The 41,602-nt window shown below is 54.2% G+C and carries 42 protein-coding genes, 1 tRNA gene and 1 pseudogene; 14 read left to right on the top strand and 30 right to left on the bottom strand.

The window, feature by feature from the left end; all coding sequences use genetic code 11:
• Positions 1-115: 115 nt before the first annotated feature.
• The 3 genes from ftsH to U2W12_RS03075 all read right to left on the bottom strand — a co-directional run bounded on the left by ftsH (position 116) and on the right by U2W12_RS03075 (position 3,216).
• A complete protein-coding gene (ftsH, locus tag U2W12_RS03085; RefSeq protein WP_326499208.1) occupies positions 116-2,059 on the bottom strand; it encodes an ATP-dependent zinc metalloprotease FtsH in 1,944 nt (647 codons plus the stop codon).
• Positions 2,060-2,252: 193 nt separating this feature from the next.
• Positions 2,253-2,960 carry a hypothetical protein gene (locus U2W12_RS03080; protein ID WP_326499207.1) on the bottom strand — a complete coding sequence of 236 codons (708 nt, stop codon included), beginning with the start codon at positions 2,958-2,960 and terminating at the stop codon, positions 2,253-2,255.
• A gap of 49 nt (positions 2,961-3,009) precedes the next feature.
• Positions 3,010-3,216: a DUF2934 domain-containing protein gene (locus U2W12_RS03075; RefSeq protein ID WP_326499206.1), complete on the bottom strand. Its 207-nt coding sequence runs from the start codon at positions 3,214-3,216 to the stop codon at positions 3,010-3,012.
• 371 nt (positions 3,217-3,587) lie between these two features.
• Between U2W12_RS03075 and U2W12_RS03070 the strand changes: the two genes are divergently transcribed.
• Both U2W12_RS03070 and U2W12_RS03065 read left to right on the top strand, forming a co-directional pair.
• Complete coding sequence (locus U2W12_RS03070; protein WP_326499205.1) at positions 3,588-4,937, top strand: PAS domain S-box protein; 1,350 nt, start codon at positions 3,588-3,590, stop codon at positions 4,935-4,937.
• The gene (locus U2W12_RS03065) at positions 4,927-5,547 is read left to right on the top strand and encodes a response regulator (protein WP_326499204.1); all 621 of its coding nucleotides are present in this window, start codon (positions 4,927-4,929) and stop codon (positions 5,545-5,547) included. Before U2W12_RS03070 ends, U2W12_RS03065 begins: the two co-directional genes overlap by 11 nt.
• Positions 5,548-5,776: 229 nt before the next feature.
• Here U2W12_RS03065 and U2W12_RS03060 read toward each other — a convergent pair whose 3' ends face one another.
• Positions 5,777-6,505: a metallophosphoesterase gene (locus U2W12_RS03060; protein ID WP_326499203.1), complete on the bottom strand. Its 729-nt coding sequence runs from the start codon at positions 6,503-6,505 to the stop codon at positions 5,777-5,779.
• Positions 6,506-6,590: 85 nt separating this feature from the next.
• Between U2W12_RS03060 and ispG the strand changes: the two genes are divergently transcribed.
• The 4 genes from ispG to U2W12_RS03040 all read left to right on the top strand — a co-directional run bounded on the left by ispG (position 6,591) and on the right by U2W12_RS03040 (position 11,393).
• Positions 6,591-7,820, top strand: a complete 1,230-nt coding sequence (ispG, locus tag U2W12_RS03055) for a flavodoxin-dependent (E)-4-hydroxy-3-methylbut-2-enyl-diphosphate synthase (RefSeq protein ID WP_326499202.1) — start codon at positions 6,591-6,593, stop codon at positions 7,818-7,820.
• Between the two features lie 101 nt (positions 7,821-7,921).
• Positions 7,922-9,193: a GTPase gene (locus U2W12_RS03050; protein WP_326499201.1), complete on the top strand. Its 1,272-nt coding sequence runs from the start codon at positions 7,922-7,924 to the stop codon at positions 9,191-9,193.
• The gene (locus tag U2W12_RS03045) at positions 9,190-10,653 is read left to right on the top strand and encodes a GTPase (protein WP_326499200.1); all 1,464 of its coding nucleotides are present in this window, start codon (positions 9,190-9,192) and stop codon (positions 10,651-10,653) included. The genes U2W12_RS03050 and U2W12_RS03045 overlap by 4 nt, the downstream gene beginning before the upstream one ends.
• Positions 10,654-10,688: 35 nt before the next feature.
• Complete coding sequence (locus U2W12_RS03040) at positions 10,689-11,393, top strand: retropepsin-like aspartic protease (RefSeq protein WP_326499199.1); 705 nt, start codon at positions 10,689-10,691, stop codon at positions 11,391-11,393.
• 43 nt (positions 11,394-11,436) lie between these two features.
• Here the strand turns inward: U2W12_RS03040 and U2W12_RS03035 are convergent, their stop codons facing one another.
• On the bottom strand, positions 11,437-11,985 hold the full coding sequence (locus U2W12_RS03035) for a methylated-DNA--[protein]-cysteine S-methyltransferase (protein ID WP_326499198.1): 549 nt from the start codon (positions 11,983-11,985) through the stop codon (positions 11,437-11,439).
• A gap of 121 nt (positions 11,986-12,106) precedes the next feature.
• Positions 12,107-15,577 (bottom strand): transcription-repair coupling factor, encoded by a 3,471-nt coding sequence (mfd, locus tag U2W12_RS03030; protein WP_326499197.1) that lies wholly within the window; start codon positions 15,575-15,577, stop codon positions 12,107-12,109.
• Between the two features lie 274 nt (positions 15,578-15,851).
• Here mfd and U2W12_RS03025 point away from each other — a divergent pair, with 274 nt between their 5' ends.
• Positions 15,852-16,004 carry a hypothetical protein gene (locus U2W12_RS03025; protein WP_326499196.1) on the top strand — a complete coding sequence of 51 codons (153 nt, stop codon included), beginning with the start codon at positions 15,852-15,854 and terminating at the stop codon, positions 16,002-16,004.
• A 421-nt stretch (positions 16,005-16,425) separates the two neighbouring features.
• On the opposite strand, the gene U2W12_RS03020 is transcribed toward U2W12_RS03025, so the two are convergent.
• Positions 16,426-16,863 carry an NUDIX hydrolase gene (locus tag U2W12_RS03020; RefSeq protein ID WP_326499195.1) on the bottom strand — a complete coding sequence of 146 codons (438 nt, stop codon included), beginning with the start codon at positions 16,861-16,863 and terminating at the stop codon, positions 16,426-16,428.
• A 605-nt stretch (positions 16,864-17,468) separates the two neighbouring features.
• Here U2W12_RS03020 and U2W12_RS03015 point away from each other — a divergent pair.
• Positions 17,469-18,587 carry a DUF4331 family protein gene (locus U2W12_RS03015; protein ID WP_326499194.1) on the top strand — a complete coding sequence of 373 codons (1,119 nt, stop codon included), beginning with the start codon at positions 17,469-17,471 and terminating at the stop codon, positions 18,585-18,587.
• 63 nt (positions 18,588-18,650) lie between these two features.
• On the opposite strand, the gene U2W12_RS03010 is transcribed toward U2W12_RS03015, so the two are convergent.
• From U2W12_RS03010 to U2W12_RS02995, 4 genes are all read right to left on the bottom strand, one after another.
• Positions 18,651-19,826, bottom strand: coding sequence for a hypothetical protein (locus U2W12_RS03010; protein ID WP_326499193.1), 1,176 nt, complete (start codon positions 19,824-19,826; stop codon positions 18,651-18,653).
• 22 nt (positions 19,827-19,848) lie between these two features.
• Positions 19,849-20,991, bottom strand: a complete 1,143-nt coding sequence (locus U2W12_RS03005) for a HupE/UreJ family protein (protein ID WP_326499192.1) — start codon at positions 20,989-20,991, stop codon at positions 19,849-19,851.
• A 6-nt stretch (positions 20,992-20,997) separates the two neighbouring features.
• Positions 20,998-21,687: an O-methyltransferase gene (locus U2W12_RS03000; RefSeq protein WP_326499191.1), complete on the bottom strand. Its 690-nt coding sequence runs from the start codon at positions 21,685-21,687 to the stop codon at positions 20,998-21,000.
• Between the two features lie 80 nt (positions 21,688-21,767).
• Positions 21,768-22,004 carry a TIGR02647 family protein gene (locus U2W12_RS02995; protein ID WP_326499190.1) on the bottom strand — a complete coding sequence of 79 codons (237 nt, stop codon included), beginning with the start codon at positions 22,002-22,004 and terminating at the stop codon, positions 21,768-21,770.
• Between the two features lie 191 nt (positions 22,005-22,195).
• On the opposite strand from U2W12_RS02995, the gene U2W12_RS02990 reads away from it, so the two are divergent.
• From U2W12_RS02990 to U2W12_RS02980, 3 genes are all read left to right on the top strand, one after another.
• On the top strand, positions 22,196-23,212 hold the full coding sequence (locus tag U2W12_RS02990; protein WP_326499189.1) for a hypothetical protein: 1,017 nt from the start codon (positions 22,196-22,198) through the stop codon (positions 23,210-23,212).
• A 209-nt stretch (positions 23,213-23,421) separates the two neighbouring features.
• Positions 23,422-24,045 carry a hypothetical protein gene (locus U2W12_RS02985; protein WP_326499188.1) on the top strand — a complete coding sequence of 208 codons (624 nt, stop codon included), beginning with the start codon at positions 23,422-23,424 and terminating at the stop codon, positions 24,043-24,045.
• A 90-nt stretch (positions 24,046-24,135) separates the two neighbouring features.
• The gene (locus tag U2W12_RS02980; protein WP_326499187.1) at positions 24,136-24,702 is read left to right on the top strand and encodes an O-acetyl-ADP-ribose deacetylase; all 567 of its coding nucleotides are present in this window, start codon (positions 24,136-24,138) and stop codon (positions 24,700-24,702) included.
• Here U2W12_RS02980 and U2W12_RS02975 read toward each other — a convergent pair.
• Both U2W12_RS02975 and U2W12_RS02970 read right to left on the bottom strand, forming a co-directional pair.
• A complete protein-coding gene (locus U2W12_RS02975) occupies positions 24,656-26,059 on the bottom strand; it encodes a cytochrome P450 (protein WP_326499186.1) in 1,404 nt (467 codons plus the stop codon). The genes U2W12_RS02980 and U2W12_RS02975 overlap by 47 nt on opposite strands.
• Positions 26,060-26,072: 13 nt before the next feature.
• Positions 26,073-26,291 (bottom strand): TraR/DksA C4-type zinc finger protein, encoded by a 219-nt coding sequence (locus tag U2W12_RS02970; protein WP_326499185.1) that lies wholly within the window; start codon positions 26,289-26,291, stop codon positions 26,073-26,075.
• A 187-nt stretch (positions 26,292-26,478) separates the two neighbouring features.
• On the opposite strand from U2W12_RS02970, the gene U2W12_RS02965 reads away from it, so the two are divergent.
• The 3 genes from U2W12_RS02965 (at position 26,479) to U2W12_RS02955 (ending at position 28,175) form a co-directional block, all read left to right on the top strand.
• Positions 26,479-26,889: a protein YgfX gene (locus tag U2W12_RS02965; protein ID WP_326499184.1), complete on the top strand. Its 411-nt coding sequence runs from the start codon at positions 26,479-26,481 to the stop codon at positions 26,887-26,889.
• A 64-nt stretch (positions 26,890-26,953) separates the two neighbouring features.
• Positions 26,954-28,045, top strand: a complete 1,092-nt coding sequence (ychF, locus tag U2W12_RS02960; protein ID WP_326499183.1) for a redox-regulated ATPase YchF — start codon at positions 26,954-26,956, stop codon at positions 28,043-28,045.
• A 53-nt stretch (positions 28,046-28,098) separates the two neighbouring features.
• Positions 28,099-28,175: transfer RNA gene (locus tag U2W12_RS02955), tRNA-Met, on the top strand.
• Between the two features lie 621 nt (positions 28,176-28,796).
• Here the strand turns inward: U2W12_RS02955 and U2W12_RS02950 are convergent.
• The 17 genes and pseudogenes from U2W12_RS02950 to U2W12_RS02870 all read right to left on the bottom strand — a co-directional run.
• Positions 28,797-29,702, bottom strand: coding sequence for a S49 family peptidase (locus U2W12_RS02950; RefSeq protein WP_326499182.1), 906 nt, complete (start codon positions 29,700-29,702; stop codon positions 28,797-28,799).
• A complete protein-coding gene (locus U2W12_RS02945) occupies positions 29,689-30,288 on the bottom strand; it encodes a hypothetical protein (protein ID WP_326499181.1) in 600 nt (199 codons plus the stop codon). Before U2W12_RS02945 ends, U2W12_RS02950 begins: the two co-directional genes overlap by 14 nt.
• Positions 30,288-30,773 carry a hypothetical protein gene (locus tag U2W12_RS02940; RefSeq protein WP_326499180.1) on the bottom strand — a complete coding sequence of 162 codons (486 nt, stop codon included), beginning with the start codon at positions 30,771-30,773 and terminating at the stop codon, positions 30,288-30,290. Before U2W12_RS02940 ends, U2W12_RS02945 begins: the two co-directional genes overlap by 1 nt.
• An 8-nt stretch (positions 30,774-30,781) precedes the next feature.
• Positions 30,782-31,153 carry a hypothetical protein gene (locus U2W12_RS02935; protein WP_326499179.1) on the bottom strand — a complete coding sequence of 124 codons (372 nt, stop codon included), beginning with the start codon at positions 31,151-31,153 and terminating at the stop codon, positions 30,782-30,784.
• An 80-nt stretch (positions 31,154-31,233) separates the two neighbouring features.
• Complete coding sequence (locus U2W12_RS02930) at positions 31,234-31,602, bottom strand: hypothetical protein (RefSeq protein WP_326499178.1); 369 nt, start codon at positions 31,600-31,602, stop codon at positions 31,234-31,236.
• On the bottom strand, positions 31,599-32,267 hold the full coding sequence (locus tag U2W12_RS02925; RefSeq protein ID WP_326499177.1) for a hypothetical protein: 669 nt from the start codon (positions 32,265-32,267) through the stop codon (positions 31,599-31,601). The genes U2W12_RS02930 and U2W12_RS02925 overlap by 4 nt, the downstream gene beginning before the upstream one ends.
• A gap of 496 nt (positions 32,268-32,763) precedes the next feature.
• Positions 32,764-34,722: a cell wall-binding protein gene (locus U2W12_RS02920; RefSeq protein ID WP_326499176.1), complete on the bottom strand. Its 1,959-nt coding sequence runs from the start codon at positions 34,720-34,722 to the stop codon at positions 32,764-32,766.
• On the bottom strand, positions 34,719-35,639 hold the full coding sequence (locus tag U2W12_RS02915) for a toprim domain-containing protein (protein ID WP_326499175.1): 921 nt from the start codon (positions 35,637-35,639) through the stop codon (positions 34,719-34,721). The genes U2W12_RS02920 and U2W12_RS02915 overlap by 4 nt, the downstream gene beginning before the upstream one ends.
• A 97-nt stretch (positions 35,640-35,736) precedes the next feature.
• On the bottom strand, positions 35,737-36,252 hold the full coding sequence (locus tag U2W12_RS02910; protein ID WP_326499174.1) for a hypothetical protein: 516 nt from the start codon (positions 36,250-36,252) through the stop codon (positions 35,737-35,739).
• Between the two features lie 32 nt (positions 36,253-36,284).
• Positions 36,285-36,599, bottom strand: coding sequence for a hypothetical protein (locus tag U2W12_RS02905; RefSeq protein ID WP_326499173.1), 315 nt, complete (start codon positions 36,597-36,599; stop codon positions 36,285-36,287).
• Positions 36,596-36,967: a hypothetical protein gene (locus U2W12_RS02900; RefSeq protein ID WP_326499172.1), complete on the bottom strand. Its 372-nt coding sequence runs from the start codon at positions 36,965-36,967 to the stop codon at positions 36,596-36,598. The genes U2W12_RS02905 and U2W12_RS02900 overlap by 4 nt, the downstream gene beginning before the upstream one ends.
• Positions 36,968-36,971: 4 nt before the next feature.
• On the bottom strand, positions 36,972-37,538 hold the full coding sequence (locus U2W12_RS02895; protein WP_326499171.1) for a hypothetical protein: 567 nt from the start codon (positions 37,536-37,538) through the stop codon (positions 36,972-36,974).
• Positions 37,539-37,897: 359 nt separating this feature from the next.
• A complete protein-coding gene (locus U2W12_RS02890; protein ID WP_326499170.1) occupies positions 37,898-39,043 on the bottom strand; it encodes a hypothetical protein in 1,146 nt (381 codons plus the stop codon).
• 102 nt (positions 39,044-39,145) lie between these two features.
• Positions 39,146-39,544 (bottom strand): PIN domain-containing protein, encoded by a 399-nt coding sequence (locus U2W12_RS02885; protein WP_326499169.1) that lies wholly within the window; start codon positions 39,542-39,544, stop codon positions 39,146-39,148.
• Complete coding sequence (locus tag U2W12_RS02880; protein WP_326499168.1) at positions 39,534-39,767, bottom strand: ribbon-helix-helix protein, CopG family; 234 nt, start codon at positions 39,765-39,767, stop codon at positions 39,534-39,536. Before U2W12_RS02880 ends, U2W12_RS02885 begins: the two co-directional genes overlap by 11 nt.
• A gap of 83 nt (positions 39,768-39,850) precedes the next feature.
• Complete coding sequence (locus U2W12_RS02875) at positions 39,851-41,158, bottom strand: integrase family protein (protein WP_326499167.1); 1,308 nt, start codon at positions 41,156-41,158, stop codon at positions 39,851-39,853.
• A gap of 333 nt (positions 41,159-41,491) precedes the next feature.
• A pseudogene (locus tag U2W12_RS02870) lies at positions 41,492-41,602 on the bottom strand (IS630 family transposase); the annotation flags it as partial.

Raw genomic sequence — 41,602 nt, 5'->3', positions numbered from 1 at the left:
TGGTTTAATGGAGGCAGTTGCACATGCCTGGAAACAAATGGTTTTAACCCAGCGCGCTCAGCTCTGCTCAGGCGTTCGGCTTGTACAGGCCTATGGCTGATTTACTGAGCAAACTCTATTTACCCATTAATGCGGCCACTTCTTCCCGGTTGATCACTTCTTTTTCCTGTAACAAACCGGCCAGTTTTTCGAGCATCGGCCGGTTCAGGGTCAGTATTTCGCGCGCCCGGCTTTCGCCTTCCTCGACCAGCATTTTAATTTCGGCGTCGATCAGGCTTGCTGTGATATCGCTGTAGTTGCGGTATTCGGAGATTTCGGTTTCCAAAAACTGCAATTGCTGGCGTTTGCCGTAAACCAAGGGGCCGAGCTTTTTGCTCATGCCGAGGCTGCAAACCATGTTGCGCGCGATTTCGGTCGCTTTTTCGAGGTCGTTTTGCGCGCCGGTCGAAATGCTGCCTAAAATCGTTTCCTCGGCGATACGGCCGCCGAGCAGAATCGCGATTTGATCCTTCAATTCATCCTCGGTCGAGAGGAATTTTTCTTCGACCGGTAACTGCAAGGTAAAGCCCAAGGCCGAGACGCCGCGTGGAATGATCGAAATCTTATGCACCGGCTGGCCGGTCGGCACGATTTCGGCGACCAGGGCGTGCCCGGCTTCATGATAGGCGACGCGGCGCTTTTCCTCGGCGTTCAGCACGCGGTTTTTCTTTTCGGGGCCGGCCAGAATGCGGTCGATCGCGGCTTCGAAGTCCTGCATTTCGACCTGGGTGTGGCCGCTGCGGGTCGCCATAATCGCGGCTTCGTTCGCGATATTCGCGAGGTCGGCGCCGACCAGGCCGGGGGTGCGTTTGGCTACCACGGAAATGTCGATGTCCTTCGCGAGTGGCATATTATGCGTGTGCAGTTTCAGGATTTCGACGCGATCCCGCAAGTCGGGTTTGTCGACGACGATCTGACGATCGAAACGGCCTGAGCGGAGCAGTGCCTTGTCGAGGATTTCGGGGCGGTTGGTCGCCGCCATCACGACCACGCCGACCGAAGTATCGAAACCGTCCAACTCGGTCAGCAGCTGGTTCAAGGTTTGTTCGCGCTCGTCATGGCCGCCCATCACGGCCGGGCCGCCGCGCGAGCGGCCGATCGCATCGAGCTCGTCGATGAAGATGATGCACGGTGCCTTGTTGCGCGCCTGATCAAACAATTCACGAACACGCGCCGCGCCGACTCCTACGAACAGTTCGATGAATTCTGAGGCGCTGATATTGAAAAAAGGCACCCCCGCCTCGCCGGAAACCGCGCGCGCGAGCAGCGTCTTGCCGGTGCCGGGCTGACCGACCAGCAGCACGCCTTTCGGCATGCGCCCGCCGAGCTTCTGAATTTTTTCCGGGTTTTTCAGGAAATCGATCGATTCGCTGAGTTCCTGTTTGGCGCTGTCGGCGCCGGCCACGTCTTTGAAGGTGATCTTCGGCTGCGTATCCTGATGGATACGGGCTTTGTTGCCGATATTCAGAAAAGACTGCGGGCCCGCGGCGGTCGTGCGGCGGAGTAGCCAGGACCAGATGAATATGAAAATAAACATCGGGATGATCCAGTTGAAAATCAAATTCGACAACCAGTTGTCGCCGCTTCTGACCACGAAATCGACTTTGTTTTTCGCGAGCATTTCGGCAAGATCGGTTTGCCACAGCGGCACGGTCATGAACGGATTTCCCGCGCTTTCGCCGCTTTCTGGCTTGGTCACGCCGCTGATGTAATGTTCAGAAACGACCACCTTGTCGATCTTGCCTTCCTGAACCAACGTCAGAAACTGGCTGAACGGCATTTCACTCTGCCGGACTTCCTGTAAGTTGTTGAACGCGAGCAAAAGCAGGATGAAACCGAGCGCAAAAATGAGGATCTTTTTTTGTTTAGGGTCGATGTCCGGCGCTTTATGAAGATCGACCGGCTGCTTTTGCCGGGTTAACAAGTTCAAAGCGCGCGTCAGCAGATTTTTCAACACATCTAAAATTTGGCTAAAAAGGGCGGTCAGTAATTTCACAAGATCATTTTCGGGTTTTTTCATGAGGGGGTCCTAGGGTGTTTTTTTATCCTGGCAGAGAGGCGCAAGGCCATACATGAAGCCGCAATTTAATCCGAGTAGGATAGCGTATGCGCCAGCGTCCCTTGATTCTATGAAGTCACAATGGGGCGAATCGCCGGGAATCCGCTGATAACGTGACCTACGCCAAATCCTGGTACACAGAAAAATCGGGGGGTTATTGTTGACCAAATCCTCCGCGCAAATTTTCTCTCTCACCTTCCAATACCGCCGCGACTTCGTCATAGCAAATCGTATTCTTATTCGCGGCGAGAATATATCCGGCAAGTTTGGAGACGGCTCGCCAGTTATGATAATCATTAATGAAATTGAATGCCACTCGGTGTAATTGGTTCAATTTTTGGTCGCGTTCCTCGGGATCGGTGGAAAAACTATGCAAATAGTCATTGATCAGCGCCAGGTCGAAGGCGCCGCCGTAATTTTCGAGCGCGGGTGGGTCGACCAGTCGGTGCGTAAAGATTTCGCCATCGGTTTCGGCAATATATTTGGCTTCGGACAAAGGCCCGGCAAGTAGATTGATCACGTCCGCTTCAAACGCATTGAGTAAATCTTCCGGTGTTTGAATCCAGTCTTGACCGGTCTCCATCGGCGGGTGTTGCATAGTGTTCAGCGTTGGCGGCAGTGTATGTAGCAAGCGCCCGCCTTCGATGTAGCCAATATAATTTTCAAATGAGGTTTGAAAGTCCGCACCGTCATCCATGCCGGAGACGTTGAATCTCAGGCTGAATAAGAGGGGAGGAATTTCGCGCGCCCGGTTGATCAAATATATTGCGGCGGCGTGACCTGCTTCATGAAAGGCGACGTAGCGCCTGCGCGAATCCGGCGTGTAAGCGCCGGCATTGTTGGTATGTTGATTGCGGTTCATAATGTGCCCTACCTTGAGTTGTTCGGACGGATTGAAAAATGTGCTGCGATTAGGATGAGTCGATATCCAAATGCCAGTAGCGGCATTGGTTGCTTATTTCTTGTTCGGCTTCAAGCCAGTCGTCCAGTTCATGTCCACTTACAAAACATCTCCGTTCAGCTTTAAAGTAGGCCCGTTCCTCGACCATCAGTCTGAATATGTTTGGATCCATTCCTCCGTTTTCTTTACAATTCAGTTGGTTATCTAGTATGTTCATTGTGTTTCCTGAAGTACTCGAAAGGAAAATTTCTTCGATGCTAACAACAAAAAGGACAGTCGACAATTCGTATAAATACCTATATCAATTTTGAGCATTTTCGAGCGAGGCGGGTCTTATTGCCAAGAGGACAGCGTTCCCAGCTTATTTTTTAACATACATTATTAATGTTTTATAAACGCCGTTTGACAATCGTTTTCATTGCTCCATTTTAATACGGCATTATCATTTCTAACGCGCAATCAATCGTGACATTGGGGAATCCCCTGACAGGCTAAAACGGGAGTGTGTGAGTTTTGGCAGTCTACTAAATGCCGTTTAAGTGTAAAATTTGCATACTTTTTTACTTACCCTCAACTCGAATTTCGTTCATGAACTCTGAAAACATCCATTCAGATGCAGATCAGCCTTGCAGTAATGCGCCGGAAGAGGGTGCTGAACGGCCAGGGCACTTTGCCGCGATGCAGGAAAACTTGCGGTCGCCCGAGGACAGAATCCGAATGCTGGAGCAAAAGCTGGTCGAACAGGCGGAACAGTTGACCGCAAGCAATCTGGCGGTGCAACAGAATATCGAAGCGCTCAAAAAGTCGAAGCAGCGCTTGCGTGAACGGGAGGCCAGGCTCAACTCGATTTTCAATGCGGCGTCCGAAGGCATCATCATGATAGACCGGAAAGGCATTGTGGTGACCGCGAATGCGGCCGTCAAGGCGATACTCGGTTATGCCGAGGAAGAGCTGATCGGCGGCAATATCAGCCTACTGATGGCGCCCGATCATGCCGTGAAACACGACCGGTACATACAAAATCATATCGATACCGGCATTTCCAAAATCATTGGCAGCGTGCGCGAAGTCGAGGGATTGCACAAAGGCGGATGGACCGTGCCGCTGGATTTGTCGTTGGCTAAATTTTTTATCGACGGCGAGATTTTTTTTACCGGTTTGCTGCGCGACATCAGGCAACGCAAACTCCAGGAAAAGGAAAATCGGGAGCATCTCGAAGAACTCGCGCATGTCACCCGCCTCAGTCTGATGGGCGAAATGGCGTCGGGTATCGCCCATGAAGTCAATCAGCCGTTGACCGCGATCGTCGCCTATACGGAGGTTTGCGTCAGCCTGCTCATGTCCCCGAATCCCGATCATGTGAAGCTGGCCGGCATTCTGGCCAAAACGAATCAACAGGCGTTGCGTGCGGGCCAAATCATACATCGGATGCGCGATTTTGTCCGTTCGAAAACCACCAGCCGGACGTCGGCGAGTATCAATCAAGTGGTCAAGGATTGCATCGGGCTTTGCTCGACCGAGATCAAACTGCAAAACATACTCTTTTGTCTGGAATTGGCGGAGAATTTGCCGCTGGTTTATATCAATGAAGTGCAGATTGAGCAGGTATTGTTGAATTTGCTCAGAAATGCAATCGATGCCATGCATGATCTGCCCGTGGATCGTCCGCGCCGCCTGGTCTTATGCACGCAACTGGACGACCGCCAACATATCGAAATCACGGTCAAGGACAGCGGACCGGGAATTTCTGATGCCGACCGCGCTAAAATCATGACGCCTTTTTACACGACCAAAAAAAACGGCATGGGCATGGGATTGTCGATCAGCCGTTCGTTGGTCGAAGCGCATCACGGAACAATACGGTTCAATAGCCAAGACGGAAATGGTTGTACCTTTTATGTCACCTTGCCGCCGAAGGAGCTGGTTAATGAGTTTTGAACAGAACAACGCGATCGTGTATCTGGTGGACGATGAATTCGTGATCCGAGATTCATTGACGTTATTGATCGAAACGTCGGGATTCAACATTCAAAGTTTTGAATCCGCGCTGGATTTTTTAGACGGATATGATTCCGAGCGGCCGGGCTGTCTGTTGCTGGATGTACGCATGCCGGCGATGAGCGGTCTTGAATTACAGGAGGAGTTGAGCAAACGGAATATCAGTCTTCCGATCATTTTTATCAGCGGCCATGCCGACGTTGCCGATTCCGCGAAAGCGTTCCGGGCCGGCGCCATCGATTTTCTCGAGAAACCTTTCGAAAACAGCGTTTTGCTAGAACGGATCGAGGAGGGCATCAACAAGGACATTTATGCGCGGACCCAACGGTTGTTCAAGAGTGAAATCCAACAACGCCTGGAACAATTGACGCCCCGCGAAATGGAGGTCCTGCGGCTAGTCATCAGTAGCCATTCGAACAAGGAATCGGCGAAAATATTGAAGGTCAGCAATCGCACGATCGATGCGCACCGGGCGCGAATTATGGAAAAGCTGCAGGTAGGCAGTCTCGCTGAACTCATGAAAATAGCGATGCTTTGCGAGATGCTTTGATGGTCGCTAGGGTTCCAGGCAAAGAATTTCAAGTATTTTGCTTTAGAACGAATTTATCGCACGAAAAATATTTCGATATATAAGTATGGCGGCACAAACGCTCAAGGCTTGATTGCGGGAAAACGCTATTCAAAAGATTTTCTGGGTAAGTTGGCTGTGGTGTAGATTCTTTTTTTGTTTTGACAAGGCATTGCGGATGGGTGTGGCCGCGATGCAGATGTAAGCTTTGCTAAATATCGATGGTCTTGTTCAGATCAAACCCTCGCACCGTTTTTAGGCCGGTATAGCCGCGCGGATTGCAAAGAATCCGGGTTCCGGCGATCCGGTAGTCGAGCAGGCAATGCGTATGGCCGTGGAACCACGCGGCGATCTCGTATTGATGCATCAACTCTCTCAAATCATTGCAGTAGGCTAGTTTCTTGGCCGCGCTCGGCGTCTCGTTCCAGCTCCATTCCGACGGCGCATGATGCGTTACGATCACGGTCTTTCCCGAAAACGGCTGAGTTAGTTCGTTTTCGAGCCACGACTTCGAATGTTGATGGAGTTTTGTAAATTCATTCGCATCCAATGCATTGCCGTTGAAGCGGATTTTTTTGAAATCGTTTAGCGACTCGCTGAGAGAGTCGGTTTTTTCCCGGCCGTCGGCATATAAATCGGTCCATAGCGTACAACCCAAAAAACGCACCTGCCCGAAAATGACGCGGCGGTTTTCGAGAAACTGCACGTTCGATCCTTGACATTGCTCGCGGATCAACAGCAACGCCTCGCGATATTCATGTGTATAAAATTCATGGTTGCCGGCCACATAGATGACCGGTTTACCCAAATTTTTCAGCCAAGCGACGCCCTGATCGCAAATGCCGATGTCGCCGGCCGCGATTATCAGATCGGCATCGTTGTCCGGGATTTCCAACTTGCCGAATTCCAAATGGATGTCTGAAAAATAATTAATCCTCACGATTTCACTCTGCCCTTGACACACTCTCGGCGTATAATATAGAACACGATTTTAAATTAGCCATTCCTTATTGAAAGTTTAGTCCATGTCTATCAGTCTTAGAAAAATTACGCATCAGGTTGCGGTCGGCGGCGTTAAAGTGGGCGGCGGCGCGCCGATCGTCGTGCAATCGATGACCAATACCGATACCGCCGATGTCACGTCCACGGTCAACCAAATCATCGAGTTAGCCGAGGCGGGTTCCGAAATCGTTCGGGTGACTGTCAATACCGAAGAAGCGGCGAAAGCGGTCGCGGAGATTCGCAATCAGCTGGACAAGAAAGGCCATGCGGTGCCTATCGTCGGCGATTTTCATTTCAACGGCCATCGCTTGCTCGAAAAGTACCCGGATTGCGCGGCGGCGCTCGACAAATACCGGATCAATCCCGGCAACGTCGGCCGCGGTAAAAGCCGCGACCCGCAGTTTCAGCAAATGGTCGAATTCGCCTGCCAGTACAACAAGCCGGTTCGCATCGGCGTGAACGGCGGCAGTCTGGACCCGGCGGTGCTGGCCCGGCTGCTCGACGAGAATCGTGAATTGCCGAATCCCGAACCACTGGCCGCTGTAACGCGCAAGGCGATCGTGATGTCCGCGCTCGAAAGCGCCGCGAAAGCCGAGGAAATCGGTCTCGGCAAGGACAAGATCATCCTGTCCTGCAAGATCAGCAACGTACAGGATCTGATCCGCATTTACCAGGATTTGTCGAGCCGTTGCGATTATGCGCTGCACCTGGGTCTGACCGAAGCGGGCATGGGATCGAAGGGCATCGTCGCGTCGTCGGCGGCGCTGTCGGTGCTGATGCAGCAGGGTATCGGCGATACAATACGGATCTCGCTGACGCCGGAGCCCGGCGCCTCCAGAACCCAGGAAGTGATCGTCGCGCAGGAAATTCTGCAAACAATGGGCTTCCGCTCGTTTACTCCGATGGTGATTTCCTGCCCTGGTTGCGGTCGCACGACCAGCGATTATTTTCAGAAGCTGGCGCTGGAGATTCAAACCTATTTGCGCGACCAGATGCCGGTCTGGCGCACCCAATATCCGGGCGTCGAGGAAATGGAAGTCGCGGTGATGGGATGCGTGGTCAACGGTCCCGGCGAAAGCAAAAACGCGAATATCGGCATCAGCCTGCCAGGCACCGGCGAGTCCCCGGTCGCGCCGGTCTATGAAGATGGCGAAAAAACGGTTACGCTGAAAGGCGACCGCATTGCCGAGGAGTTCCAGGAAATCGTGCAGCGCTATATTGAATCGCACTACGGCGAAAAGGCCAGCGCTTAAATCTAGTGACTATCGCTTCCACGCGCGAGCGTGGAAGCGATGGCGAGACATTCGCCGAAGTCCGGTTCGGCCGTCTGCCCCAACTCTCGTAAGCAGCTCTCATGCCTAAGCTGACGCATTTGTTTTCCGGCTGGAAGTTTTGGAGAGAATGGAGTCTTCAGGCGAAGAATCCATTCGCTAGCCTGCAGGATTACGCCAGCAAAATCCTCAATCCCGCCGTTGATGCCGAAGCGGAACTGGCCATCAATACGATCCACGCCAGCGTACCGCCTCCGGTCTTCTGGCTGCTGGGCAAGACCCAAAGCGGCAAAAGCGCGATCATCCGCACGCTCACGCATTCAACCGCTGTGGAAGTCGGCAATGGCTTCAAACCCTGTACCAAGACCGCGATGTTTTTCGATTATCCGGATGCGGAAACCGCGTTTTTGCGTTTCCTGGATACGCGCGGTCTGTCGGAAGCCGGCTATGATGCCGGCGATGACATGGCCTGGAACGAACAGCAGGCGCATTTGCTGATCGTGGTCGTGAAGGCGATGGATCATCAACTGGATGCGTTGTTGGCGGCCGCCAGGCAGATTCGCAAGTCGCATCCGAACTGGCCGCTGATCGTCGCGCAAACGACATTGCATGAAGGCTACCCGACCCGGACGATGGAACATGCAGTTCCATATCCGTTTGCGGAGAGGCAGATCAGCCGCAGCGTACCGCCGGACCTGATTTGTTCGCTGCTGAAACAGCGCGATGCTTTTGCCGGCCTGAACGCCCGTTTCGTGCCGATCGATTTTACCCTGGCCGAGGACGGTTATGAGCCCGCCGATTACGGCATCGACGAACTGTGGACCGCGATCGAAACCGCGTTGCCGTTCGGTCTGCGCGAAATGCTCGATGTCAGCCGGATCAACGACGTTTATTCGAAAGCGGCGCATGCTCATATCGTCAGTTACGCGATGTTGGCCGGTTGCGCGGCCGCGATTCCGCTTCCGGTTGCCAGCTTGAGCACCGTCGTCATTTTGCAGGGCAAGATGTTTCACAGCATTGCCAGTGTCTATGGCCTGCCTTTAACTCGGCAAAGTATCAGCGAAATCGTCAGCGCGATCGGCCTTGGTGTGTTGTCGGGCATGGGCGGGCGCGAGTTGTTGAAACTGGTGCCTTATTATGGGCAAACGGTGGCGGCCGGGATGGCCGGCTTGTACACCGCCGCGGTCAGTTATGCGCTGGGCAAAACCCTGTGCTTTTATTTTGCGCAGACCAAGCAAGGCAAGGCTTTAAGCCCCAAAGCGCTGAATGCGATGTTCAAACAGGAGTTCATGCGTGGTGGCGAGTTGCTGCGCGATGCGGTCAAACGCCAACAAGCGCAAACTCAAGAATCATGAAAAAAACCGCGCTCTTGATCGTTTTGTTCGTCTTGGTTTTGTTGCCCTGGCTGGCGTTGTTGATTCTCGGAGGTATTTGGTTATGGCAGCAACATTACTTGTTGATCGCCGCACCGATTTTATTGTCATCTTATGGCATCGCCTGGATTCTGAGTCAAAAATTGCAGCAGGATGAGCCGCTGCCGCCGACCCTGCCGAGTATCGATCCTGACGACCGCTGGTCGCCTGCCGCCAAGGAAATTTGGGATAAAATCGACGCCTTGGCGAAAGAACTGAATCCTGCCGATTACCCGTTGACCGATGCGGCGCGGCTCGCGGCCCTGGCCAAACGGGTGGTCACCGAAGTCGCGACGCATTTTAAGCCCGAAGCCGGCCGTGCCGAACTGGATGTGCCGCTACGTAACATCCTGTTCATTGTCGAGCAGGTCTGCCGCGATATGCGCGAGCTTCTCGATGAAAAAGTGCCGTTTAGCCATCTGATTACGGTTCAAGACGGTTTGCAAGTTTGGCAATGGAAGGAGAAATTCAAACAGTTCAATTATCTGCGCCGCACGCTCGCGATGGCGGCGTCGCCTTTTACCGCGATTCCGAACGAGCTGAGCCATTTTTTTACTGGTAAACTGACCGATTATCCGAAAGGTTTGCTGGAGCGCTGGCTATTGCAGGCGCTCGTCAAAAAGATCGGCTATTATGCGATCGCGCTCTACAGCGGCCATTTCCCGCCGTCCGCCATCTCGACGATCGAGACGGAACAAGAAGAGAATGCTCTCGCCAAACGCCCCTTGCGCGTGTTGATCGCCGGTCAGGCCAAAGCCGGAAAATCCAGTCTGATCAACGGTTTGCTCGGAGAATTCAGAACCACTGTCGATGTATTGCCGGTCGCCGATCAATTGCGGCTTTACAAACTTCAACAACCGGACATGGGCGATGTGTTGCTTTATGATAGTCCGGGTTACAGCGAGAACGACTTCTGGTTCCAAAAAAATGACCGACAACTCGGCGATTTCGATCTGGTGATAGTGGTTTGCTCGGCGATGCAAGCCGGCCGCGAAGCCGATGTCCGTTTTCTAAGCGAATTGCGCAACTGGTTCGGCGTGCATCTCGAACGGCGCATGCCGCCAGTGCTGGTCGTCGTCAGCCATATCGATCGATTGCGCCCTTTTCGGGAGTGGGATCCGCCGTATGATATCGAAAATCCCGACAACGGCAAAGCCAGAAACATCCGTGAGGCTGTCGAAACGGTCGCCCATTCCTTGCAAGTTGCGCGCGAGGATTGCGTGCCGGTTTGCTTGTCAACGCCGGCGGCTTGCTACAACATCGAAGCGGTTCTGGCATGCATGGTGAACAAACTGCCGGACAGTATGCGGACGCAGTATCTCCGCACCTTATCCGAAGGCCAGCGCAAGGAAAAAATTATGCTGTTGTTGGGTCAACTCGGGATACGGCGCGGCCAAGCGTGAGTCTACTGTAAATAAAGGCGATTATTTCCGTAACCATGTACCATTACCTCATTTCAATCAGAAAGCTTGTCTGTTGTTTCTGTGTTGTTGCCGCGCTTTGCGCGGAGGCGGAAGAAACCGATTATGGCGATGATTTATACGGCCAAATCGAGTCGCTGCAAAACCAGATGGCTATACAGATCGTTGGCCTGGATAACATCGGCGATGAACCGAAAGTGCGCGCACGCGGCAGCCTGGAACAGCAACTCGAGAAAGCGCTGGCGTCATACAATCACGTCGTCAGTCGGGACCTCAAAGGAAAGATCGAAAAAGTCGTGATTATCAATAGGAAACAAAAAACCGACAGCAGCCGTATTGTATTACCGACCCGCTTCGAAGGCGGGCACTTGTTGGTCTCGTTATCCATTTCGGGCACCGGCGCCTATTGGGAAACAGTCGAAATGATTGTCGATACCGGCGCGGATTTGATCGTGCTGCCGGCTTCGATGATTGACAAGCTCGGGATCGCCGAGGACACGCTGGCTGCGCGGATCATGCAGACAGCGAACGGCAGCGTGGACGCCAAAGTCGGCAAATTGCAGGGCCTTAGAATAGAAGGGGAAACCCTCGAAAACGTGGATGCCGCTTTCGTTGACGATGCGCTGTTGAACAATAAAAGTCTGTTGGGGATGAGTGCGCTGGGGCGTTATAAGTTGGTCATCGATAACGAATCCCGGTTGGTCACGCTGATTAAAAAATAGCGGCGCGCAAAGCCCAGTCCGCAGATGGGTTATGTTGTAAGGATCAAACGTTTGGCTCTGACGCTTCGCTTTCGCGCCGCAGCAATTCGGCTTTGCGTTCGACGCCCCACCGATAGCCCGATAGACTGCCGTCCGACCTGACTACCCGATGGCAAGGAATCGCCACCGCCAAGGCATTGGCCGCGCAGGCCGTCGCCACCGCCCGCACCGCCTTCGGCGCGCCGATGCGTACCGCGATTTCCGTATAGCTGGCCTTGCCGCCGGCCGGGATTTTTCTTAGCGCCTGCCATACCCGTTGCTGGAACGCCGTGCCGCGCACATCCAGGGGTAAATCCAATTCCAAAGCCGGTATTTCGATAAAGCCGACCACCTTGGCGACCCACTGTTCGGATTCGCAGTCTCCGCCAATCAGTTCGGCTTGCGGAAAGCGATCCGTCAAGTCACGCGCCAACGCATCGGGATCGTCGCCCAGTGTGATCGCGCATACGCCGCGTTCGCTGAGCGCAACCAGAATCGAACCCAAGGAACATTTCCCCAAGGCGAAGCGAATGCGGCAATCGGTTCCGCTGCGGCGATAACAGGGCGGCGTCATGACCAGGAGGTGCTGGGCTGTTCGTAATTCCTGGCGTGACAGGGTGTTCGATCAGGAGGAGAGAATGAAAAAAGTGACTCCATTATGGGCAATCCTGGCTGCGCGGCATAAAGAAGTCCTGTCACTCAACCGCCAACCGCGCCAACAATTCCGTAATGAACTCGAGCTTCTGTTCGGTCGTATCAAACTTTTTGATGAATCTGAGTTTGTCCGCACCGTCGAATTTATAGACCTGCGCCTGGGTTTGAATCAATGTAATCAGTTGCTCGGTATTGATTTTCGGTTCCTTGGTAAAGACCAGGCGGCCGCCGGCGGCGTTCGCCTCGATCTTTTTCAGACCCAGCTTTTGCGCATCTTGTTTTAATTCTGTCACGCTGAACAGCGTTTTGACCGGCTCTGGCAAGAGGCCAAAGCGGTCGATCATTTCGACTTGCAGATCGCGGAGGTCTTCGGGCGATTCGGCGCTGGCGATGCGTTTGTACAGCACCAGACGCGCATGGATGTCCGGCAGATAGTCTTCCGGGATTAACGCAGGTGCTTGCAGATCGACTTCCGGGCCCATTTCGGCCGGCAGTTCCAGCTCCGGCTGTTTGCCCGATTTTAGCGCATGGACCGCGCGGTCGAGCAGTTCCGTATATAAGGTGTAGCCGATTTCCTGAATCTGGCCACTTTGTTCGTCGCCGAGCAATTCGCCGGCGCCGCGGATTTCGAGGTCGTGCGAGGACAGCATGAAGCCCGCGCCGAGGTCGCCGGAGGCTTCGATTGCTTCGAGCCGCTTCTGCGCGTCCTTGGTCATCAATGTTTTCGGCGGCACGATGAAATAGGCATAAGCACGGTGGTGCGAGCGGCCGACGCGCCCACGCAGTTGATGCAACTGTGCGAGGCCGAGTTTGTCGGCGCGGTTGATGATGATTGTATTCGCGCTCGGAATATCAATGCCGCTTTCGATGATCGTGGTGCTGAGCAGCAGATTGAAGCGCTGATGATAAAAGTCGAGCATGATCCGTTCGAGATCGCGCTCGGGCATCTGGCCGTGAGCAATTTCGATCCGCGCGTCCGGCACAAGTTTCTGTAGTTCGCCGGCCATTTTGTCCATCGACTTGATGTCGTTGTGCAGGAAGAAAATCTGGCCGCCGCGCTTGATCTCGCGCAGGCACGCCTCCTGCACCAACGCATCGACCCATTCGCTGATGAAGGTCTTGATCGCGTGGCGGTTCGGCGGAGGGCTTGCAATGATCGAAATGTCGCGCAGGCCCGACATCGCCATGTTCAACGTCCTCGGAATCGGCGTCGCGGTCAGCGTCAACAGGTCCAGTTCGTTACGCAGCTTTTTGAAATGCTCTTTTTGATGCACGCCGAAACGGTGTTCTTCGTCGATGATAACCAGGCCGAGCGCTTTGTATCCGAGCTCCTTCGACAACAGTTTATGCGTGCCGATGATGATATCGACGCTGCCTTCCGTGAGGGCGTCGGCGACTTCTTTTTGCTGTTTCGGCGTCACAAAGCGGGACATCACTTCGACGCGCACCGGCCAGTCGGCGAAGCGGTCGCGGAAGTTTTGATAATGCTGCTGCGCGAGCAGCGTCGTCGGCACCAGCACCGCAACCTGTTTGCCGTCCTGCACCGCGATATAGGCGGCGCGCATCGCGACTTCGGTCTTGCCGAAACCGACGTCGCCGCAAATGACCCGGTCCATCGGCTGAGGGCAGGTCATGTCTTCCAGGATCGCTTCGATCGCGGTCTGCTGGTCGGGTGTTTCCTCGAACGGAAACGCGTCGGCAAAGGCCTGATAATCATTGTCGGCAATGTGAAATTCATGGCCTTTCTTGGCCGCGCGCTTTGCATAAATTTCCAAGAGCTCCGCCGCGACGTCGCGGATTTTTTCGATTGCCTTTTTCTTCGCCTTGCTCCACTGGTCGCCGCCGAGTTTGTGCAGCGGCGCGGTTTCGGGGTTGACGCCGGTGTAGCGCCCGATCAGATGCAAGGACGAGACCGGCACATACAGTTTGTCGTTGTGCGCGTATTCCAGCGCTAGAAACTCGGCCGCGATGCCGCCGATTTGTAAGGTTTGCAAGCCCATATAACGGCCGACGCCATGCTCTTGATGCACAACCGGCGAGCCAATCGTCAATTCATTCAAGTTGTTGACGATCTTTTCGAGTTCCTTGGTCGCCGCAATCCGCCGCCGGCGCCGCTGCTGGGCTTTTTCGCCGGACAGCAGGCTTTCGGCGATCACCGCGAGATTCTGCTTTTCGAGCCACAGGCCCTGATCCATCGGCGCGACCGTAATGCAAAGCTTGTCCTCTGTATCGATAAAATCGCGCCAGCCTTCGACCGCTTTCAGTTTGATCTTGAAGGTTTTTAGCTTGTCGATCAGACCTTCCCGACGGCCGGCCGATTCGGCGACGAATAGGAGCTTGCCGTCGAAGCCTTCGATAAACCGGCGTAGCCGCTGGGCGGGCTCTTTCAGCTTCGCGTCGATCGTCAATTCGGGCAGCGGCGCGCAGTCGAAGGAAATGCCATTGCCAGGTATGGCCTGCGATCTTTCTATGCCTTGGAGAGCGATTTGCGCGAACGCGGAGGCTCTATGCTTTAGTTCGCCTGTGCTCAGGAACAACAATTCCGGCTTCAGTAAAGGCCGATCGACATTAAAACGCCGCTGCTCGTAGCGTTCGAGCGCTTCCGCGGAAAAGGCATCGGCCTGTGCATCGAGTATCGCCGGTAATACGAATACCGTGTTCGCAGGTAGGTAGTCGAACAGGTTGGCCGTGCGTTCGACGAACAATGGAAGATAGTATTCGATGCCGCCGGGCGCAATGCCTTTGCTGACATCGCTATATAAGGTGTTTTTGGTCGATGCGTCCGGAAAGAGATCGCGGAAAGCCTGCCGGAAATGTTTGATCGCTTCGTCGGTAAACGGAAATTCGCGCGCCGGAAATAATTCGATCCTATCGATCTTGTCCATCGACCGTTGCGTTTCGGGATCGAAAGTGCGGATCGATTCGATCTCGTCATCGAAAAGTTCAATCCGGTAGGGCGATTTGCTGCCCATCGGAAACAGATCGACGATTGAGCCGCGCACGGCGAATTCGGCATGCTGATACACCTGCGAGACGCACTGATAGCCGACGCTTTCGAGCTTGGCTCGATTCAACTCCAGATTGAAAATCTCGCCGACGCTTAATGAAAAGCTGTGCGCGAGCACATGCTCTCTCGGCGCGAGCCGGTGCATCAGCGTGGCGACCGAGACGATCAATGCGCCGCGCCTGACCTGAGGCAGTTGCGCGAGCGTTTTCAGACGCTCGGAGATAATTTCCGGCAGCGGCGAAAACACGTCGTACGGCAGAGTTTCCCAGTCCGGAAAATGCAGAATCGAAAGTCCGGCGCCCTGCAAGAAAAACTCGAGTTCGTGCTCGAGTCGCAGCGCGGTGTGGTTATCGGCGGTCACGATCAGAAACAGGCGATTTTCATTTTTAATCGCCGAAGCCAACGCCAGCGCGTCGGCGCAGCCGTGTAAACCATTCCACAATAGCGCGGCGTCTTTGGATTCGGGAACCTTCGGTGAAAAGATTAAGGCTTTATCTTCGGCCATGCTGGCTTATGCGGGGTGTTTGCAGCGCGAATCGCGGATTAAATAATGGCGATAGTTTAACACTTTAGCCGTGGCGATGCTGCGTGTGAGAGCGACTATTTGGGGACGGGGCCGCTCAAACTAAGGTGGACAGGGAATGGATTGCGGCAGCTATTGTTAATAATAAAGAAACTATTAATTAACTGATTTCAATATTGTAAACACCAGATAGCGTCCCTATACTGTAGATGTGAAATTTTCATTTGTTATCAACTACATCTTAGGAGTAAACACCATGTCAAATGCGAAACGCGACATCATCATCGGCCTCATGTTCATCACCGGGATTGCGGGCTTTATTTCGGGCGAATTCATCTTTTCTAATATCTTTTTCGCCTCGGCCGCAATTTACACGAATATGTTTCTGAGCCGCAGAACCCACGGTTAAGAGAGACTCAACGCTTAACCTAACCCGGGAAACCGGAACCCGAAAGATAAAATAATCATCTACCGGCATTTTGCTCGCAAAAAGTTAGCTCTGCCGATCCTATTGACCGAACGTTACCGGTCAGAGCCTCTAGGCGTCTTGTCTTGCTACAACCGACTCGGCACATTGCCGGAAATTTATTAAGCGCAAGGCATGACGCATTATTCTTTTTTGCCCGGATCCTTGGCGAATTAAGATTTTCGAATACGCCTAAGTCTTTACCTATTCGCTCCTCTTACAGCTTTAGGGACGTGGCCGTGACTGTCTGACCCTCAAACTCACCCCGTCGGCATCGATTACGCGATAGCCGAAATCCACTTCGTTCGTATCGATTTGACAGACTCATTTTTGTCAAAAAATATAAATCTCTGGCTGAAAAAGACTACATGCTTAACGGCGCGACCTTGCCGCTCGTCAAAAAATTCCTGTAATCGGCCAGCACCTCGGCATGATCGAACGCCAATGCTTCAGGCAGATTCGCAAACGTGAAAATGCCGCAGTTCTTCGCATCGTCAGCCGCTTTGGGCATGCCGTGTGCTTCGGCTACATAACAGGCGGTGACCGTATGTCCGCGGGCATCGCGTTTCGGGTCGGAATAAATACCCAAGAGCGCGATCAGACGCACGTCGAGTCCGACTTCTTCCTTCGCTTCGCGAATCGCGGCGTGCTCGACCGTTTCGTCGACATCGACAAAGCCGCCCGGTATCGCCCAGCCGTAGGGTGGAAACGCGCGCTCGATCAATACGAAAGGGCGCTCGGGCAAATCGATCAGCGCGATGATCGTGTCGGCGGCAAGCAGAGGAGTAACGGGTTTGGCCATGGCTCGTTTAGTAACTTGACTGAAGGGAGTCAGATTGTAACCCGGTGTATCCGGTTGCGGTCAAGCCAAGGGCTTAAACGTCGCCGGATAAGCTAAAATCTTTTCGCCAGAGCCGAGAAGAATGCACTTGGGCGCTCCGAATTCGCACCCTAAAGGCCCGATCTTATGGTGTTTTCCTTGGTTGCGTAACAGCGGCCATTTGATGCCGATTAATCACTTCGCCCATCTGCTGCTCAAGAGCCTGAAAGCCTTGGCTCCAGCGAGGCCAGGGTGATTGTTCATCGCTGCAATTGGATACTGGGTTTGGCCAAAAAATTGAAGCGCGTCATTTTTCGGAATCTCTTCGCGAGTCCGTGGCCATGTCGGCAGGAATGCTACAGGTCTATTGCACTGGACGAATTTAGATTGATTGAACATGTTGCTGAGATTCGAGATCAATCAGCTAGAGGCTTGTATCATTACTCGAAGGGGTATATGATGGCGCGTTATGCGCCCCATCATAGCCGCTAATCAGCGCAATCATCGCTTAACAAAGCACCTCGTATTAAGCTACCGCGGACGCATGCAGTCTCCAAAACAAATGTTTAATAAAAAAAGGGGGGGTTATGTTATACGCGCGTCTCTTATTGCTTTCGCTGTTGGCGCTGTTGCCTTTAAGATCTATGGCATCGGATCATGCGGACCCGATCAGTCTTGATCCGAACACGCAGGAACCGAATATCACCGGATTGTTCTTTTTTCCGGAAGGCGACAACATGATCGTCTTCTTCAATGTCAGACGCGCCCTGACCGCGGCGCCGCCTTACAATTTCGCGCCTTACGAATATACGGTCAATTTCGATCTGCACAGCAAGCTCAAGTTCGATAATGAAGAAGACCGGGCGCGTTACGGCGGCACGATCGTGAATCCCGAGACGATCGAAGCCGACGCGAGTGTGACGATTCATCTGAATGATGACGCCTCGCTGAAAGACAAGACCGTCAAAGGCCTGAAGAACCCTGAAAGTATCGTGTTTTACACTGGAGTTCGCGACGATCCGTTTATTTTTCCACGCTTCTTCAATGTGAACGTGGTCACGATGGCGATGAAGATTCCGAAAGCCTCGTTTCCGCCAAACCAGCAGGATTTTCTGTTGTGGGGAACATCGAAGAGCGTCAAGGACGGCAAGCAGATCGACCATGTCGGCCGCTCGAACCGGACGCAACTGGGCCGCTTCGACATCTTGAATACGGTGCATCCGAATCAGCATGTCGCGTTGATCAAGGAAAAGGCGGTCTCCAGAAAGAAATTGCAGGATTTTTTCGCGGCCTGTATTCCCGCGCTGGCGCAATTGAATCAGTTGAGCGGTTTGCTGATCCGCCATTACGATATGGTGCCGGATGTGATGGTTTACACGAACCGTTTCCCCCCGGGCTTTCCGAACGGCCGGCGCTTGACCGACGATGTGGCCTTGCTGACCTGTAATCAAGGCGACTGCCCATTGCAGGAAAATGCGTTCATCGACACCAAGCAATGGCCGCGTTTGACCGTCAACGATAAACCGTTCATGAGCGAGTTTCCGTATCTGGCCGAACCGTGGCCGGCGCGGCCGCAAACGCCGCCGCCATCCTGCTGGCCTTATATTCTGAAGTTTGTGGTGATTCCGGGATTGATCCTTCTCGGCGTCATCGCCTGGCTCGTGATTCGGTGCCGCAAGCGCTGCTGCAAGCATCAACATGCGTGATCGGGTTGGATAAAGCTGGCGACGGGATCAATATCCCGTCACGCGCTGCCCTGATACAGTCCTTTACCGCTGCATTTGCCTGATTTGCGCGGCCAATTGTCGTAATTGCGGATGTTCCATCCCGGTCGCGCTCAACAGGTCGAGCACGGGCTTTGCGGCTTCGGCGGCATGTGCGGCCACCGCGGCTGCCAGCAAAATGCGCGCATCTTTGGGTTCGCGCTGCGCTTGCCAGTTGGCTTCGGCCAACCGCAAGGCCTCCCCGGGTTTGTTCAATAAATGTAGCGTGAAGCGCGCTTCGTCGCCCTGATGCAGATTTTCGCCGCGCATCCGGCTTGCCGCAAAGCGTGCTTCCAATTCCTCGGTTACTTGATCGAGATCACTTGCCGCCAGTTGCTGTTTGGCTAGCGCGATGCGTAAGAACAACGCATCGATCCGGCTTTTGTCCTGCAACAGCGCCAACACTTTTTCGGGCTGATGTTGATCGAGCAAAAAATCCGCATAGGCGCCGAAGAGATAAATATTCGGATGCTCGATGCCTATGGCTTCGGAAAAATGCTTTTCCGCATCAAGGATTTTTCCCAGACGAGCGGCGATATCGGCCAGTACGGTCAAGGTCCATTGCCGTTGTTCGGCGTTGGCTGCCGATTGATCGGCCAATGCCTCCTGCAAAAAATCATAACTCTTTTGCGCGTGCCCGATCAGGCTGTTGACTTGAGCCAGACAGGTGCCGGCTAGCAACGCATCGTCGAGGTCGATCAGCGGGGCGCAGCTTTGTAGCGCTTCGGCATAGCGGGCCTGCACGAGCAGGATGATAGCGCGAGTCAGCCAGCCTTGTGCATTTTCCGGTTGCCGCCGCAGCAGGCTGTCAAGATCCTGAAGCGCGCCGCCGAAGTCGTGCCGGTGCTGTTTGATCAGCGCGCTGAGCAGCAGGACTTTCGGCGGTGGCTCCTGTATCTGTTGCCAGCTTTTCAGCAGGCCTTCGGCATAACCGTAATAGCGAGGGTCTGCATCGGCTTTGCCGCGCGCGATATAGCGCTCGGCCAGATCGACCGCGAGTTCGGTCCGGGCGGGACCGGCCGCCATTTGCTTGCGCAGTTGGCGGAGTTCCTGGTTTTCGAATCTGGATGCGGCCGGCAGGCGCTCGAGTATTTGGGCGTCATTACCGGGCTGATAGGGCGCTGCAAAGGCCGTATGGCAGGGCAGGATGACCGAGATCGCGACAACAATTTTGCGTTTCATTTATCGGACATACTCCAGTCGGTCATTTGAACAAAAGCTCCCAATCGACGAGTTGGGTGTTCAGCGACCGCTCCGCGAGCCAGACCAGCGCGACCATCGCAATCAGCACCGAGCCGGCATCAACCAAGAGCCGCCGGTAGCCCCAACTTCGCCGCAAGAAAAATGCGGCGGGCAAAAACACCGAGACGATCGCGAGTTGTCCGGCTTCCACGCCGAGGTTGAAAGCCAATAGGGCCAGGATCAGCATGTCTTTCGGGAGACCCAGGTCTTTCAGCACGTTCGCGAAGCCGAGGCCGTGGATTAGCCCGAAACCGAATGCGACCAGCCACAGTTTCTTGCTGATCAACGGATACACATTATTCAGTGCCGCGAGAACAACCGAGGCGGCGATCGCCGATTCGACCCAACGTGACGGCAACTCAATCACGCCGAGCGTCGCGAGAGACAGCGTCAACGAATGCGCAACAGTGAAAGCGGTTACGATCTTGATGACTTCGATCAATACCGGATGGAACCCTTCGGCCGGCAGCCAAGACCGGTTTAGGCGGATCAACACGGACGGAAACAATAGACTCAACAAAAACAGAATATGGTCGTAGCCGAACCAGATATGCCAGACGCCTTCCTTCAGATATTGTAAAAATGCGGCGCCAGGTTTGACGTCGGACAGTTCGATTTGTTGGCTGTCATGGGTGGGGCTCAGTACCGTCGTATGCGTCGCCTGCCCGTATTCGACGCGCAAAAGGCCCCGGTGTTGCGGGTCGAGATCGAACAGCAGTGAATAGTTGACGGTGATATTGGACAATTCCGCGCCGCATGCGGCGGTAAACGTCAGTACCGAATAGGCGCCGTCGGTATGGGTGTCGATCAGATAGTCGCCGGGTTGCACAGGGCAGGGGACGTTGCCACCGGTAATGCTCAGGTGACTTCGCGCATAGTCGAAAACCGCATTGCGGCGGCTGCGCATCTCGCCCCAGGTGATTTCGCCATTGTCATCGCTGTCCAGGCCAATCGCATAATCGAGATCGCGCAGCGCAATATCCCAGCGGCCGTCGATGCGTTCTCCTGCGGTTTTCAAGGTCAGATAGCTGTCGCTGGCCTTGTGCGCATGCAGGATCGGCGTATAAGCCAGTATCAGCAAGCACAGGACGAGACGGGACAGCATAAGGATTCAGGCGGTCAATTTGCGCGCGACGATCACGCCGTCCCGTGTCGGGTTGATGTACGCATCGAAATCGGGATCGTTGAATATTAATTCGTTATGTTCGCGTATCGCTTCGGTCCATCCGGGGGCGACGTCGGTAAACTGATCGACTGCGACGCGGCCATGCCAGAGCACATTGTCGGCGATGTAGAGTCCGCCGGGCCGGATGCGGTCTTTGGCGAGACGCCAGACTTCCGGGTAGTCGCCTTTGTCGACATCGTTATAGCAAATGTCGAATAGGTCATCGGTGCGAGCGAAAATGTCCTGCGCGAAGCCGGTATGGAAGTCGATCCGGTCCCATAATCCCGCCGAATTCAAAAAGCGTTCGGCCTGTTCACGGTTATGCGGATCGCCGTCGGTGCAGACGACCCGGCCTTCGGGGCCGAGCGCCTTGGCAAACCAGTAGGCAGAATAGCCGTAGCCGCTGCCGAACTCAAACACGCTTTTTGCATTGATCGATTTGGCCAAGGATTCCAGAAACACCCCGACCAGGCGCTCGACGATCGGGAAATTTCTCCGGGCGGCCAACGCTTCCATCTCGTGCAGCACGGGATTGTCGGTACGTCCGAGTAGGCTGCGCATATAGTTTTCGATCGCGGGATCGACCGGAACCAAGGCGATCGGGCTTGGCGATGCTGGTGAGGGACTATCGGTCATTGGCGGTTTGTATTTGAAATTATCGACGTAAATTTGGGATGCTCTGTATAAACACCCCTTTTGCGCTAAGAGACGATCTATCAATCCGCCGTCAGAATATCCAGCACCGCCTGCGCCTGTTCCGCGGTTTCGCGGCCGAGCGCGGTCAGATAGCCGCCGTCTTCTTGAGTCAACAGACCTTTATGAAACAGGCGCTGGGTCGCCGCAATCACGTTGGAGTCGGCGTTTTTATGAACCTTGATGCCTTCCAGCGTGGTGGTTAGATTGTAACGGGCGAGCACGTTCAGTTCATCGACGATTTCTGGGGTGTAAAGCACGGGAAACGCTCCTTTTTCGGTAGGGGGACATGCTGCTTTCCGCAGCGATCAGTTTGTCATCGCATTGTAACCCGAATTTGACTCGCCTGTTCAAACCCGTTCGGAGAGAGTTGTCAGGCATGCCTTCCGGTTTACGCCCGGCAGCATACCGGCTATGCTATGAATCTTGTTTTCAATCCAATCGTTGCTCGATGTTTGTTTCCGTTTTCCGCCTGTTTCTGATCATTGCCGCGCTGTTTTCTCTCGACGCTCCGCTATCGGCCTCCGAGGGTGACGGAGACGCGGAGCCGGTGAAGGCGGCAGAAGCCGGCCTTCCGGTTGTCGAACTTGATGTGCAGAAACAAAAACTGGCCGGACTGCAGATCATTACCGTGCATGCGAGCGCGTATCAGCCGGAGTTCGCCGCCTATGGCAAGGCGATCAATATCCAGCCGCTGGTGGCGATCCGAAGCCAATACCGGGTCGCGTTATCCGAACAAAAGAGTGCTAATGCAAGATTGACACAATCCGGTCAGAGCATCCGGCGTACCGAAGAATTATACCGGCATGGGGTTTCTTCGAAACGGATCGTGCAAGAACAGCAATCGCTCTGGCAGACCGACAAGGCACAGCTCGAGGCGCGGCGCGCGCAAAGCGATGCGGTGCTCGAAGACGCCAGAGTAACCTGGGGAACAGAGCTTGCCGAATGGGCGTTTGCGACCGATAGGGACCGGTTGAGCGATTTCGTATCAGGGAGGGAGACCTTGCTGTTGGTCACGTTGCCGGTCGGCAAGGAGTTGCCGGCGCCCGATGTGGGGGTTTTTGTCGACCCCGAAGGTAATCGCGGCAAGGCTGATAAAGCTGTTTATATTTCGCCTGCGCCGCAAATCGATCAGACCGTGCAGGGGCCGAGTTATTTTTTCCGTGCCGGCGGGAAGCGAATCAGACCCGGCATGACAGTCAGCGTGTGGCTGCCGGAAGTCGGCGCGCGGGAAGACGGAGTCACGATACCCGGCTCCGCGTTAATCTGGTCGCTGGATCAGGCGTTCGTCTACGTCAAAACCGGCCAAGCTACCTTCAGCCGGCGTTTGCTCGCGGATTATAACCCGCTGGCCGGAGGCTATTTTGTCCGGGACGCTCTGAAACCCGGAGAAGAAGTCGTGACGGTTGGTGGGCAAATGTTGTTGTCCGAAGAATTCCGCGCGCAAATTCCCGATGAGGATAATTGATCCGGCAGCCGTTGAAGAAGCGTAATGTTTCGTGTGTCGACAGGGAAGCCAAAATTATACAAACGCGTCTATTAAGCGGATATTCATCGACTCGTTTTATGCTTAAACTTAGATGCAAAACAGGCCGTCATACATTAACTTTGCAGAAGTGATTGCTGCGGCCGGTTCTACCGGATCAATGATCCATATCCATAATGGGGAGACACGTCATGGCTTCATCGGATTTTCAAACAAAATGCCTCTCGTTAGTCGTCATCGCTTCGGTGTTGGCGGCAAGTCCGGCATTCGCGGACAAGCCGTCATGGGCCGGCAATCATCCCGGCGCACAGAATCTGCAAGACGAGCACCGGCCGGATAGGCGTTATTATCCGGACAGAGGGCAGCGCGATAGGGATTATGATCGGCGTGATTGGAGCGGCGATTCCCGCTATCGGGACCGCCGCGACGGAGAGCATGCGGATCGTCGTTATGATCGGCGCTACGAGGATAGAAACCCGCAACGCTATAGCGGCGGGCGGTACTTCGGCGATCAGCAGCGTACGATCGTTTACAACTATTATTATGACGAATACCGCGGCGGTGGCCGTTGCCCTCCGGGTCTGGCAAAGAAACACAACGGCTGCATGCCGCCCGGACAGGCAAGAAGATGGGCTATCGGCCGGCCTTTGCCGCGCAATGTCATTTTTTACGATGTTCCCGCACCCGTAGTGATGGGACTGGGATATCCGCCTCCGGGCTACCGTTTTGTGCGGGTTGCATCCGATATTTTGATGATTGCGATCGGCACCGGATTAGTGATGGATGCGATCTATGATTTGGGCGGCGGCTGGTAACGGCGCGTTACCTATTCACGGCAACCCTATTTTCATACCGACGAGGGGAGAGTTGGTCTTGCTGACCTTTTTATTTGGAGGGTATCACTGATGGCTGCAAAACTGATCGCTAAACAGGCCGACATCACCACACTGGCGGTCGATGCGATCGTCAATGCGGCTAATACCACCCTGCTGGGCGGGGGCGGCGTTGACGGCGCGATCCATCGCGCGGCGGGACCGGAATTGTTGCGCGAATGCCGCATGCTGGGCGGATGCGGGGTTGGCGATGCGAAGTTGACTCAAGGGTACCGCTTGCCGGCCCGTTATGTGATTCACACGGTCGGCCCGGTTTGGCATGGCGGTGCGCGGAATGAACCCGAATTACTGGCGTCGTGTTACCGGCGCGCGCTGGAGATTGCCGCCCAACATCAGATTCGCAGTCTGGCGTTTCCTGCCATCAGCACCGGCGTTTACGGCTATCCGGTCGATTTGGCCGCACAAGTGGCTTACCAGACGGTTATGGCGGCAGTATCGCGTTTGCACACGATCGAGGAAGTTATTTTCTGCTGTTTCTCGGCGGCCGACTTGGCCGTTTATCAAAAACTGATTTCTTTACGCGATAGCGGAATTATCTTCGATCAAACCGAATCTTCAAATTCTCCGGCATCATCGTAAACGAAAAAACCTCCCGAACCGGCTGTCCGGTTTCTACGCCAGTCACCGTAAAATTCCGGCATACCATCGCGATCGCCATTTTGATTTCGAGCATCGCCAGATTGCGTCCCGGGCAAAAGCGCGGGCCTGCACCGAAAGGAATGAACGCGCTGCGGTTATGCGGACAAGCAGGATGGGCGGCAAGCCAGCGTTCGGGGATGAATGCGCGAGCGTCGTTAAAGTTTTGTTCCTGCAGAGCGCCATGGCGGTTCAATAGCATCAGCGTAACGCCTTGCGGAATGGTGAATCCGTTCAGTTCGACATCCATTACGGGTTCCAGATACAGCATCGGCGCGACGTTTTTTAAGCGCAGGGTTTCCTGAGCGACGGCTTCGATATATGGCAATTTTTCGAGTGTGCCGATGTCGGGCGGCAGCGTTTCCGAACCTAAAACCGAATCGGCTTCCTGCTGCATTTGCTTTTGGACTTCAGGATGCTCGCCGATCAGATGCAACAGCCAGGATAGGGTGTGGGCAGTAGTGTCTTCGCCGGCCAGCAGAACCGTGATGATATTGCCTTGAATTTCCTCGTCGGACAAACCGGCGCCGTCGTCGTCCCGCGCCAGCAGCAAGGTTTCGAGGAAATTTGCTGGTTGCAGGCCGGTTGCAGGCTGTTCTGCGAGGCGCTGTCGGGTCTGCCGCACGAATCCGTTGATCGTTTCCTTGATCGCGACAAGCGACTTTTCCATAGCGCGGTCGCTGGGCAGTTTGACAAAATGCCAATACGGAAACGGCGAGTTCGCCCAGCGGTTGAACACAGGAAGCTGGCACTCCAGATGTTGCTGAAATTCGGCGCTTTCACTTTCGAGCAGATTGATGTCATAGCCGAACGCAAATTGCGTGGTCACATCCACCGTAAAGCGCATCCAGTCCTGGCGCAAATCGATAGCCTGGCCAGCCGCTGCGCACCAGCGGTTGTGCAGCCGTTCGGTGATGCCATGGAGGGTAGGGAAGAAGCGCCGCAGATTGTCCGGCCGGAACGCCTGCATTGTCAAGGTCCGATGCCGCTGCCATTGTTCGCCCTCGGCCGCAAAAACGCCGTGCGTGCCGAGTTCTTTCGTGATGCGTTCGATCGCACTGATCCGGCGATACGTTCGCGGGCGGTCGCGCAAAATCTGCTGGATCAGCTCGGTATCGCTGATCGCCACGACCGGCTTGTTGGCCAGCCTGAATTGATAAATGCCGCCGTAAATGTCGGCCCATTCCTCCAGAATCAAATGCAGCTTGTGCAAATCGATTTGCAAGAGATTGCCTAACAGCGGCAGGCCTTTGGGACCGGGGAGTTGAGAGTAAGGCGCAGGACGCCGGTTAGGTTGCATGTTGCGCTGGCGTTTACCTGGAATGCTTTTCGAGTTCGGTCTGGCAGGCCAGACAATATTTACAGGGAATCGCGAGGCGGCGGCTTTCCGGTATCGGCTCGCCGCATTCTTCGCAATGCGTGGCCGATTCGCCCGCATACATCGTTTTTCGCTGCTCTTCGATAAAAAGAGTGGTCATTTGCTCCATTCTTTCCAGTATGGCGTCCGTGCCGCCTGCCCATGCTGTTGACATCGTTGATCTACTCTAAAAAGGTGAATTTGGTGTATTCTGGAATGTATTCAAGCGTTTGAAAATTGATAGGATAAAAAGTTTCAGGGTCGTTTATTTTGGTATCTTCCCACATCACAAGTCAATGCACGCGTGAGATTTTATGCTGCCTGCGCCTGTCAATTTGAATCAATCCGATAAGAAGTGAGTTGTGTCGAATCATCATCTCGCCAAGCCCGCCCAGTTTTTAGTCGAACCGTCCATGCGTTTGAAATATGCGCTGGTCGCAGCACACGGGCTGGCGTTGAGCGCCTGCCTGATCAGCGCGCTGCCCTGGCCCGGAAAAATTCTACTGGGGTTGGTGCTGCCCGTGCATCTGTACCTTGCCGTTAGAGAGATTGATGCTCGACATGATGCGATTCGTTTCCATGATGGCTCGGGCTTGCATGTCAATGACGAACCGGTCCAGTTACTTCCATCGACTGTCGTGACGCCGTTTGCGATCTGGCTGCATTTCCAGCCGCAAGGCACTCGCAAAAAAACGCTGTTGATCGTGAATGATGCAATGCCCGAGCATGAGTTTCGCCAATTAATCGTGAAACTGAAAATCTCGGCTACTTGAATAGCCGATTGCCTGTATAATTGCCCCCCTTAAATACCCTCTCTGATTCGAAAAATAGCACCCTATGGCATTGTATTGTGGAATCGTCGGCCTGCCGAATGTCGGCAAATCGACCCTGTTTAACGCGCTGACCCGGGCCAAAATCGCGGCCGAAAATTATCCGTTCTGCACGATCGACCCGAATGTCGGCGTGGTGCCGGTGCCCGACAGCCGTATGGATAAACTCGCCGAAATTGTCAAACCTGAACGCGTTTTGCCGACCACAATCGAGTTCGTCGATATCGCGGGCCTCGTCGCCGGCGCATCGAAAGGAGAAGGCCTGGGTAACCAGTTTCTCGGCAACATTCGCGAAACCGATGCAATCGCGCATGTAGTGCGCTGTTTTCATGACGAAAATGTCGTGCATGTCGCCGGCAAAGTTGATCCGGTCTCGGATATCGAGGTGATTAACACCGAGCTAGCTCTAGCCGATATGGCAACCGTCGAAAAAGCGCTGACACGGGCCGCGAAAGCATCCAAATCCGGAAACAAGGATGAAGTGGCGAAAAAACAGGTGCTCGAAAAAATCTATCAACATCTCGATGCAGGCCAGCCGGCGCGCACGCTGGGGCTGTCTGAAGACGAAAATGCACTGGTCAAGGAGCTTTGCCTGTTAACGATCAAGCCGACCATGTACATCGCAAATGTGCAGGATGACGGCTTCGAGAACAATCCTTTGCTCGACAAAGTGCAGGCTTTTGCCGACAAGGAAGGCGCGACGGTCGTCCCGATTTGTGCGGCGATCGAGGCCGAAATCGCCTTGCTCGATGACGAAGAAAAACAGGAATTTCTGGATGACCTGGGCCTTGAAGAGCCGGGCCTGAACCGCGTGGTCCGCGCCGGTTATAAATTATTAAATTTGGCGACCTACTTTACCGCCGGCGTAAAGGAAGTCCGCGCCTGGACCATTTCGATCGGCGCGACCGCCCCGCAAGCCGCCGGCGTGATTCACAGCGATTTCGAACGCGGCTTCATCCGCGCCGAAGTGATCGCCTACGAAGACTTCATTGCGAACAAGGGCGAACAAGGTGCGAAAGATGCCGGCAAATGGCGTTTGGAAGGCAAGGACTATATCGTCAAGGATGGCGATGTCGTGCATTTCCGCTTCAATGTTTGACAAACCCTCGCGGCATATTTATAATTCCGCTTCTTTTTTGAACATCTCAAGAAGGCGATGTAGCTCAGCCGGTTAGAGCGTGGGATTCATAACCCCAAGGTCGGTGGTTCGATCCCACCCATCGCCACCAAAGAATTCAAGGGCTTACGAGAAATCGTAAGCCCTTTTTTATTTTCTGCGTAATTCATGTAACCCTCATGTAACCGTTTTTCAACGTGTAACTTACTGAGCGCAGTCTGGTTCATCCTTTTCAAATCTATGCAGTAATCGGTTTGTTTGAACCCCGCGTCCGGCTCGATACGCCGTTTCATATTAGGAAATAATAAAAACTCTAGCTGGATTCCGTGCCAATTTCTTATAAGGCTTGAGACCCAAGGCTTACAGGCTGGCTATTTCTTGATATAGGCTCGTTTCCTAAACGCAGCACATCCCAGCATCCCGTACTCTTGCTGGACGCCCGTTATGGCGCGTGGTTCGGTGGCCGGCCTGCCGGCGCAGCCACAAAAAAGCCGGGTTGCCCCGGCTTTTGGAGTGCGTTGCTACTCTTGGCGGACTCTACGCCTCATTGTTGCGGTGACGAGTGATTACGGCCGCAAGAAACCGACTGGCTCGACTATGTCCTGGCCGGCACTGATAACAAAACCGTTTATACAACGGGAAAAGCCGGGCACAAGGCCCGGCTCCCCCATCATTTTCAAAAACCATGCAGTCATAGGAGCTATCTGGCGCCTGCATGTCGCGCCAAATTCGGTTATCTCGATCCGCGCGCCTTGGCGAAGGCGGAGCCCCAGCCGGTATGATCGGTGTTTTGCGCGGGGGCTTGCGCGGCCTGGGATGTTCTGCCGGTCGCCAGCGAAAACGCTTTACCCCAGTCTCCTTTGTCCTGGGCTGCTGTTTGCTGGCTGTCGGGCTGATTGAGCGGTGCGCCGCTCAAGACGCCCTGCAAGCTGCCCAAGCCGTCGGCTAGGCCGAACTTGACCGCTTTGGCGCCGATCTCGATGCCGCCGCGTAAGGCCTTGATCTTGTCTTCGGTCAATGCAGGCCGCAAGCCGACCAACGATTGAATGAAAATAGCTTCCAGGTCGTCAATTTGCGTTTGCAATACGCGCTTGCCCTCGGGCGTGGTGCCGTCCGGCCGCTTATCGGGTGCATGGCTGCTGACGATTTCGAGCGTGTTTTTATCGCTGCCGAGCTGATACACGCCTACAATGCCGATACTGCCCATTTCTCCGGTCGCGTCGGTGACGATCTGATCGCAGGCGGCCGCCAGCCAATAGGCCGCGCTCGCGGCCATGCCGCCGACATAGGCCACCGTGGGTTTGTTGATAGCCTTGATCGTGTTGGCCTGCTCGTGAATGCCGGTAACACTGCCGCCAGGCGAATCGAAAGCGAAGACGATCTTTTTAACCGCCTGATTCGTGACGGCCTTGTTGATCTGCGCTTGAATGTCGGTCAATGCGGTTCCAAAGCCGAACAGGGTAAAGATGTTCGCACGTGGAAACAGCACGCCGTTTACCGGAATGACGGCGGTGTTGCCTTCGGTATTGGCTGTTGCCGGCGGCGTCGTGGGCGTCTCCAGCGCGGCCAGCTTGGCCTCGGTCCTGAATAGGGTTTCCAGGTGCAAGCGCGGCATCGCATAGAGTTTATCTGTCAGCATCGCTGACCTCCATCATTAGCACAACTTCGGGGTTTACGTCGCTGCGCCGATAAAAGCCGTCCATGCCCAGCGCTTCGGCCGAACAAATCAGCGTCTCTTCCTCGACCTCCAGCGCGTATTTGCGCTGTTGCAGGCTGGCTTTCAGTTCCTGCCGTTCGGCCAGGGGCGGGCCGGATTCGATGTGTTCGGCTTCGCGGCGGGCCATGTCGTGCAACAGGCGCTGCACCGTGCTTGATCCGATCAACGGAATCAACACGCCGGCCAGGTGCGCCGCCCCGGCACCGCCGAAAATCCGACCGTTCTCGATGACGGTAGATTCACAGTCGATCTGAACCGTCGCATCAAAAGGCCCCAAGCCCTGCAAGGGAGTTTGGTAAAAAAAGGCCTTAGCCCGGCTGCTGCCATCCGCGTGCAGTGTGATAAAGCGATCGATGGCCGCCAGCGCATCATCCAGCGGCAGCGGCGCATGGTCGATCCAGTGGATTTCATCATCAATGCCGTTGAGTTCGTCGCGCAGATCATGAAGCTGTTTCAGGGCTTGGTTACGGCTCTTTTCGAGCGTGTCTTTGATTTTCTTGGCGTCCATCAATAACCTCCATCCAGTGATGCCCGGTCGGGCGCGACGTGATAACGGGTGGGATCGCCTTGTCCGTGCTTTTCGGCGAAGTCGTTCAGCACATTGAAGCAAGCGCCGAACTCGTTTTTATTTCGGGCGGCTTGGTCTCGGGCGTCGGTCAATTTGCGGTGCGTCAGCATCGCCTCGTACAGTTCGATCAAGGCGTGCTTGCCGAAAAAGCCTTCCGACACATTGAACGCGGCACAAGCTTTCGGCCAGGCGGTGCGCAGTTGCTCCAGTTTGGCGCCGATCTCGGCCGCCGACAGCGCTCGCCAGTCTAGTTTGATGATCTCCAGGGCCTGTCGGCAGTCCGGATAATTGCGGGAAAATTGCGCCAGTTGCCGGGCGTACTCGTCGCGCGCATGGAACCAATCCTCATTCACTGCGCGGTAGATTTGGTGAAGGGCGGCGCGGCGCTGCTGTATCGCCCCCCATTTGGCTTGGTTGAATTTCATTTCCGATCCTATTTCTTGGGTTTGGTGGGTAGGGCTGTTCCGGCGGCAAGGCAGCACATCACAAATAGCCCGTGAAACTCCTTGGGCTGCATATCAAGCAGCGGCATCAGCGTTTCAGCGGCGGCATAGGCCGTTATCTGGCGGGCGCTGTAGCGCTTTTTCATATCGCTGCGTGAGGCATAAAGCGACGCCTTGTCGATGAAGCTGCGTTGCCAGTTTCTTAATAAGGGATAGGCTTCCAACAACAAAGGAATGGCTTCTTTTTGGGTGCCACTGGTTTGCGCGGCGCGTTGGTTGATGTCCGCCTGGAAGGCCGCGCGCAATTTTTGGCCTTCTATTTCTTCGGCCAAGCGTTCGCTTTCGGATGGTGGCTGTTGCATGGTTATCTTCTCGCTTGGATACGACGGGTTGTGCTATAGGGTGACATAGGGACCGTGACAAAAATAGGCAATCGATGCCGTTAATTTTTCCTAGCCGAAAGTCCGCAAATTTTTGCCAGCATCTTGAGCGACGACGGCATTTTGGCACCGAGCGATTCGGCTTGTTTAAGGCATTGCCCGGCCTTGTCGTCGCCCAATCGCCCGGAGGTAATCCGGTTGACTAATTCGCCGCAACGCGGCCAGGGGCGGCCCGGCAAGGCCTCGAACGCGGCAAGAATGTATTGGTTCCGCCGAGTTAAGGCGTCTTGGTAGGCCAGGCTTTGTTTTCCGGTGCGACCGTAGGCCAGACCCAGCTCGACCAATACAACTTGCGCCAGGTCAGGCGGCAAGGGTTTTTGCAGTTCAAGCGATAATTTGACCTTGCGCCGTTCGGTGGGTGTCAGCTTCATGATTTGGGTCTAAGTGTTTGTTGATCGTCTGATAGATCGCTATCGGCCTCCAGGTCGAAAGCAAGGATATCCAGTGCGTCATCAGTGCCGAAAACCAACGGCTCCAGTTCTTCCAGCGGCATCGCCGAATAGTCGATTTTCCCGCGCCCCGCATCGGTTACGCCGTCGTCGCCCTGCATGATCGTCGTGATCTGGTCGCGCGGATGAATGACCGTGAAGTCGAAATCGATACACGCCGGCTTTAGGAACGGAAAGTCGCCCATGTCGGACGGAAACTCGCGGTCGCAAATTTCGTGGAAGGCGTCCCATACCAGCATGAATACGGCCAAATAATCTTCGATATAGGCCCAATCCTCTTCATTCTCCGCGCCGCTCACGGCTTCCCGGATTACCGCCCTGAAGGCTTCGTCCCATACCGGCTGCAATAGCCTGACGACTTCGCGCTTGAACCGGGGATTCTTGAGTCCCGGTAATTGCTTGTTGGCCGATCGCTGCGCCTTGCTCTTGGCGGCGTCCTGTTTTTCGCGCAACAGCCAGGCGGCGTAGTCCAAATCGAACTTGCCGTCGGTGCTCAACTGGATGGCGTGCTTCTTGAATGCTTGGGATACCGCAGAACGGCTGATGCCCAGCTCACGGGCTAAATCCGCCTTTGTTCCTCGTCTCATACTTAACCTACTGAAAAAATTGTCTAAATTGATCGAAAAAAGTCCGATTGAGAAGTTAGCCGTCAATTGAAAACCAATGGTTTAGTAACTTTTGGAGCCACTGCCTACCTACAAATCGGGGCTCTTCTTACCCTCTCGGGAGAAAGTCAGGAAGGACCCATCCCTACGAATAAAAAATATTATTCCCCCTCCTGTTTCAAAAGCTCGGGAAATTCGGGAAATTCGGGAAAAGTGGCCTCAAAACCAGACACGGCGCGGCTTTGCGGTTTCCCGACTCGCCCAAAATCTCGGGGAAATTTCCCGGTTTTCCCGAATTCATAACGGGGTTTCCTCAGCTTGAGGTAATCCGAGCCTTTAAAACTTTCCCGACTTTTCGGGAATCTTTCCCGAGAAAAAAGACCGACTCGGGAAACGTTAAGCCTTGCTATACAAGGGTTATAGCTATTCTTTCCCGAGTTTCCCGAATAATTTATAGATAACCCCCTTCATATTTTTATCAAGCCTCGATCGTATCGGCGGATAAGACCATTACACGCTGATTGCTGCCGGCGATAATCTTCTTCACGCGCAAGCGCGGCCGGCTGCTTTTGGGGTCTCGCTCGGTCTGGGTGATGTAGCCTTTCTCATACAGTCGCCGCCAAAGGCTGGTCGGAGACAACAATACGGCGTCCCCTTGTTGCTTGGCCAGGCGCTGAACCTCGGCGTAAGTGCTGTCCTGTTGCAGCCAGACTTCCCCGGCTTTGTCGTCGTACCAGCCGATGCAGTTGCCCATCGGCCGGTAATCTTTGCCGCCGATCGGATCGCTGACTTCGCGCCAGCCCCACGTATGCGGCCGTGACGGCGGCGGCCCCTGGTTCAGCCGGCAGGCAATGTGCGCATTGCCTCTGGCGAATAAGGCGCGGAGCAAATCCAGAAACCGCTCGGTTTCGTCCTGATCGGCTTGGTAGTCGCCTTGCTCATTGAATGCCTGCATCAATCCGGATTCGACGGACTCGACCAGCGCGCCGGCCTGTTCGCTGTCGATCGCGCCGGCCGCTTCCAGAAACTCGGCAAAGACAGCAGACCCGGCTACCAAATTGGCGAAAATCTCGGGGGCGCGGGGATGAGAGGAAGCGTAACCGCCCTGCAAGGCGAAATTGCGCAGGCTGACGACCTTTTCCGGAAACTCCTTTTTCAGCGTATCCATACGCGGGGCCAGCCATTGCAGATAAGCGGCCATCAAGCCAGATAATCGGCCAGACTCGGCCGTCTGTTGAAGGCGCGTGAGCGTTTCGCAATCCACATCGACACGGGTTAGCTCTAGAATCAACAGGCGCCCCAACAGGCTTTGGCCTTTGGGTAAATCTTCGCCGGTAATGAATGTCATTGAGCGGTTATACGGCGCGGCTTTCGCTTGCAGTTCAGCGCCGCGCCTGCCCCGTCCTGCCTGGTTGCCGGTGTTTCGGATCAAACGTTCCGCTTTCGCGTGCAGCTTGGCCGCTTCTGACTGGTTGACCGAAGGCTTGAAGTCGTCGACGACAAATATCCCGTCCTTAGCCTGAAACGCTTTCACCTCGATATCGTTATCGGTGTCGGTAAAATTGGCCGGGAAACGGCGCGCGTTGAAATCGCCGAAGAAAGCGAGCGGAATGGCGGTGATTGCGGATTTTTTCGCGCCGGTCATGCCGTGAATGAATATGGCGAAATCGATCGGCAGGCATTCGCCCAAGGGGGCGCGAGCCACGGCGGCCAGTAAGGCCGCGCCGATCTGCGGCTTGCCGGGGCAAATCGCCAGTAAATCCGAAACCAGCCCCGCCGCCGCTTTGATGGCCTCGGCCTCGATCGGTGCGGGTAAGCGATAGCGGCTCATGTGGCCTTGCCCGAGTTCCACCTGCACATCTTGGCGTAACCCTTCGGCACTGATCGCGCCCGAGCCGGTCAAATACTGCCAGTCGTTGTCGCACTGTTTCCACCCGGTAAACTTGAACACATGCCGGCGCGGCACATCGCCTGCCAGCGTCGAATACAAATGGATCGCGGCGCGCAGGTTATCCCGCTTGGAAGCGCCGGGAAAAACGAACGCCAGCGTGCCGTAGGCCTCATTAACCCAATTGGCTTGAGTCGAATAAAACTTGGTGGCCGGCACGTCGACCAAAGGCAGGGTCAGTCCATCCTTGCGCCGTCCTTCGATACGCAAAAAGGCTTGATCGTGCAAGCCATCGTCATGGGTGACTTCTTCGGCAATCTTGCAGACGAAATCACACAGCGGGATTTCGACAAAGCCTTGCCCGTCCGGCCCTGTCCTGACGGCTTTGATTTGGTGGAAGGCGCCGCCGATAATGGCGTAATCGCCGAAACGCTGTTCGGCGCTTTTGCCTGCGCCGCCCGATCCGCCCCCGCTGCCGGTTTTAGTCGATTTCGGTTTGGTAGAGTTATTGACCAGTTCCAAAACCGGCTTTCCTGTTTTTTTCGTCATGGGTGAGCATCCTGCAAGGCGAGGGCGTAATCGTTGAAGTCGCCAGCGATCGGCGGAGAGGCAACAAAGCCATCGACGGCCAGGGCCGCTTCGTTGGCTTTGGTAAGGCCCGGATTGCCAGGCGTTTTATCGTTGTCGGCGGCAAAGATGATTTTGACGGCCGGTAAATGCTTGCGGACGATAAGGCCCACGGCCAGCAAATTGCCGGCCGTGAATGCGATATAAACCCGGTAGCCGGTCTCTTCGTGCAGCGTGGCTGCCGTGGCGAAGCCTTCGGCGATCAAGACCGGATCAGTTTTCTCCGAACCAATCCACCAAAACAGCCCGGACGTTTCACCAAACGGCAAAAAATCCTTGCCGCGCCCCAGTTCCAGGGATTCGATCGGGAAGATGGCTTGAAGGTTACGGATGCGGCCGGCGGCGTCGACCAAGGGCAGAATCAGCGCGTTCTCGACGGTGAGCTTGTGCTTGCCGCTTTTGTCCTGGTAACTTCGCTGCCAGGTCGTTAGGCGGGCGCTATGCGGCTGGATCTGCTTTTTGGCAAGATAAGGATGATCGAGCGTAGCCGGTTTAGAGGTTGCCCAAATGGCGCGGGCGCGGCGGGCGGTCCGGTTTTGCCGTTCCTGCCGTTCTTGTTGGCGGCGCTCCTGTTCAGCCTTGACCCGGGCGCGCTCTTCGGGGCTGATCGGTTTGGCGGATTGGCGATCGAGGAAGAAGTTTTGTTTCTCCCCGGTCTTGTGGTTCCAGACGATCCCGCCTTGGCCGTCCGGAAACAGTTTGATGCGGCCATCGCCCCGGCCGCGCGGATCGTCGGTCAGGTCGGCCTGGTGCCACTCGCCATCGAGCGGCACGGATTTATACTCAATGCCGGCCCGCTCGCACGCTTCGCGGGCTCGGTCGAAAATACAGGTTGTCATGGCATAACTCCTTTGCCGGAGCGTGCAATCCACCCTGCCCATTGTTACAATAGGCACTCATCATTGCGGATGGATCGCACGAAACCCGGCTAATTTATTAGTCGGGTTTCTTCTTTTTGGCCTGCATACCGCGCCGCCGCAGAAAATCCGTGCAAATCTCTTCGGCTTCGGCATCTGAAGCCGCCGCGAATTGCAGTAAAATTTCCTGAGTGGCTTTGTCGATGAAGCGGTATCGGTTGCCGCAAGCATCAAGGATATAGTTGGCCCAATTCGTTGTCGGAACAAATTGCTCGGCGGCGCTTTGGACCGTGTCCTCTTTCGATTTTTTTATCGTCGCGTAGTAATCGGGGTTATCTAGCCGCGATCGTGCGCTGTCTGCAATTTCGATCAAGGCCGCAAGGGTGGCGACCTGGTAGGAAGTGCTATACAGGATCTTCTCGACATCTCCATCCCCCATCCATCCGTTTTCATCGTTTCCGCGCATAGTCGCCAATGTACTCAGCGTGGCACTGATATTTTCAGCCTCCAGTTGCGCGAATTCGGTTAACCGGGCGAACCACTGTAGCTGGTTTGGCTCCATGTGGTCGGCGGCCAACTCAAAAAGATTGCTCACTGCGTTAGATGTGTTAATTATCCCCATTTTGCTCATTTCGCACCATCCTTCTCTGCCTGATCGCTTGAGCGAGTTTCTTCGATATAAGCCTCGATCAGCGCCTCGGCGTCCCTGATTTCGTAGCGGATGACCTGCGTGGCTCGCCACAGCGTATCATTTTCGAAGCTGCAAATATCGGCGACTTCGCAAGCCACCTCGATCAAGTCCGCAATCGCGGCCGCTCGCTGCAAGCTTGGCCTGACGGTATCTTCCAGGTTAAAGAATCGTCCATCCTGACCGATGGGCATCCGGTGTTTGAACAGATTGGTGATTTGCTCGGGTTGAGCTTGGTTCGATGGAATACTCATTGCTCGACTCCCTGCGCCCAGTGCTCGAACAGCTCGCCGCCGTTGTCGATGTAGTGATGGACTTCCTGACGGGTCGCGCGGGCGTCCAGTTTCAGGACGGCCAGGCAGTCATCGAATAAGGCTTTGTCCAAGCCCCGCAGCGTGATCAGGTTGAATGGAAACCGATAACCGTTGTACAGCCCCAGCAGGAAACGGCGCACGGTTGCCGCTTGGCCGGTGTCGCCTTCGGCGATTTCAGCAAGGCGGAATAAGGCGGGAATGCCGGCCTTGGTGACGGCTTGGCGCTCGATTTCCAAATCACGAATTTGCCGAAGGAAGTCGTTAACGGCTTCCGGTTGTTGGGTGGGTTTTTGGGTATTGATTTGCATTGCCTTAGCCCTCCATCATGCCGGTGAAGTGCAGGCGGTAGACGCCGGATAGCTCGGGCAGCAGCGATGCAGCTTGAACCGATGACAAATCGCGGCAAATCAGCGTTTTGACGCAGCCCGCGTATTTGAACAGGTCGAAGTGGGCTTGTTTGGGGGTAAATTTACCCGAAGCAATGGGTTTTTGGGTGTTGTTTTGCATTGCGGTGGCTCCTATGGAGAGGAATAAACCGCCGCCCTTTGGTCTCAATCGCTGGGTGGCGGGCTGTATCGGGTTGAGACTACCGGCATAGGAACCGGCCAACCCCTTGCGGAGTTGCCCAATACAGCTCGCCATAACAGATACCAAACGGCACAATGCCGCCTGTGTTTTCGGTGAGCATAAAAAAACCACGTTTGATAGTGGCCTTTGGTGGCCTATGTGCGGGGTCTCAATCCCGACACTCGTTTTTTGCGAGTGCGAGCGAATCATAACCGCCGGGGGAATCGCTGTCAAACTTTGAACGCGCCATTTTTTCTTTCGGCGGCGGTGTAAGCGGCTGGGTTTGGTTGTGTCGTCGGGCAGCAGGCTCATTGCGTCCCTCCGGCTACTAGAGCTCTGATGCTAGCGACTGGCCAGGCCAAGCGGCCGTTGATGCGGATAGGGCGAAGTGGACCGTTTTCCAGGCAAGCGTGTTTACGCAATGTCTGCGGTTTGCGGTTCAAATAAAAAGCCGCTTGGTCGGTGGGGACCGTTGGGCTGGTTACTTGCTCCAGCGGGGGATAATAATTGCTCATTAAGGAATCTCACAATATTGAAAGAGATTCCTATGTTATTTTTTTTGAAAAAATAAAAAATTAGGTAACTTATGGGCCTCCTACATTTCCCTATATTCCCCTATATTATTTCTGGCGATTTTTCTGGGTGCAAAAAAAGGAATTTTTTTAAATCCCCTATATTCTATTTTTCGATCGTCGCCCACCTTTCTTTTGGATGCTGTGCTTTTGGCTGTATGGTTGCCAGAAAGCCCGCCTGAATGCCGATCCCTTTATATTCCAAAGTTTTTTATTTTTTGACCACTGACGGACTTGCTGAAGGATTTCTTCGACCTTTAACACATCGAGAGCGATGCCGGTATGGTTGCGCCAGTTATCAAAGTCTTCCTCTCTGTCTTGATATACAAGTCCTGTTTCAGCAATTGAGGGTGCCGTATTGGTTTTTGGAAGTTTTTTGTCCTTCTTTGCTTCATCCTGCCACCAATTAGCCAATAAACACCCTTCTTCAAGAGGTAATAAATCCAGTATTTGCAAGCAGGTATAAATTTCGTCTTTGTGAATGATTGGTTCTAATACGGAAGGTCCAAGACAGACTAATGCCCTGCTTGTATACCCTTCAATAGGGATTTGTCCGCCTTCTATTTGATTCATTATCCAGCGGACAAAATTAAATTGCATCATTGACCAAGAAAAAACACCTTCTTTTTCACGCCGATGATGAAACATTAAGGTAGAAATATCATTTAATCCTAGCTTTTCAGGTAAGCGCTTAATCTTTGCTCGTTTGAGTATCGGCTGAAGTAATTCTTTATCATTGTTTAGAGGTTTATCAAGTTTTCCAGGTATGGGTTCTATGCTTGTGCCTGGTACGAGTTGATGTGATGGTTCGAGCCGTTCGAACTCGTCATCATTCGACCAATTATCCAACGATTCGGCAACCGTGGATTGATGAAGGCTTTCCTGGTGGCATTTTTCATAGTCATTAACTTCAGCGGCATCAATTAATAACCTATCTAGTCCAGGGTAATAAGTAATGATGCAGGGATCTCCGGGAAGCACTCCGGGCGGGTTTTGAGCTTTACCAGCATAAGCCTCAACATCAAAAGAGGTGGGGGCATAATAAATATTTGCCAGCTCTTCGTAATCTACGTTGACGTGACTGCCTCTATATATGGTTTGTGTTGCTGGATAGTACCAATCGACCTCGGCTTTAAATTTAAGTTGATTGGTCAATCCTAGTTGCATTAGAAAATCGATTGAAACATTCCATCGGTTCGCCAGTTCAGATGGGCGGTAGTACAATCGATCGTGCAATAAATCCACGAAACGCCTCCTTCAAAGCGTCATCCTTCAAGAGAATTGCCAAGCCAGCCGGTGAAGGAAACCGGTTTTCGGGGGCCATCCTAGGCTTGGCAAAATCGGTTGCTACAAAAACGGATTGACGATCACAAGCCGGTTGTCGATTGCTTGGCCGTGCTGCATGTCTTCGGAAAACAGGGTATCGCAACCGGCAAGCAGTGCGGCCGCCACGATCAAGCTGTCGTAATGCGAAAAGCCGTACCGCTCGGCAATGCCCAAGGCTGCGTGAAGCGTGTCCAGGGTAAGCGGCTGAACCGATCCGCATTCATGGCTTAGGCGATTGACGACCGCACTGATCGCGGCGGCGTCGAATCCCAATTTGCGCCGCATGATGTTGGCGGTTTCGCTCAGCACTTGCACCGATATGACCGGACGCCGTGCCAGCAACGCAATGGCTTGGTCCTGTTTGGCATCGTTGGCCAGGCTGTAAATCACGACGTTGGTATCGATGAACTCACCGGGCATTGGCTTCGTCCCGGTCGAACTTAAAGTCGCCAAGGTCTTTACGGTATGGCGCGAAGAACGCCTTTAATGATTGTTGCCGTTCTTGCTCGGTGGCTCGCGCTTCCAATTCTTGTCGATGTTTTACGATCAAGCGCTCGATCAAATCGCGGCTCGAAATGTGCTCTTTTGCAGCCATAAGGTTAAGTTGTTCGGCGGCTTGGTCGCTGATGTGTAGGGTTTGCATGGAGGTGGTCTCGTAAGGGTTTTATTTGGACGGCGTAACGATTAATTTATATTAAGGCATATTGCTGTCAAGGGGAGTGGTAATTACTTAACGACCCGCAAGCCATGCGCCTGTTCAGCTTGCGCAAATTCGACGCCGGCCTGTTCCAATATCCATGCCTCATATTTGCCGTGCCAGATGGCTAGCAATTCGAGCGGCCGGCTCTTGTAATGGCGCTCGGCGGTGGCGTTTGGCCGATGCCCCATGATTTGAGCGACTACGCCTACCGGCATTTCCACCCATTCGGCCAGGCTGGCAAATGTGCGGCGTAAACCGTGCACGGTGACGTGTTCCAGTCCTGCCGCGGCTAATGCGCGGATATGTCCTTTCCTTGGCTCCGCCAGTTTGCCGTCGGCGGCTGTGGGGCTTGAGAATACCCATTGATTACGCCGTGGCAGTTGCACGATCAGGCTGCGTAAATAAGGTGTTAAAGGAATCATGCGGCCTTCGGCTTCGACCTTGTCTTTGATCCACATGGCGCCCAATTTAAAATCGATGTCGTCCCATTTCAGCCCGGCCAGCTCTTCACGGCGGGCGCCGGTCAATATCAGGCCTTGCAAGTAGGCGGATACAATTGGGTTGCTCAGGTTGCGCACGGCTGCAAACCAGTCTTTTAGCTGGCCTTTATGGAGAAGGTCCGTTTTTTTGGTGCCGGCTTTGGGAACGGATTTTTTAACCTGTTTGGTCAGGGCGTCGGCGTCGATCACATTTTTGTAGGTCTTATGCTCGGCGCACCAATGCCAGAACGCCCGAAACAGAATATATCCGTTTTTGGTGACGGTCGCGCGGGTCTTGCTCTCACGGGACAACCACGGCAGCAGCACATCGGCGTTAATGTCGGACAGGCGCATTTGCAACAACGGAAACAAAACGCCCTGCACGGTAACGCCGCTACCGCGTTTTTTGGGCTGTCCTGGGGCTGACGACGCTTTAGCATGATCTTTTATGTGGTGGTCGCTCCAGGCATGCCGGTTTTCGCGGATATATTCATCCCATGCCGTTTGCACCGTGACGCTGTTGCGGAGGGCGTCGGTTTTGGCGGTTTCTTTGGCGGCTTCGGCGTGCGCGATCTTCTCGGCCTTTACCTGTCTCGGATCGTGGCCGGCGTCGATCAAGGTTTGCAGACGACGCGCTTCCGCTTGCGCGTCTTTAATGCTCCACGTCTTAACGTCGCCGATTGTTATCCTGATGGCTTTACCGTTGAGTTTGCCCTGATAGACATAGGATTTCGAACCCGGAGTGACGCGTAAAGCCAAGCCCGGAGATTCGCTATCCCACAAAAAAACTTGCTGCTTATTTTCAGGGCAGGCGAACCCGTTTATTCGGCCTGCCGTAAATTTGATTTTTGACATTTCCCGAGCTACCCCAAAAGGTTACATGGTTTCTCATGTAACCCCCATGTAACCAGATTTCGGGAATATTTGTCAATATTGGGGAATAGTCTATTTTTTGAAAAACCCTTTAAATCATTGTTTTTATGAAATATATATAGGTAATGGGAATGTCAATCAACGCTAATAAATGCCGTCTTTCAGGGATTCATAACCCCAAGGTCGGTGGTTCGATCCCACCCATCGCCACCATGGAATTCAAGGGCTTAGGTAATTACCAAGCCCTTTTTTTATGCCTGCGGGACACAGATGGGACAATTGCCCGCAACATATCACAACAAAACCCGCTAGTGTCTAATTGCATAAGTTAGAGATTGTATTTTTGATCTGGCTGCCAACGACTTCGCGTTTCTTCCAAACGAAAGGTTGCGCTCCCGTGTTGTAGGCAGCAATGTATTTCTCCAC

The sequence above is a fragment of the Methylomicrobium sp. Wu6 genome, assembly GCF_035916875.1.
Classification (GTDB): Bacteria; Pseudomonadota; Gammaproteobacteria; order Methylococcales; family Methylomonadaceae; genus Methylomicrobium.
This window is presented reverse-complemented; position numbering and strand designations above follow the sequence as displayed.

Bases quoted from the DNA above. Each gene is read 5' to 3' on its own strand.
- U2W12_RS03070 (WP_326499205.1), top strand. From the start codon at position 3,588: ATGAACTCTGAAAACATCCATTCAGATGCAGATCAGCCTTGCAGTAAT.
- U2W12_RS02970 (WP_326499185.1), bottom strand. From the start codon at position 26,291: ATGTCAACAGCATGGGCAGGCGGCACGGACGCCATACTGGAAAGAATG.
- U2W12_RS02975 (WP_326499186.1), bottom strand. From the start codon at position 26,059: ATGCAACCTAACCGGCGTCCTGCGCCTTACTCTCAACTCCCCGGTCCC.
- mfd (WP_326499197.1), bottom strand. From the start codon at position 15,577: ATGGCCGAAGATAAAGCCTTAATCTTTTCACCGAAGGTTCCCGAATCC.
- U2W12_RS02945 (WP_326499181.1), bottom strand. From the start codon at position 30,288: ATGGACGCCAAGAAAATCAAAGACACGCTCGAAAAGAGCCGTAACCAA.
- U2W12_RS02950 (WP_326499182.1), bottom strand. From the start codon at position 29,702: ATGCTGACAGATAAACTCTATGCGATGCCGCGCTTGCACCTGGAAACC.
- U2W12_RS02940 (WP_326499180.1), bottom strand. From the start codon at position 30,773: ATGAAATTCAACCAAGCCAAATGGGGGGCGATACAGCAGCGCCGCGCC.
- U2W12_RS03015 (WP_326499194.1), top strand. From the start codon at position 17,469: ATGTTATACGCGCGTCTCTTATTGCTTTCGCTGTTGGCGCTGTTGCCT.
- U2W12_RS03010 (WP_326499193.1), bottom strand. From the start codon at position 19,826: ATGAAACGCAAAATTGTTGTCGCGATCTCGGTCATCCTGCCCTGCCAT.
- U2W12_RS03050 (WP_326499201.1), top strand. From the start codon at position 7,922: ATGCCTAAGCTGACGCATTTGTTTTCCGGCTGGAAGTTTTGGAGAGAA.
- ispG (WP_326499202.1), top strand. From the start codon at position 6,591: ATGTCTATCAGTCTTAGAAAAATTACGCATCAGGTTGCGGTCGGCGGC.
- U2W12_RS02880 (WP_326499168.1), bottom strand. From the start codon at position 39,767: ATGCAAACCCTACACATCAGCGACCAAGCCGCCGAACAACTTAACCTT.
- U2W12_RS02905 (WP_326499173.1), bottom strand. From the start codon at position 36,599: ATGAGTATTCCATCGAACCAAGCTCAACCCGAGCAAATCACCAATCTG.
- U2W12_RS03005 (WP_326499192.1), bottom strand. From the start codon at position 20,991: ATGCTGTCCCGTCTCGTCCTGTGCTTGCTGATACTGGCTTATACGCCG.
- U2W12_RS03075 (WP_326499206.1), bottom strand. From the start codon at position 3,216: ATGAACATACTAGATAACCAACTGAATTGTAAAGAAAACGGAGGAATG.
- ychF (WP_326499183.1), top strand. From the start codon at position 26,954: ATGGCATTGTATTGTGGAATCGTCGGCCTGCCGAATGTCGGCAAATCG.
- U2W12_RS02920 (WP_326499176.1), bottom strand. From the start codon at position 34,722: ATGACGAAAAAAACAGGAAAGCCGGTTTTGGAACTGGTCAATAACTCT.
- U2W12_RS03025 (WP_326499196.1), top strand. From the start codon at position 15,852: ATGTCAAATGCGAAACGCGACATCATCATCGGCCTCATGTTCATCACC.
- U2W12_RS02935 (WP_326499179.1), bottom strand. From the start codon at position 31,153: ATGCAACAGCCACCATCCGAAAGCGAACGCTTGGCCGAAGAAATAGAA.
- U2W12_RS03020 (WP_326499195.1), bottom strand. From the start codon at position 16,863: ATGGCCAAACCCGTTACTCCTCTGCTTGCCGCCGACACGATCATCGCG.
- U2W12_RS03080 (WP_326499207.1), bottom strand. From the start codon at position 2,960: ATGAACCGCAATCAACATACCAACAATGCCGGCGCTTACACGCCGGAT.
- ftsH (WP_326499208.1), bottom strand. From the start codon at position 2,059: ATGAAAAAACCCGAAAATGATCTTGTGAAATTACTGACCGCCCTTTTT.
- U2W12_RS03040 (WP_326499199.1), top strand. From the start codon at position 10,689: ATGTACCATTACCTCATTTCAATCAGAAAGCTTGTCTGTTGTTTCTGT.
- U2W12_RS03035 (WP_326499198.1), bottom strand. From the start codon at position 11,985: ATGACGCCGCCCTGTTATCGCCGCAGCGGAACCGATTGCCGCATTCGC.
- U2W12_RS03000 (WP_326499191.1), bottom strand. From the start codon at position 21,687: ATGACCGATAGTCCCTCACCAGCATCGCCAAGCCCGATCGCCTTGGTT.
- U2W12_RS02915 (WP_326499175.1), bottom strand. From the start codon at position 35,639: ATGACAACCTGTATTTTCGACCGAGCCCGCGAAGCGTGCGAGCGGGCC.
- U2W12_RS02985 (WP_326499188.1), top strand. From the start codon at position 23,422: ATGGCTTCATCGGATTTTCAAACAAAATGCCTCTCGTTAGTCGTCATC.
- U2W12_RS02900 (WP_326499172.1), bottom strand. From the start codon at position 36,967: ATGCAAATCAATACCCAAAAACCCACCCAACAACCGGAAGCCGTTAAC.
- U2W12_RS03045 (WP_326499200.1), top strand. From the start codon at position 9,190: ATGAAAAAAACCGCGCTCTTGATCGTTTTGTTCGTCTTGGTTTTGTTG.
- U2W12_RS02980 (WP_326499187.1), top strand. From the start codon at position 24,136: ATGGCTGCAAAACTGATCGCTAAACAGGCCGACATCACCACACTGGCG.
- U2W12_RS02925 (WP_326499177.1), bottom strand. From the start codon at position 32,267: ATGAGACGAGGAACAAAGGCGGATTTAGCCCGTGAGCTGGGCATCAGC.
- U2W12_RS02885 (WP_326499169.1), bottom strand. From the start codon at position 39,544: ATGCCCGGTGAGTTCATCGATACCAACGTCGTGATTTACAGCCTGGCC.
- U2W12_RS02875 (WP_326499167.1), bottom strand. From the start codon at position 41,158: ATGTCAAAAATCAAATTTACGGCAGGCCGAATAAACGGGTTCGCCTGC.
- U2W12_RS02930 (WP_326499178.1), bottom strand. From the start codon at position 31,602: ATGAAGCTGACACCCACCGAACGGCGCAAGGTCAAATTATCGCTTGAA.
- U2W12_RS02990 (WP_326499189.1), top strand. From the start codon at position 22,196: ATGTTTGTTTCCGTTTTCCGCCTGTTTCTGATCATTGCCGCGCTGTTT.
- U2W12_RS02895 (WP_326499171.1), bottom strand. From the start codon at position 37,538: ATGAGCCTGCTGCCCGACGACACAACCAAACCCAGCCGCTTACACCGC.
- U2W12_RS03065 (WP_326499204.1), top strand. From the start codon at position 4,927: ATGAGTTTTGAACAGAACAACGCGATCGTGTATCTGGTGGACGATGAA.